51 protein-coding genes and 3 pseudogenes (1 of these 54 running past the window's edge) are annotated in these 57,671 nt (G+C 45.4%); 24 read left to right on the top strand and 30 right to left on the bottom strand.

What is annotated here, in order from left to right:
- Positions 1-1,171: the 3' portion of an ABC transporter substrate-binding protein gene (locus R7Z77_RS05970; protein WP_213967524.1), read on the top strand. 455 nt of this gene lie to the left of the window's left edge; 1,171 of the gene's 1,626 nt are visible here — the last part of the coding sequence; its start codon lies off the left edge, out of view; its stop codon occupies positions 1,169-1,171.
- A 63-nt stretch (positions 1,172-1,234) separates the two neighbouring features.
- Here the strand turns inward: R7Z77_RS05970 and R7Z77_RS05965 are convergent, their stop codons facing one another.
- Positions 1,235-1,819 (bottom strand): flavodoxin family protein, encoded by a 585-nt coding sequence (locus R7Z77_RS05965; RefSeq protein ID WP_206970557.1) that lies wholly within the window; start codon positions 1,817-1,819, stop codon positions 1,235-1,237.
- A 231-nt stretch (positions 1,820-2,050) separates the two neighbouring features.
- On the opposite strand from R7Z77_RS05965, the gene R7Z77_RS05960 reads away from it, so the two are divergent.
- Positions 2,051-2,389, top strand: a complete 339-nt coding sequence (locus tag R7Z77_RS05960) for a hypothetical protein (RefSeq protein ID WP_017821886.1) — start codon at positions 2,051-2,053, stop codon at positions 2,387-2,389.
- 299 nt (positions 2,390-2,688) lie between these two features.
- Here R7Z77_RS05960 and R7Z77_RS05955 read toward each other — a convergent pair whose 3' ends face one another.
- From R7Z77_RS05955 to R7Z77_RS05925, 7 genes and pseudogenes are all read right to left on the bottom strand, one after another.
- A complete protein-coding gene (locus R7Z77_RS05955; RefSeq protein ID WP_169628479.1) occupies positions 2,689-3,282 on the bottom strand; it encodes a mechanosensitive ion channel family protein in 594 nt (197 codons plus the stop codon).
- A gap of 493 nt (positions 3,283-3,775) precedes the next feature.
- Complete coding sequence (locus tag R7Z77_RS05950; protein ID WP_005374556.1) at positions 3,776-5,890, bottom strand: type I secretion system permease/ATPase; 2,115 nt, start codon at positions 5,888-5,890, stop codon at positions 3,776-3,778.
- Positions 5,891-5,905: 15 nt separating this feature from the next.
- Complete coding sequence (locus R7Z77_RS05945; protein ID WP_005383568.1) at positions 5,906-7,819, bottom strand: EAL domain-containing protein; 1,914 nt, start codon at positions 7,817-7,819, stop codon at positions 5,906-5,908.
- Positions 7,820-7,824: 5 nt separating this feature from the next.
- Positions 7,825-8,508, bottom strand: a complete 684-nt coding sequence (locus R7Z77_RS05940; RefSeq protein WP_005374561.1) for a transglutaminase-like cysteine peptidase — start codon at positions 8,506-8,508, stop codon at positions 7,825-7,827.
- A 114-nt stretch (positions 8,509-8,622) separates the two neighbouring features.
- A pseudogene (locus R7Z77_RS05935) lies at positions 8,623-10,013 on the bottom strand (HlyD family type I secretion periplasmic adaptor subunit).
- Positions 10,014-10,186: 173 nt separating this feature from the next.
- Complete coding sequence (locus R7Z77_RS05930; RefSeq protein WP_005374563.1) at positions 10,187-11,410, bottom strand: sigma-54-dependent transcriptional regulator; 1,224 nt, start codon at positions 11,408-11,410, stop codon at positions 10,187-10,189.
- Positions 11,403-13,277 (bottom strand): ATP-binding protein, encoded by a 1,875-nt coding sequence (locus R7Z77_RS05925; RefSeq protein WP_065275557.1) that lies wholly within the window; start codon positions 13,275-13,277, stop codon positions 11,403-11,405. The genes R7Z77_RS05930 and R7Z77_RS05925 overlap by 8 nt, the downstream gene beginning before the upstream one ends.
- Before the next feature lie 115 nt (positions 13,278-13,392).
- On the opposite strand from R7Z77_RS05925, the gene pdxH reads away from it, so the two are divergent.
- On the top strand, positions 13,393-14,028 hold the full coding sequence (gene pdxH / locus R7Z77_RS05920) for a pyridoxamine 5'-phosphate oxidase (protein WP_005374570.1): 636 nt from the start codon (positions 13,393-13,395) through the stop codon (positions 14,026-14,028).
- 73 nt (positions 14,029-14,101) lie between these two features.
- Here the strand turns inward: pdxH and R7Z77_RS05915 are convergent, their stop codons facing one another.
- Positions 14,102-14,821, bottom strand: a complete 720-nt coding sequence (locus tag R7Z77_RS05915; RefSeq protein ID WP_082240199.1) for a PAS domain-containing protein — start codon at positions 14,819-14,821, stop codon at positions 14,102-14,104.
- Between the two features lie 973 nt (positions 14,822-15,794).
- On the opposite strand from R7Z77_RS05915, the gene R7Z77_RS05910 reads away from it, so the two are divergent.
- The 4 genes from R7Z77_RS05910 (at position 15,795) to putP (ending at position 22,493) form a co-directional block, all read left to right on the top strand.
- The gene (locus R7Z77_RS05910; protein WP_053308001.1) at positions 15,795-16,607 is read left to right on the top strand and encodes an AraC family transcriptional regulator; all 813 of its coding nucleotides are present in this window, start codon (positions 15,795-15,797) and stop codon (positions 16,605-16,607) included.
- 405 nt (positions 16,608-17,012) lie between these two features.
- The gene (gene putA / locus R7Z77_RS05905; RefSeq protein ID WP_213891009.1) at positions 17,013-20,144 is read left to right on the top strand and encodes a bifunctional proline dehydrogenase/L-glutamate gamma-semialdehyde dehydrogenase PutA; all 3,132 of its coding nucleotides are present in this window, start codon (positions 17,013-17,015) and stop codon (positions 20,142-20,144) included.
- Between the two features lie 11 nt (positions 20,145-20,155).
- Complete coding sequence (locus R7Z77_RS05900) at positions 20,156-20,863, top strand: 1-pyrroline-5-carboxylate dehydrogenase (RefSeq protein ID WP_005383557.1); 708 nt, start codon at positions 20,156-20,158, stop codon at positions 20,861-20,863.
- A 136-nt stretch (positions 20,864-20,999) separates the two neighbouring features.
- Entirely contained in the window at positions 21,000-22,493 is a 1,494-nt protein-coding gene (gene putP, locus R7Z77_RS05895; RefSeq protein ID WP_005374582.1) for a sodium/proline symporter PutP, read from the top strand.
- 124 nt (positions 22,494-22,617) lie between these two features.
- On the opposite strand, the gene R7Z77_RS05890 is transcribed toward putP, so the two are convergent.
- Positions 22,618-23,151, bottom strand: coding sequence for a GNAT family N-acetyltransferase (locus R7Z77_RS05890; protein ID WP_213866655.1), 534 nt, complete (start codon positions 23,149-23,151; stop codon positions 22,618-22,620).
- 148 nt (positions 23,152-23,299) lie between these two features.
- On the opposite strand from R7Z77_RS05890, the gene R7Z77_RS05885 reads away from it, so the two are divergent.
- Complete coding sequence (locus R7Z77_RS05885; RefSeq protein WP_005374587.1) at positions 23,300-23,539, top strand: RNA recognition motif domain-containing protein; 240 nt, start codon at positions 23,300-23,302, stop codon at positions 23,537-23,539.
- Positions 23,540-23,630: 91 nt separating this feature from the next.
- On the opposite strand, the gene R7Z77_RS05880 is transcribed toward R7Z77_RS05885, so the two are convergent.
- Both R7Z77_RS05880 and R7Z77_RS05875 read right to left on the bottom strand, forming a co-directional pair.
- The gene (locus R7Z77_RS05880; RefSeq protein ID WP_017820067.1) at positions 23,631-24,065 is read right to left on the bottom strand and encodes a hypothetical protein; all 435 of its coding nucleotides are present in this window, start codon (positions 24,063-24,065) and stop codon (positions 23,631-23,633) included.
- A gap of 5 nt (positions 24,066-24,070) precedes the next feature.
- Positions 24,071-24,346: pseudogene (locus R7Z77_RS05875) on the bottom strand (GNAT family N-acetyltransferase); the annotation flags it as partial.
- A 358-nt stretch (positions 24,347-24,704) separates the two neighbouring features.
- On the opposite strand from R7Z77_RS05875, the gene R7Z77_RS05870 reads away from it, so the two are divergent.
- Complete coding sequence (locus R7Z77_RS05870) at positions 24,705-24,953, top strand: hypothetical protein (RefSeq protein ID WP_005374593.1); 249 nt, start codon at positions 24,705-24,707, stop codon at positions 24,951-24,953.
- A 292-nt stretch (positions 24,954-25,245) separates the two neighbouring features.
- Complete coding sequence (locus tag R7Z77_RS05865; protein WP_005374595.1) at positions 25,246-25,722, top strand: Lrp/AsnC family transcriptional regulator; 477 nt, start codon at positions 25,246-25,248, stop codon at positions 25,720-25,722.
- A 102-nt stretch (positions 25,723-25,824) separates the two neighbouring features.
- Here the strand turns inward: R7Z77_RS05865 and R7Z77_RS05860 are convergent, their stop codons facing one another.
- Both R7Z77_RS05860 and R7Z77_RS05855 read right to left on the bottom strand, forming a co-directional pair.
- Positions 25,825-26,532 carry a DUF445 domain-containing protein gene (locus R7Z77_RS05860; protein ID WP_005392172.1) on the bottom strand — a complete coding sequence of 236 codons (708 nt, stop codon included), beginning with the start codon at positions 26,530-26,532 and terminating at the stop codon, positions 25,825-25,827.
- Positions 26,533-27,123: 591 nt separating this feature from the next.
- Positions 27,124-28,974 (bottom strand): ABC transporter ATP-binding protein, encoded by a 1,851-nt coding sequence (locus R7Z77_RS05855; RefSeq protein ID WP_005392176.1) that lies wholly within the window; start codon positions 28,972-28,974, stop codon positions 27,124-27,126.
- A 402-nt stretch (positions 28,975-29,376) separates the two neighbouring features.
- Here R7Z77_RS05855 and R7Z77_RS05850 point away from each other — a divergent pair, with 402 nt between their 5' ends.
- A complete protein-coding gene (locus R7Z77_RS05850; protein WP_213967523.1) occupies positions 29,377-30,378 on the top strand; it encodes an arginine deiminase-related protein in 1,002 nt (333 codons plus the stop codon).
- A 265-nt stretch (positions 30,379-30,643) separates the two neighbouring features.
- On the top strand, positions 30,644-31,882 hold the full coding sequence (locus tag R7Z77_RS05845; RefSeq protein WP_213885259.1) for a DEAD/DEAH box helicase: 1,239 nt from the start codon (positions 30,644-30,646) through the stop codon (positions 31,880-31,882).
- 66 nt (positions 31,883-31,948) lie between these two features.
- On the opposite strand, the gene R7Z77_RS05840 is transcribed toward R7Z77_RS05845, so the two are convergent.
- Positions 31,949-32,641, bottom strand: coding sequence for an MOSC domain-containing protein (locus R7Z77_RS05840; RefSeq protein WP_054576538.1), 693 nt, complete (start codon positions 32,639-32,641; stop codon positions 31,949-31,951).
- A gap of 111 nt (positions 32,642-32,752) precedes the next feature.
- On the opposite strand from R7Z77_RS05840, the gene R7Z77_RS05835 reads away from it, so the two are divergent.
- Positions 32,753-33,568, top strand: a complete 816-nt coding sequence (locus R7Z77_RS05835) for an AraC family transcriptional regulator (protein ID WP_025768697.1) — start codon at positions 32,753-32,755, stop codon at positions 33,566-33,568.
- 88 nt (positions 33,569-33,656) lie between these two features.
- Positions 33,657-34,649: a zinc-dependent alcohol dehydrogenase family protein gene (locus tag R7Z77_RS05830; RefSeq protein WP_213895993.1), complete on the top strand. Its 993-nt coding sequence runs from the start codon at positions 33,657-33,659 to the stop codon at positions 34,647-34,649.
- Positions 34,650-34,722: 73 nt separating this feature from the next.
- Here R7Z77_RS05830 and R7Z77_RS05825 read toward each other — a convergent pair whose 3' ends face one another.
- The 3 genes and pseudogenes from R7Z77_RS05825 to R7Z77_RS05815 form a co-directional block, all read right to left on the bottom strand.
- Positions 34,723-35,418 (bottom strand): VC0807 family protein, encoded by a 696-nt coding sequence (locus R7Z77_RS05825; RefSeq protein ID WP_005383527.1) that lies wholly within the window; start codon positions 35,416-35,418, stop codon positions 34,723-34,725.
- Between the two features lie 166 nt (positions 35,419-35,584).
- The gene (locus tag R7Z77_RS05820; RefSeq protein ID WP_256913744.1) at positions 35,585-36,115 is read right to left on the bottom strand and encodes a sigma-70 family RNA polymerase sigma factor; all 531 of its coding nucleotides are present in this window, start codon (positions 36,113-36,115) and stop codon (positions 35,585-35,587) included.
- Between the two features lie 120 nt (positions 36,116-36,235).
- Positions 36,236-36,922, bottom strand: a pseudogene (locus tag R7Z77_RS05815) (DJ-1/PfpI family protein).
- Positions 36,923-37,048: 126 nt separating this feature from the next.
- Here R7Z77_RS05815 and R7Z77_RS05810 point away from each other — a divergent pair.
- Both R7Z77_RS05810 and R7Z77_RS05805 read left to right on the top strand, forming a co-directional pair.
- Positions 37,049-38,005 carry a LysR family transcriptional regulator gene (locus R7Z77_RS05810; RefSeq protein WP_017820076.1) on the top strand — a complete coding sequence of 319 codons (957 nt, stop codon included), beginning with the start codon at positions 37,049-37,051 and terminating at the stop codon, positions 38,003-38,005.
- A 127-nt stretch (positions 38,006-38,132) separates the two neighbouring features.
- Positions 38,133-38,672 carry a CAP domain-containing protein gene (locus R7Z77_RS05805; protein WP_318136617.1) on the top strand — a complete coding sequence of 180 codons (540 nt, stop codon included), beginning with the start codon at positions 38,133-38,135 and terminating at the stop codon, positions 38,670-38,672.
- Positions 38,673-38,751: 79 nt separating this feature from the next.
- Here the strand turns inward: R7Z77_RS05805 and R7Z77_RS05800 are convergent, their stop codons facing one another.
- Positions 38,752-39,171 carry a VOC family protein gene (locus tag R7Z77_RS05800; RefSeq protein WP_005374615.1) on the bottom strand — a complete coding sequence of 140 codons (420 nt, stop codon included), beginning with the start codon at positions 39,169-39,171 and terminating at the stop codon, positions 38,752-38,754.
- A gap of 319 nt (positions 39,172-39,490) precedes the next feature.
- On the opposite strand from R7Z77_RS05800, the gene R7Z77_RS05795 reads away from it, so the two are divergent.
- Both R7Z77_RS05795 and R7Z77_RS05790 read left to right on the top strand, forming a co-directional pair.
- On the top strand, positions 39,491-40,096 hold the full coding sequence (locus tag R7Z77_RS05795; protein WP_198039125.1) for an AHH domain-containing protein: 606 nt from the start codon (positions 39,491-39,493) through the stop codon (positions 40,094-40,096).
- An 11-nt stretch (positions 40,097-40,107) separates the two neighbouring features.
- The gene (locus tag R7Z77_RS05790) at positions 40,108-40,677 is read left to right on the top strand and encodes an imm11 family protein (RefSeq protein WP_064355010.1); all 570 of its coding nucleotides are present in this window, start codon (positions 40,108-40,110) and stop codon (positions 40,675-40,677) included.
- A gap of 252 nt (positions 40,678-40,929) precedes the next feature.
- On the opposite strand, the gene ahpF is transcribed toward R7Z77_RS05790, so the two are convergent.
- The 3 genes from ahpF to R7Z77_RS05775 all read right to left on the bottom strand — a co-directional run bounded on the left by ahpF (position 40,930) and on the right by R7Z77_RS05775 (position 43,992).
- Positions 40,930-42,498: an alkyl hydroperoxide reductase subunit F gene (gene ahpF / locus R7Z77_RS05785; RefSeq protein ID WP_005374617.1), complete on the bottom strand. Its 1,569-nt coding sequence runs from the start codon at positions 42,496-42,498 to the stop codon at positions 40,930-40,932.
- Between the two features lie 172 nt (positions 42,499-42,670).
- Entirely contained in the window at positions 42,671-43,228 is a 558-nt protein-coding gene (gene ahpC, locus R7Z77_RS05780) for an alkyl hydroperoxide reductase subunit C (protein WP_005374632.1), read from the bottom strand.
- A gap of 305 nt (positions 43,229-43,533) precedes the next feature.
- Positions 43,534-43,992: a MarR family transcriptional regulator gene (locus R7Z77_RS05775; RefSeq protein WP_318136616.1), complete on the bottom strand. Its 459-nt coding sequence runs from the start codon at positions 43,990-43,992 to the stop codon at positions 43,534-43,536.
- A gap of 137 nt (positions 43,993-44,129) precedes the next feature.
- Between R7Z77_RS05775 and R7Z77_RS05770 the strand changes: the two genes are divergently transcribed.
- The 3 genes from R7Z77_RS05770 to R7Z77_RS05760 all read left to right on the top strand — a co-directional run bounded on the left by R7Z77_RS05770 (position 44,130) and on the right by R7Z77_RS05760 (position 45,408).
- A complete protein-coding gene (locus tag R7Z77_RS05770) occupies positions 44,130-44,552 on the top strand; it encodes an organic hydroperoxide resistance protein (RefSeq protein WP_045484294.1) in 423 nt (140 codons plus the stop codon).
- 264 nt (positions 44,553-44,816) lie between these two features.
- Positions 44,817-45,059, top strand: a complete 243-nt coding sequence (locus R7Z77_RS05765) for a type II toxin-antitoxin system Phd/YefM family antitoxin (RefSeq protein WP_064355009.1) — start codon at positions 44,817-44,819, stop codon at positions 45,057-45,059.
- Between the two features lie 13 nt (positions 45,060-45,072).
- On the top strand, positions 45,073-45,408 hold the full coding sequence (locus R7Z77_RS05760) for a hypothetical protein (protein WP_064355008.1): 336 nt from the start codon (positions 45,073-45,075) through the stop codon (positions 45,406-45,408).
- Positions 45,409-45,461: 53 nt separating this feature from the next.
- On the opposite strand, the gene R7Z77_RS05755 is transcribed toward R7Z77_RS05760, so the two are convergent.
- Positions 45,462-46,559, bottom strand: a complete 1,098-nt coding sequence (locus tag R7Z77_RS05755; RefSeq protein ID WP_318136615.1) for an ElyC/SanA/YdcF family protein — start codon at positions 46,557-46,559, stop codon at positions 45,462-45,464.
- A gap of 298 nt (positions 46,560-46,857) precedes the next feature.
- Complete coding sequence (locus R7Z77_RS05750) at positions 46,858-47,757, bottom strand: GyrI-like domain-containing protein (RefSeq protein WP_020195560.1); 900 nt, start codon at positions 47,755-47,757, stop codon at positions 46,858-46,860.
- Between the two features lie 184 nt (positions 47,758-47,941).
- On the opposite strand from R7Z77_RS05750, the gene R7Z77_RS05745 reads away from it, so the two are divergent.
- Both R7Z77_RS05745 and R7Z77_RS05740 read left to right on the top strand, forming a co-directional pair.
- Complete coding sequence (locus R7Z77_RS05745) at positions 47,942-48,805, top strand: helix-turn-helix domain-containing protein (RefSeq protein WP_064376333.1); 864 nt, start codon at positions 47,942-47,944, stop codon at positions 48,803-48,805.
- Positions 48,806-48,896: 91 nt separating this feature from the next.
- A complete protein-coding gene (locus tag R7Z77_RS05740) occupies positions 48,897-49,484 on the top strand; it encodes a GNAT family N-acetyltransferase (RefSeq protein ID WP_053350154.1) in 588 nt (195 codons plus the stop codon).
- Positions 49,485-49,594: 110 nt separating this feature from the next.
- Here R7Z77_RS05740 and R7Z77_RS05735 read toward each other — a convergent pair whose 3' ends face one another.
- The 6 genes from R7Z77_RS05735 to R7Z77_RS05710 all read right to left on the bottom strand — a co-directional run bounded on the left by R7Z77_RS05735 (position 49,595) and on the right by R7Z77_RS05710 (position 57,086).
- The gene (locus R7Z77_RS05735; RefSeq protein WP_038135740.1) at positions 49,595-49,861 is read right to left on the bottom strand and encodes a DUF2999 family protein; all 267 of its coding nucleotides are present in this window, start codon (positions 49,859-49,861) and stop codon (positions 49,595-49,597) included.
- Between the two features lie 79 nt (positions 49,862-49,940).
- Positions 49,941-51,050, bottom strand: a complete 1,110-nt coding sequence (locus tag R7Z77_RS05730; protein ID WP_213967521.1) for a lipocalin-like domain-containing protein — start codon at positions 51,048-51,050, stop codon at positions 49,941-49,943.
- Positions 51,050-53,560, bottom strand: a complete 2,511-nt coding sequence (locus R7Z77_RS05725) for an ABC transporter permease (RefSeq protein WP_203345541.1) — start codon at positions 53,558-53,560, stop codon at positions 51,050-51,052. The genes R7Z77_RS05730 and R7Z77_RS05725 overlap by 1 nt, the downstream gene beginning before the upstream one ends.
- Positions 53,547-54,257 carry an ABC transporter ATP-binding protein gene (locus R7Z77_RS05720; RefSeq protein WP_213967519.1) on the bottom strand — a complete coding sequence of 237 codons (711 nt, stop codon included), beginning with the start codon at positions 54,255-54,257 and terminating at the stop codon, positions 53,547-53,549. Before R7Z77_RS05720 ends, R7Z77_RS05725 begins: the two co-directional genes overlap by 14 nt.
- Before the next feature lie 487 nt (positions 54,258-54,744).
- A complete protein-coding gene (locus R7Z77_RS05715; RefSeq protein ID WP_005374689.1) occupies positions 54,745-54,990 on the bottom strand; it encodes a DUF3297 family protein in 246 nt (81 codons plus the stop codon).
- Positions 54,991-55,094: 104 nt separating this feature from the next.
- Positions 55,095-57,086, bottom strand: a complete 1,992-nt coding sequence (locus R7Z77_RS05710) for a U32 family peptidase (protein WP_213897474.1) — start codon at positions 57,084-57,086, stop codon at positions 55,095-55,097.
- A gap of 227 nt (positions 57,087-57,313) precedes the next feature.
- Between R7Z77_RS05710 and R7Z77_RS05705 the strand changes: the two genes are divergently transcribed.
- Positions 57,314-57,671: DUF302 domain-containing protein (locus R7Z77_RS05705; RefSeq protein WP_318136614.1), on the top strand; the 358-nt coding region annotated here is incomplete at its 3' end.

Below are 57,671 nucleotides of genomic sequence, written 5' to 3'. Positions count from 1 at the left end.
GGGCAAAAAGTCTTTGGACGATCTCGGTATCAAGGCAGTGGATAAATACACCCTACGTTTTGAGTTGGACAGTCAAGTGCCGTACTTTGTTGCTATGACTGGGCACACGTCCATGATGCCAGTGCATCAAGCGACAGTGGAAAACCGCGACAAGCCGTGGAGCGATCCAGACCAATTTGTTAGCAACGGTGCATTCACATTGGATAAGTGGGTCGTGAATGAACGCATTGAACTGGTTAAGAGTCCAAGTTACTGGGACAGCGCAGATACGCATCTAAACAGAGTGACTTACATTCCGTTTGAAAACCAAAACGCGTCTATCAATCGCTTTGCGGCAGGAGAGCTGGATATCACGTCAGATGTGCCGACTCATATGGCGCAGAAGCTTAAACAAGATTACAAGCAGGCTTACACGGTGGTGCCATTATTGTGTACGTATTACTACGCGTTCAATACCACTCGTCCGCCATTTGATGATGTGCGAGTGCGTCAAGCGGTGTCGTACTCCATCATGCGCGATGTGATTACGAATGGTGTCACGCAAGTGGGCAACCTTCCTGCTTATACTTTTGCGCATCAGTACACCGCAGGGTTTGATGCGACGCCGCCTGAATACAGTAAGTGGAGTCAGCAACAACGTGACGAGAAAGCGCGTCAGTTGTTAAAAGAAGCGGGTTACAGCCAAGACAAGCCGCTCGATTTTAAATTGCTGTACAACACCAGTGAGGCAAACAAATCGATCGCGGTTGCGATAGCGTCGATGCTACAAAAAAATCTCGGTGCAAACGTGGAGTTAGAAAACCAAGAGTGGAAGTCGTACTTAGTGGCGCGTAAACAAGGCAATTTCGATGTGATGCGCGCTTCCTGGTGTGGTGATTACAATGAAGCGTCTACTTTCCTGAGCTTACTTCGCTCAGGTTCCTCGGGTAACTTTGCACGTTACAGCAGTGAAGCGTACGACAACGCGATGAACAGTGCATTGGCTGCAACCAATGAGAAAGCACGCCAAGGTTTCTATGATCAAGCCGAGCAATTGTTGGCGGCGGATATGCCAATCGCACCGATTTACTACTACATGCAAGCGCGTTTGGTTCGTCCTACGGTTGGCGGTTTTGCCAAGAACAACGTAGAAGGTCGTATCTACTCGAAAGACCTCTACATCAAGAAGTAGCGCTCAAAACAAGCGATAAATATGAAGCCCCGAAGATGTATCTTACGGGGCTTCTTTTTATTGTTAGCGAGTGGAGAGCTTGTTCACGAGCATAGCGACTCGTTTGCCAAGATACTCTGCTGTTGCAACATCAGAAGCATGCAACTGACCACCTTCACCACCTTGTGCAACAATACCACCTTGTACACCATAACGATTCAGGTTTTGCTCCCCAGAATTGCTGATCTTATCCAACCCGACCCACATCATGCCGTGTTGGTTAGAGAGCGTTTGTAGATATTGTAATGTGCAAGATTGGTCGCCATTCATTGCCCCACCACTGGTAAAGCCAGCCGCGATTTTGTTCGCCCATTTTTGGTAATACCAAGATTCACTGCTTGCATCTGCAAATGCTTTAAACTGCGCTGCTACACCGCCCATATAGGTCGGTGAGCCAAAGATAATCGCATCACACTCAGCAAGTTCATCCATTAGTTTAGGGTTCACAAAACGTCCCTCAATAATCTCACTGCCTTCAATTCGGTGAGAGAGGATTTCACAGTCATCTTGCTGCTTAATGCCTTGTTGTTCAACGCCTGCGGCAATCGCGCGAGCAAGCTGACCAGTAACGTCGGTTTTAGAGAAATAAATAATCGCAATTTTGGACACAATGGTTCCTTTTTTCATTGTTGATTTTTAATCGTGCGACTAAGGCTAAAACCTCAAGATAAGTTGAGGTCAAGAAGAGATTTGAGATAGATAAAGTACGAATTGGTATCTAAAGAGCTTTCTTATAGGGTAAGTCGACGGCATAACTACAGTGAATGCAACGACGATGAATGTCGTGTATAAAAGCGTTAAAGGAAGATCTTAAAGATGTAGAAAACTCTCTTGGAAACAATGATAAAGGTACCGATGCTAGTGATGATTAATAGGCGGAAAAATAGATTAAAATATGTAAACTCAGACCTGATCCAAGGCGGGAAAAGTACATTTCATCGTTTCTTAAGGCGAGGGATTATTATCATTATGGTAGGAGGCCTTTCTACAGCCTCTTCCACGGTATTTGCACACTTTATAGCGGGTGTGTTTGATGTGGATATGAATGTTCATCCAGAGAGCTTAGAAGAAAAAGTGCATGCACTACTTTTTGTTTCGGTCAGTCTTGTTTTTTACCTCTTTTATGCCCTTATCTCGCTAAATATTAGTGGGTGGCTCATAATGAAGCTAAAAATATAAGCTTAACTAAAACCATGTCCTTGTATTTTAAGGAAGATGGAACTAGTGACGATTTTTTCTTTGCTTGCACCATCTCTATTTTTGTATTTATTTAAGGTTCGTAAATAAGAAGCTTCCTTTGGTTAAAGTGGCGCTTTTGGTTTCGGCGATGTGTCATGTTTTTATCATGAAAGAATACAGTGGTGACCTTCAGCTTATACGTTTTGTCTCTTCACTGTTTTTCGCCATTAACTTTGGGTTATTTGTGACCACCAAGTGATACTAAAAAGCCGATGTAGATACATCGGCTTTTTAGTGGGTTATTTCTTTCTGCGAGTATAAATTCGAGATTTGGCTTTACTTGGCTCTGGCTTGTTTTTCGCCAGCTTTAGTACCGCTTTTTGCAAAATCTGGTTGTTTGGGTAAGTGATCAAGTTACCGTTGTCGTGCTTAATTAACACGTGAAACATGCTGATTTCTTGAATCTCACCGCAGATGTCTTCATCTTTGTCTACGACTTTAATTCGGTCACCCACTCGGTACGGGAAGACAAAAAAGATCAAAAAGCTGGCAGTGATGTTGCTCAGAATTGACCACTGCGCAATAAACGCCACACCTAATACGGCAAAAATGGACGATAGGAACAAAGACACATCGCCATAGCCAATACCTGTGATAATGGCAAAAATAGAGGCGGTCAAAAATAGCAGCGCGACATTGAAACAGCGCTGAATAAAACTCAAACGGGCCTTTTTTACACCTTTCGTTGTTGCCAAATTTAGGATGGCTCTATTTACAATCCTCTTCAGGATGCGATACGCGATCAGGACAAAAATGCCCATCATTAGTTTGTAACCGAGGGAGCCCGTAGTGAAATACTGGCTCACTTGCTCTAATTGGATCCAATCATTCATTTCTTCATCTCGACGATATCTAGAAAGCGGCTTTTATAGCTGATTTTTTGCTGTAAGTAATCACAATTTTTCTTTACACCATTTGTCTCTGTGTTGAGGTACCACAGAGTACTATATTGGTTAATCAAAGACTTAGTGAGCATTGCGAACTCTTTGGCTTTATTACTTATATTCAACCAAAGCTGACGTGATTTTGAAAAGAGCAATCTTTGAGCTGTATCCCATATCCGACATTCTATGACGCTAGTTCCTTATAAACGAGCTGAATATGACTTTTGTCCTGATAACCTAAGGTGTATTAATTGAAAGAGCTTTTAGGGCGTTGAAAAATGGAAGAAGATGAAAAGGCGATTATGATTTTATTCGTGATTGTTGGCCTTGTACTCGTTTGGGTCGCGCTTGAAGAACTTAACTATCTCGGGCTCCCAATAAAATAAGCCCCGTTAAACATGAGTCAAACGGGGCCTTTGTCTTTTATCAATGTGAATTCAGGCTAGCTAACCGCACGCACTTTGCCTTGTTTCAAATCGTTCAGCACTTGCGCTTTAGGGCCATCTGCAATGATGCTGCCTTTCTCCATCACAATTACGCGATCAACGATGTCGAGCATAGACGTTTTGTGCGTAATCAGAATCAGCGTTTCACTAGGTTTCAACTGTGCTAATTGATGTTTAATGTGCATCTCTGAGCGATTATCCATCGCACTGGTTGGTTCATCCATGAGTAGAACAGGAGGACGACCCAAAAATGCACGAGCGATCGTGACTGCTTGACGTTGACCACCCGAAAGCATTGCTCCACCTTCACCAACTTGGCGTTCTAAGCCCGCTGGGTCAGATTGCGTAAACGCAGTAACACCGGCACGATTCGCTGCGTCTAGTACGTCACGGTCATCGGTTAATGGGCGACCTAGCGTAATGTTGTCGCGGATAGAACCAAAGAACAGATTCGAATCTTGCGGCACACAACCAATATTACGGCGAATGTCGACATGATGCAGTTGTGCGATGTCGGTATCATCAATGCGAACATGACCTTCCGTCGGCTGATACAAGCCCATGATGAGACGTTCTAACGTGGTTTTACCCGAACCGATACGGCCTATGATCGCTACTTTTTCGCCTGGGTTAATGGTCAAGCTCAAATCTCGAATCGACGCCACCGGTGAATCTGGGTAGTGGAAGGTCACGCGTTCAAGTTCAATTTTGCCTTGTACTATTGGGCGGTGAATGTAACGTTTACCTTCTTCTTGTTCATCCGGCATTTCCATGACTTGATTGATAATTGTCATAGAAGACTTCGCTTGGTTGTAGCGCGTAGAGAGTAAGGATAACTGAACCAAAGGACCAATCGCGCGGCCGCTAAGCATGGTTGCGGCAATCAAACCGCCCATGGTTAAGTCGCCTTCTGCAATTAAGTAAACGCCTAGGATGATCATCCCTACGTTACTACTTTGCTGCACAAAACCCGCCGCGTTTTGAATGCTATCCGTAATTCGTCGGCTTTTTATATTCCAGTTCGCCATGTGCGCAACTGCCTCTTCCCAGCGGTATTGGAATTGGCTTTGCGCACTGAGCATTTTTACGGTTTCTAACCCAGCTAAGCTCTCTATCAAATTGGCATATTTTTGCGATGCTAGGCGTGAACCCTCCTCAATGGAGCGACGCAGCGGCCCTTGTATCAGTAGCGAGTGAATAATCAAAATGACCACGCCCACCATCGGTACATACACAAGATCGCCAGCCATTAGCCATATAATCACTAAGAATAAAATGGCAAAAGGCAAATCAATGAGAGCACTGACGGTCGCTGAAGTAAAAAACTCTCGAATAGATTCGAATTCTTGTAAATGGCGAGCGAAGGCACCGACCGAAGGCGGCTTCGATTCCATTCTAATCCCCATCACTTTGCTGAACAGTTTGGATGAAATCAGAATGTCAGACTTCTTGCCCGCCACATCAATGAAGTAATTTCTCAGCGACTTGAGAATGAAGTCGAACAGGAACACGACAAAGATGCCACTTGCTAGTACCCATAGGGTTTCAAACGCAAGATTCGGAACCACTTTGTCGTACACCAAGCGAGTGAATAGCGGAGCGGCAACCGCAAAGAGGTTGATGAGAAGTGATGCGATTAAAACATCACGGTAGATGCGTTTTGACTGCCACAAGGTGGACCAGAACCAGTGGCCTTCGTTGGTTTTGAGCACTTCGGGAGAGCGCTCATCGAAACGGAATTGCTTTTTAACTAAAAAGTACCGACCAGTGTATTGCTCAAGTAGGTCTTCTAATGGAATAGAGATCGGCACCATTCCACTTTCTAGGGTGGTGACTTCGGCCTCGCGTTTCTCCATATTGATGCTGTTGAGAACGCAAGAGTCACCGCCTTTAAGAACTAAGATTGCCGGCAGAATTAGGCTGGAGATGCTCTCCAGCTCTGCGCGGTTTTCCTTGGCAACCAATCCGGCCCTTTCCGCTGCTCTTGGTAGCAAAAATGGGGTCAGTTTACCGTCAGATAGCGGTAGTCCGTTGACTAGCGCTTCTGGCGAGTTAGCTAACCCATAGTAACGGCTAACGTAGATGAGCGAATTCAGTAAAGGGTCTTTCATCGTTGATAAACCTTTTTATTCCTTGTCGACGATGAATCCTTGGAATACCTCAACAAAATGTTCAGTGAGGAAATCCAACTGGATTTGAGTTTCGATACGCGATGCGATAGTCGTAATACCAAGGTTGTGGGCAGTACGAGAGATCGACGTTAGCGTGAATTTCTGTTTTTCGTCGTGCAAGTTGTGTGTGAATAGGTAATCGAGCTTCACATAGTTCGGGCGGAACTCTTGGATGTATTCCAAAGATTGGAAGTTACGTCCGTAGTTATCTACGCCGAACTCAGCACCTGATTGGCGAATGGCATTACATAACAGTGCTGTGTGGTGAGGCTGATCGATAAAGCATTCCTCTGGAATTTCAAAATGTAGCTTAGAGGCCACTTTGGCGTGTTTTTCCAGCATGCTAGTTGTCCAGCGAATAAACGATGGTTGAGACAAGCTGCTTTGCGCGATGTTAATCGCGACTGGGTCATTAAGTTCACCACTTTCTAGCATCTTAATCATTGATTCAATGACATACTGGTCAAAGATGTTGGTGGCGTCTAACTGTTCTAGTGCGAATAGGTATTGATTCGCACGATACGTTTCACCATCTTTTTCGATGCTTGAAAATACTTCGTTGTGGAATACTTTACCCCATGTGTTTTTCGCAGCTTGGAAACGGAATTTAACCCAATCACTATGAATGGCTTCTTCAACCAACGCTTTCCATTGCTGTTTACCCATCAAACTAGAAGGTGTATCACTGCCAATGAAGCCGTATGGCTTGTCTGGTTGCGCTTTGGCTTTCGATAGTGCGTTGTCCACCATCGAGAGGATTTCAGAACGCGTTTTCTGATCTTTGCTGTGTGCAACCCCTAGTGACGCTTTAGGTTTTGCTAAGCCTGTTGGGTCAGTATTTAGGCCGTTCACACAATTGACGATGCTGTCCGATAAAATGCGTAACTCGCTCTCATCCATATGAGGGAAAAGCAAGCCGAACTCATCACTAGACAAGCGAGCAATAGTGGCACCCGGTACATCAATGGTGTTTTTCAAACGTTGAGACAGTTCTTTAACGTGGGCATCTGCGCGTTGGTAATCTTTGGTCTCGTAAATGTCCCCAATGTATTCAGCATGGAGTAGCGCGATACCCCCTTGCGTTTGCTCTGCAAGCCATTGGTCGATTTGGTTGATGTAGAATGAGCGGTTACCCAATTTAGATATAGGATCGAGGTAAGCCTGAGCACGCAGACGTTGCGCCTCTTTGGCTTGCTCTTTGAATGATAGCTCGATTTGAGCAGACATCATGTTAATGCCATCTACCACCGCGATAAGATCTTTGGTTCTTGGACGAGCAAGCGGTTCACCAAATTGGTTATTCGCGATTTCATGCATTTTATTTACGATGGCCGTTAATGGTTTTAGCGAGCGACGTAGGATGTATGAAATTGCCACTAAACCAGCTAGAAAAATAACACTGAATACAGACAGCAAGCCAATAAAACCTTGCCAGAGCTGCTCGTAAGCTGCGCCTGGGTGACTAATGATTTCTACTTCGGCGAGCTGCATCCAACCACTGGTCACAACACGCTTATCGTGAATCGCTTTAAATAGATTCATGTCGATAAACCATTGTGGCACCGTACTTGGTTTAACTGGGTAAGTACGCACGATCTGGTAGTCAGAATCTAATGCTGTAAGACGAACAACGGAGTAGGTGCTGCCGTCAAATAGAGCATTAATCACGGACTCAACCGCGACTTTATCTTTGTCCTTTAGGTAAGGAGCCAGTGCCAAACCTACGGTGTTAATAGTGTTGTTGACCTCTGAACGTTGCTGTTGCTCCAAGCTGTCTCGAGTCGTGTTGAATTGGATTACGAATACTGATGCCAACAAGAGTATAAAGACCGTAACCATCCCCACCACAAGCTTCTTATATAGGGTCATGTTTCTCACTCGTCATAGTTAATTTTAGGTTTATTTAACTGCAACTTACGTTCGCGCGAGCGTAAGTCATTCCAAAGGCTCAACCGTGATGCTTTCCCTGCTAGCTCTCCAGTGCTAGCAGATGACTTCATCAACCACAGGTTTGTACCATTAAAACTGTATATCGGTAGCAAGTCGCTACGCTTAGAGGCTCGGACAATGTCAGGATTGATATTATCGAGAATGAGCGGCTCAGAACTTGGGGTAGGGTAGTAAGCTAATACCATGTGAAACTGATTCAGTTCGATGGCTTTTACGTATATTAAACGCATCTTTGAATCTGGTATTCCTAGCTCGAGTAAAGAGAAGTACTTAGCAATAGTGAAATCTTCACAGTCTCCTGCGTTACTCCCTAAAAATTCGAGTGGCGTAGCCCAATAATCTGTCTTTCCCCACAGTTTTATGTCGTCAACGAAATACAGCTGATTAAAAAAGTCGTTAACGCCAGCGAGCTGTTCATGAGTCTCTAATTGTTTAAATAAGTCGAGGTTCTTTCGCCATGTATTTACGCGCAATCCCGCACGTTCGCCGTACACCGCTGTGACCGTATTGACCCATCGTTGTTCTTTACTGTTCAGCGCACCAAGTTGGAACGACAAACAACTTAAGCTGATTAATAATGTAACTTTACGCTGCAAATTGGATCGCATATTCGACTCGTATCACAAGTATACTCTTCTAGAGAGTTCGTCAGTGAGAAATAAGTGCTTTTTATTTAATCACTTATCGCTCAATACTCCCTATCGCGAGTATCTTAATGTGGTTTACTCCTTCAAGGCGTTCGTTTTGGCACTTAAAATCGGTTTAAGTAGATATTCCAAAACGGTTCGCTTCCCTGTGATGATATCGACCGATGCTGTCATTCCTGGAATGATTGGTAAATCTGCATCTTGACCAAAGTTTGTTTTTTCGGTGCGTACACGAACAATGTAGAAGCTGTTGCCTTCTTCATCTTGAGTGGTATCCGCGCTGATATGTTCCAACTCTCCCTCTAAACCGCCGTACTTTGTGAAGTCGTAAGCTGTAAATTTCACGATAGCATGAAGATCTGGGCGTAAAAATGCGATGTCTTTTGGCGCAATTTTCGCCTCTACCAATAGTGTGTCTTCTGTTGGTACGATCTCGACGATATCCATACCAGGTTGGATAACACCACCGACAGTATTGATGTTCAGTGTTTTGATTTTGCCTGTTACTGGCGAATTCACAACCGTTCGGTTTACTCTATCTTCCAAGCCCACCGCTGATTCAACCAAGGCAGATAACTGGTCTTGGGCGCTGTTGAGTTTCTCTTGCTGTTCAGAGCGGAATTTGAGTGCAACATCAATACGGTTGAGCATGGATTCTCGAATCGCTGATTGCAATACGGGAATCTTGAGCTCACTGGACGTCATTTCACGACGGGTATCGTTGACTTGGCGCTGTAATTTGAGCAGTTCAATACGAGGAACAACGCCCTCGTCTGCCAAAGGTTTGGTGATATCGAGTTCTTTTTTCGCGTATTGGTAGCTTTGACGCAGTTCCTTACTCGCGCTTGGATCTCTACCAAGTCCTGCTGCTTTTGCTGCACTTGTTGGTCAATAACAGAAAGTTGGTTGCGCAAATTATCTAGATCTTCGCGATATTCTGCTTTTTGACGCTGTGTGAGTTGAGGTCGAGTCTCTTCCAAGGTTGGTGGGAAGGTCAGTTTACCGTAATCAAGTAGTACACTTTGACGCCAGTTTTCCGTTTCAAAATCACGATTAACGGCAACACTGTTAATAGAAGCGGATAGTTGCAGCACAGATGCGGTAAGGTTGGCAACTTGTTGCTCACGTTCACGAAAATCTGAGCGAAAGCGGGTGTCGTCGATAAGCAGTAACTGTTGGCCTTTTTCAACCAACTGGCCTTCTTTGACCAAGATTTCTTTGACTAAGCCACCTTCTAAGTTTTGGACTACTTGTATCTGTGAGGAGGGAATCACTTTGCCTTGACCAACCGTGACTTTGTCGATTTCAGCCCAAGATGCCCAACCTATTGCTGCAATGAAAAATAGCACCATAACCCAGAGCATAAAACGCGCGCTGTTGGGGGTATTGAGGAGCAATGCTGCAGTTTTGTCATCAACAAAATCCAACTCTTCATCGTTGAGTTTGTTGTAGTTATCTCGGCTCATCACAGTCCCTGCTTATATAATTACGGATTATCTTTTTGATCTTATTATTATTAACCGATCATGTCAGCATGCTCGGCTAATAAAATATGAGAAGAGGGTTATTCTCTCTTCAAATGAGCTTTCTTACACTTTCTAAATCAAACAAAAGCATAATTAGCGCCGGAGTATAGCTATTACGCCTTGAACTTGGCTTTATCCAACTGATGTTTTTTTAGTTTGTCGTACAAGGTTTTGCGTGATACCTGTAATTCTAGTTGAACCTCTTTGAGTCTGCCGCGATGTCTTTGCAATGCATCGAATAACAAGCAATATTCAAAGTATTCTGTGCGCTGAGTCATACTCTGAATTTCAAGACTTTTCTCACTGTTCCAATCTTCCATTCTAAAAGTATCTGGCTTGAGGGCACGAAGTTCAGCAAATTGGCGTAGCTGCTTAACGTTTTCTGGCCATTCGAGACTGGTGAGGTGTTTGACCTCTTCTAGGCTGATATGTGGCGGCTGTAACTGATATCGACTCGCTGTGTGGCGCACAAAGTGCTTGTATAAAGGCCCTATATCTTCCTTTCTTTCATCGAGCGTCGGTAAGTGAATTAGAGTCGCCAGGGATTTTAGAGGTGGCTCGGCTTGGGTGGTCGCGCCAAAAACACGCTCAAGTTTTGGGTGCTTGAATAAGTATTCCCATTGCTCAAATGATACATGCTCTGCGCTATGTAAGTACAAACTGCAGTGGCGTTTTCCTTCACTTAAGCGGTGTATGGCTTTGTCGAGCGCTTCTAATGAAAGCTCATAGAGGTCTTCACCAGAAGCGGCGATTAGCTCACTATCCGGTGTTGCATGTATGTCGTGGGCAAATTGTGCGGCGAGCCGGCGACCTGTACCATCTTGACCTACAAAAATGAGCGGCTGGCTTGTGGGCGCACTGATCAAGGCGCGACGAATGCTCACCATGGCCTTACTGTGACCAATCATTTTCGGACCAACATGAGTTTGCATGTCGAGCTCTTTCTTAAGCCAGATGTTTTCTTGCAACAAGTTCAGTTTATCGCTGGCATTGTTGAGCGATTTCATGAGCTGTTCCGTTGAAAACGGTTTTTCTAGAAAGTCGTACGCGCCGCTTTTCATCGCATCTACCGCGGTTTTCACATCTCCATGTCCAGTAAGTACGATGAATTGAAAGTGATCGTTTTTGCTTCGCAAAGTTCGCATAAACTCCAAGCCATCCATCACGGGCATATGGATATCGGTAATGATAATCGCAGGCGTATTTGAGTCGATTACGCGTAAGGCTTCTACTGCGTTTGGTAAGCAGGTGACGTCTATCCCTTCAATCAGCAGGGCTTGAGACACGGCATCACGAATGTGTGGTTCGTCATCAACAAAGAAAACTGAGTTATTCATGGTCGTTTTCCACTTCTGGAGTACGTTTATTCTGATTGACTATTGGTAGCGTCACGATAAAGGTCATGCCTCCTGCTTGTTGTTCTGTGTTCTGATGTTTATAGGCACAGAGGGAGCCGTGATAGCTCTCTAAAATGCGTTTGGAGATGGTCAAACCTAATCCTAAGCCCTCTGGCTTAGTCGTAAAAAATGGATCAAAGACTTTTGCTAGGGCTTCGTCCGACATGCCAGGCCCGTTATCGGAAACAAGAATGTCGCAACTGTCATCATGACACTGAACAGCAATGGATATTTGCGGATCGATACAGTGGTTTTCCATCGCTTGTGCGGCGTTGTGGAAGAGGTTTATCAGCACTTGTTCTAATTCAACGCTGTGAATGGCCAGCTTCACATCATAGTCGATGGCCGGAACTTTTAGTGTTACTCCTTGCTTAATAAGCTTGTTGCTCAAAATGCTGGTGGCAGTATGTACCGCGTCGTGCAGTACTGAGATTTCATTGTGTGAATCGTGCGTGGCTTTCCGAGTAAAGACTTTTAAGCGGGCAATGACTTCCGAAATGGTGTCATTGAGTGTCAGCATTTTGCCCAAATTGTCAGCGACCATTGGGTATTTTTCCATTGCCAACAAACGCTGCGAGTTTTCGGTATAGGTTCTTAGTGCGGAAAGTGGCTGATTTATCTCATGATTAATACTGGCTGATAGCTCGCCCAACAGTGCCAATTTCGCGGCTTGCGTCAGTTCTTGTTGTGTTTGTTTAAGCTCTTGTTGGCTTTGCTCATATTGGCGGATGGTCTGTTGTAGTTTTTGGTTGGCTTCACTTAGCACTAGTGTCCGTTGCACTACTTTTTCTTCTAGGCTCACATTGAGATGGGCAAGGCGTGCTTTGTTAACTAGGGTTTGGAACCACGCTAACGCAATTAGAGCAATGAGCGCATATAAGATCAGGAAGACGATATCGGCCTGTAAAACGGCGGCAAGAACGCTGTTGTGGTTAATTAAGGCAACGACGCGAAACCCTTTATCCAATAAGTGTGTTGCGTATGCGAGGTAATTCGGTGATAGAAGCAATTGATTGTCATCAAACTCCGTGACACCAGTGTGTGCCGTTAACTCACCAAAATATTCGGGTAAGGTATCGCCATATTGACGCGTTTCGGTAAGTTCATTTATTGCACTCGATGACAGTGGGAAAAGTGCACGATAGCGCCAGTCTGGTAAATTGCTCATAAACACGACATTGTGTTTATCTGTAATGAGTACGTCAGTCGTGGTTTGCGAAAGGCGCTGTTCTAATTGCTCCAAGTTCACTTTTACTGTAATCACGCCAACGACTTCCTCATTTACCCACAGCGGAGATGAGAAGAAGTACCCACGTTTATTCGAGCGCACGCCTAATCCAACATATTGAGCGGGCTCACCGCGTCGCGCATTTTTAAAATAGGGGCGATAGCTAAAGCTAGAGCCAACAAACGTATCTTCTTGCTGAAAGTTACTTGAGGCTATGACTAACCCGGTGCGGTCATGAACGTAAATCGTATCGGCCAAACTTTGCTTCAACCAATCTGATAACAGTAGGTTGAGCTCTTGAGAGGGCGTTCCGCGCTCTACTGCTTTGAGTAGTCTTGGGTCGTGACTTAATAGGTTTGGTATCTGTTCAAACTTTGCCAGTTCGTAGTCCACTTCTTGTGACACTTGCGCGGCTTGTCTCTCTAGCTTTTGTTGCCATTGATCATGTTGGTATTGAGTTGCGTAATGATGAGTAAGCGCAAGCCCTGAAATGCCGCCGGCACACAGTAGCAGTAAAAAATGACGTAGGGCTTTGGGGTTGAGTAAGTTCACGATCGGCTCACTGGTTTTTTGTGTCATGGTATCAAATGACGCACTGTGATGCTGTGAGCGGCAACGATAACAAGCACAATGATGTCCTTGTATTTCCTCAGTATCGGGAGCACAATCGACAAAAACGAGTGAAGGAGTAAAGATGGAACTTGCTGATATTCGTCGTGAGTACACCAAAGGTGGGCTGCGTCGTAAAGATTTGAAAGCTGATCCTATTGATCAATTTAATCTGTGGCTAGAGCAAGCAGTTGAAGCGGGTTTAACGGACCCGACTGCGATGACAGTTGCAACGGTTGATGAAAATGGCATGCCGTTTCAACGCATTGTTCTATTGAAAAACGTCGACAAAGATGGTTTTGTGTTTTACACCAACCTAGGCAGTCGCAAGGCCCAGCAGCTAGAGCATAACAGCAATATTAGTTTGCACTTCCCTTGGCATCCGTTAGAGCGCCAAGTTCATATTACTGGTGTGGCTGAAAAGCTTACCGCCGTAGAGAATATGAAATACTTTACTTCTCGTCCTAAAGAGAGCCAGTTGGCCGCAATCGCGAGCAAACAAAGTAGCCGTATTTCTGCCAGAGGTGTGTTGGAAGGTAAGTTTTTAGAGCTAAAACAGAAGTTTGCTAAGGGTGAAATACCAGTACCAACCTTTTGGGGTGGCTTTCGCGTAAAACCAAAGAGCATCGAATTTTGGCAAGGTGGTGAACATCGCCTTCACGATCGTTTTCTTTTCTCCCAGCATGATGGAAGTTGGGACATTGATCGTTTAGCGCCATAGGCTTATGGTCCCTCATGAATAAACAAACACCGCCGAATTGGGGCGGTGTTTTTGTAGGTGGAAGCGATGTGAATTATCGCTCTCCATTCAACACAACCGATAATTGATGCTTAAGCAGCGTTTTGGGTACAACAGAGCCGTAGCCTGCTTCCATTGCTTTATCTATTAGCTCGTTCTTGCTGTTCGCTGCAAACTTATTACGTAAGCGTGCGACGTGACCTTCAACGGTTTTTGTTGATATGCCCATGACCTGAGAGATAAATTGAGGCTTTTTGCCATAGAGCAAGAGGAAAAGCGTTTCTTGCTCGCGGCATGTGAGCTTCTCTGGTTTTGGTTGTAAGTCAGAAAAACGAAAGATGGATTGTTGATTTGGGTTGGTACTGATAGCACGACAAACCCAATACCCGACTTCAATCACGGCAGTGTCGGTGAGTTCTCTTCCGTAGAAAATGGTGCCTACAATGTCGCCATTGTCATCTCGCCACGGTGTTTTAGTAAATATATGTGCTCGCCAGCGGCCATCTGGATAAGGGTGGATATCCAGAATTTTTAGTGACTCGCCAGTTTCGAGAACGTGTTTATCTTGGCGTTGAAATTCTTGCGCGCATTCAGTGGTTGGGCTGGCCATATCAAAATCAGTTTTACCCAAGCACTCCTCGGGCGATGTGTGCCCTAACAGTTCTGCGTATTCCTGGTTTACGTATAGGAATACCGAATCTTTATCTTTGCATCCCCAACAACCTGGTAGCTGTTTAAGGAGGGATTGTTCTATGGTATCGACTGAAATATTCACAAAAGGACTCACTACATACTGCTTTTACCAATACATAGACGTCCGTGTTACATGGCTCGTATTGATGTTGCCAAGTAGGCAGTTACGTTGCTAGAACACGTTCGTTGATTGGCGCTCAATCCAATTAAATTCGTGGTGTTCGATGTTTTCGTCAGGTAGTCATAGACAACGACGAAATGGAACGAAGAGTTTAATTGGGAAAATGGTCTGTTTCATTACAGATATGTGCGCTCACGGATGTCCGCCTAATGTTCGGCTTACAACTCGTATCGTCCTTGATCATGCTTCCTACAACTCAGTTGTAATGTGGTTGACGTTCATATCACTTGTGAGCGAAAGAGCAGCACCTAAGCATATGAGAGGGACAGTGAGACAAAAGCTATGATATCAGCTTATGCTATTGTTTTCATTGTTGAGAAGCGAAAAAAAAGCCAGCCTGAAGACGGGCTGGCAACACAAGATATAATCTTGTCGACGTGTAGAAGAGGTTCTAAATTACCTAGCGAGGGTCTGCTAAGTAAGTTAGAGGTATCAATGAGATACCGAGAGCTTTAGATCGTATGCATCTTAAAGCTCGATAACTAATGTATTGAATCAGAGGCATATTAGTAAGGGGGGAAATCCCTCTATGTTGAGTTTAAAGCGTGGGTTTCGATCCGTTTCAGGGACGACTTATCTAATATGGAGCACGGTGTTTTACAAAATAACGGATTGTTCGGTAATAAGGATCTTTACATTGATTGATTATGTATACGTAAGGTGTTGCCTATCTATCCGTTTTTGTTAATAAAATTGGTTGCTCACTGACCGTAAATTAACCTCGCATGATCATCGTTCCGGAACTATGATCATGTAAATGAACTTGATCATGCTGATTTGATCTTGTCGATTGAGTTGGGTAAAAGTTGCAACCCAACAAAGAAGGTATATGATGCGAAGACGTAGGCTGACCGTGTAAAGACGACTGTTTAAAATGAGTGACTCAGATAACCAAAAAATCCTTTCATATCAAGAGATTATTCTGCCGAAGCCGGCGGAGCTGATCACACTTCCGTCTTATATGGATTGCCACGATCATTCTTATACGCAGATCGTGATTGGTTTAAAAGGGCAAGCCGAATTTGAAGTGCGCGGGCGAGGTAATCTTGTCGGCCCTGGTCAAGGTTGTGTGGTCACCGCATGCTCTGATCATGCTTTCGGTGGCGTCATCAATCAATCGGATATTTTGGTGCTGAATATGCCCAAACCGACAAATGATGATCCTGAAATGCTTCAAAAAATCAATAACCTGGAGAGAGACCATGTCTACTTCCAGTTAGATAGTCAAATTCAGAAGCTGATACAGATGTTGGTTCAGGAAATGCGAAAGCATCCGGATGACCTGCTGTTAAGTCGTGCGTGTAACGACACTGTGATTGCGTTAATGCAGCGCCATATCTCGGCATTTGAGACCAGTCGAAAAGAGTCGCGCTTTGATTTGGAGGCGATTGATCGTTACATTGAGCAGCACCTGAGTCATAAGATTAGTGTGGCTCAATTGGCCGGGCGAGTGTTTCTTGGGGAAAGTCAGTTCCATTGCTTGTTTAAAGAGCAGATGGGGATTACACCTCATCAATATGTTCTCGGAAAGCGTATCGACATGGCTCGTGAATTAATCGAGCAAGGGCACCTTTCTTTAGGGCAAATTGCCGAGTTTACTGGCTTCTCAAGCCAGAGTACTTTTACTCATACTTTTACTCGCTTACAGGGAATATCACCTTCCCGTTATAAAAAACAAGTTGGATAACAACGCGTTTTTTAGGTCAAATAATCATCAATCAGAATAAAGCCATGCACTATGCATGGTTTTTTTATGTTTTATTCACGTGACCTATCTCTCGTTTTTTTAAATTCTCTGTTCTTTGCAGTGGTTGATATGCCACTTGATCCTACATTTTCTCTTAGAACGAGCTCTTCACAAAAATCTTATTGATATTCTTGATATTTTGTTGTGAATGCAATGAAAAAATTAAAATTTACAACACAAAATATTACCTATTTGAATGTGACTATGTGGATGTTTTGTTATAAAAGCGAGTTTTTGGCAAAAATGTCGTAGTTTTTGACAAGTATTCTTATCGGCCTCAAAATACACTGCCAGCCATTGATAATCCTCGAAGCGGTTTTCGAGGAGTGAGATTGAGGAACACACATGTTTACAGCTACGAACGTGTTGACACCGGAATTTATCGGGCAGCCGCTTGATAAGTTGTGGTCACTGATCTCGCCATTATATATGGTGGACGAGTCTCAATGGCTAGAGCAACTATTGCCACTAGCGACGCCGACAGAGGATGAAAAATCGGCGATCACTACCCAAACGACCCACCTTATCGAAGCCATTCGTGCCGATAAGAAGTCAATCCAGATGATTGATGCTTTATTGCTGGAATACAGCTTAGATACTCAAGAAGGTATCTTGCTGATGTGTCTTGCAGAAGCATTAATGCGCATCCCAGATGCCGCGACAGCAGATTCTTTGATTAAAGATAAGTTGAGTGTCGCAGACTGGAAATCTCACCTGAAGAACTCTGACTCTGTGTTTGTTAACGCATCAACATGGGGCCTCATGCTAACAGGTAAAGTGGTTGGTCTTGGTGAGCAAGGCACCCAGAGCCCAGGTCAGGCTGTAAACCGTCTGGTAAATAAATTCTCTGAGCCTGTGATTCGTAAAGCCATGTATCAGGCAATGAAGATCATGGGTCACCAGTTTGTTCGTGGTCGTACGATCGAAGAAGCGCAGAAGAACGGTCGTCCAATGCGCGACAAAGGTTTCACCTACTCATTTGATATGTTAGGTGAGGCGGCGTTAACTACAGCGGACGCGAACAAGTACTTCAAAGATTACCTAATGGCGATCGAAGCGGTAGGTCGAGAAACTTACGGCAATGACACCAGCCCTGCGCCTTCGATTTCCATCAAGCTTTCTGCATTACACCCGCGCTACGAAGTCGCAAATGAAGAACGTGTAATGACAGAGTTGTATGACTCACTAATGCAACTACTAAAACGTGCTATTGAAGTCGACGTTGCAATCACAATCGATGCAGAAGAGGCGGATCGCCTTGAGCTCTCTCTGAAGCTATTTGAGAAAGTGTACCGTAGCGATCTTGTGAAAGGTTGGGGCAAGTTTGGTTTGGTTATTCAAGCCTACTCAAAACGTGCGCTACCAGTCTTGGTGTGGCTAAATGCACTCGCAAAAGAGCAAGGTGACGTTATTCCTCTGCGTTTGGTTAAAGGCGCGTACTGGGACAGCGAAATCAAGTGGTCTCAACAAGCGGGTTATGCAAATTACCCAGTATACACTCGCAAAGAAGCGACGGACGTTGCATACCTAGCTTGTGCTCGTTTCCTACTTAGCGAAGGTGTTCGCGGTAATATCTACCCACAATTTGCAAGCCACAATGCTCACACAGTTACGGCAATTGCTGTCATGGCGGAGCACAAAGAATACGAGTTCCAGCGCCTACATGGTATGGGTGATTCACTGTATAACCATGTTATGAAAATGTACGGTCAGCCAGTACGTATTTATGCTCCTGTCGGTAGCCATGCTGATCTTCTTCCGTACTTGGTTCGTCGTCTGCTTGAAAATGGTGCGAACAGCTCGTTTGTACACCGTCTAGTTGATGCGCGTTGTCCGATTTATGAGTTGACCCATCACCCTGTGGATGTGTTGACGGGTTTTGACACGCTACACAACGACAAAATTCCATTGCCTGCCGATATTTTCCCTGAGCGTAAGAACTCATATGGCGTCAACATTGATATCGACAGTGAGGCGAAGCCATTTGAAGCGCAGGTCGAAAGCTTCATGGACAACCAGTGGGTTGCAGGCCCGATGATCAATGGTGAACGCTTTGCCGAAAGCATGATCAAGGAAAATGCGGCTGAGATCATCACCGCACCGTACGATCGCCGAATTGAAGTCGGCAAAGTGGCATTTGCAACACTTGATCATGTTTCCTCTGCAATTGATGCGGCGCAAACTGCTTTCTCTGATTGGAAAGGTGTTCCTGTTGAGCAAAAAGCGGCTTGTTTAGAAAAGCTTGCTGACTTAATGGAAGAAAATCTGGCTGAGCTGGTGGCGATTTGTCACAAAGAAGCGGGCAAGACGATTCACGATAGTATTGATGAAGTTCGTGAAGCAGTGGATTTCTGTCGTTATTACGCGAAACAAGCGCAAAACCTACAGCCATTTGAGCTAGAAGGCTTTGACGGTGTGAAACGCATTTCTAGCCGTGAAGGTCTTGGTGTGTTTGTGTGTATCAGCCCTTGGAACTTCCCGTTGGCTATCTTCCTTGGTCAGGTAACGGCAGCACTGATTGCAGGTAACACTGTGGTTGCAAAACCTGCTGAGCAAACAAGCTTAATTGCCGCTCGCGCTATTGAATTAATGCTTGATGCGGGTTTCCCTGCTGGTGTGATTCAGTTACTTACTGGTCGCGGCGCTGAGATCGGTCATGCACTGACTTCTCATGATGCTATTGCTGGTGTGGCATTCACTGGCTCAACGGCAACGGCGCAACGCATTAACGTCACGCTCGCGGAGCGCAGCGCGAAACCGGTTCCGTTTATTGCGGAAACAGGTGGTCAAAACGCAATGATCGTGGACAGTACTGCATTGCCAGAGCAGGTGGTGCGTGATGTGATTCGTTCGGCGTTTGCATCTGCTGGTCAGCGTTGTTCTGCCCTTCGTGTTCTATTTGTACAAGAAGATGTAGCAGACCGTATGATCAACCTGATTCAAGGTGCGATGAATGAGCTGTATGTTGGTTTACCTTACCTACACAAAACGGATGTTGGTCCGGTTATCGACAGCAATGCAAAACAAAAACTCCTTGCTCACCTTGAGCAAATGAGCAAAACACAGACTAAAGTCGCTCAGCTACAGCTGGATGAATCGTGCCAGCATGGTGACTTTGTCTCACCAAGTGCGTTTGAAATCTCGGGCATCGATGTGCTGAAAGAAGAACAATTTGGTCCAATCTTGCACATTGTTCGCTTTAAAGCGTCTGAATTACCGAACGTGGTTGCGCAGATCAACAGAACGGGTTTTGGCTTGACGATGGGTATCCATAGCCGTAACGAAACCACGTACCGTTGGATTGAGAAACATGCACGAGTAGGTAACTGCTACATCAACCGAGACCAAGTTGGCGCTGTGGTTGGTGTACAGCCGTTTGGTGGTCAAGGCTTGTCGGGTACTGGCCCGAAAGCTGGTGGTCCACACTACCTATTCCGCTTTACTCAACATCTTCTTGCTCAAGCAGAAAACGCATAAGGAGTCGCATTATGGTTCATCAGATCACCTATTTTAAAGATGCATTCTCTGCGTGGGAGCAGTGGAATCTGACTGATTTTGATTACAAATGCGAGCATGTTCTGGCATTTAAATCTGCACTAGAAGGGCAGCAGTCTACCGTTGCCAAAGTGGTTTCTTACCACTTGCAACAAGCATCAGCTCTTCTTGCAGAAACTCACCAGTTAGTTGGCCCTACAGGGGAAACTAACGAACTGTATGCCGCAGGACGCGGTGTGGCTTTGGTGATTTGTGAAAACAACATCGAGCCTGCTGATAATGCGTTATACAGTGCTTTTGCGATGATCACCTGTGCCTTAATTGCAGGCAACAGTGTGGTCGTTTGCAGTGACAATGCAGAGCTAAACCAATTGGTTAAGCAAGCTGTAGCGTTGGCAAACTTCCCATCTAACTTAGTCCAGGTTGTTGCGTACGATGCGTCTGCCCCGTTGCTTGAGAGCGATGTACGTAGTGTGGGTTATGTTGGGCGTTCACAGGTTGAGCATGCGCTCAATCTTCAACTAGCTAAGCGTGACGGTGCAATCGTCGGCTTAGTTTCTGAAACGGATTTAGAGTCACCGAAATTGGCTCATGATCCTCATCTCTCGTTGCGCTTCATTACTGAGCGCACTCGAACGATAAATATTACCGCGGTGGGTGGTAACGCAACTCTACTCGAGTTGGGGAACGAAACTCACTAACCTGACTTGTAATGCCAATCTGGAGTAACTGGACTGAGAGCCGGTCCAGATTGGTTTTTTATACTCTGATGTATTGCTGAGACGGTAAAATATCAGGGCAGGCAAGGAAGGAAATAATTATAACGAGGACTATCTAATGATAGAAAATAGCTTTGCTATCACGTCCACTTTTGTGGCGTATTTACTGATTATGGTTGCTATTGGCGTTTACGCGTATAAGAGGACTTCCAATTCATCTGACTACTTCCTAGGTGGCCGTAGCCTAGGTCCGTGGCCTGCTGCATTATCTGCAGGTGCTTCAGACATGAGTGGTTGGTTGCTGCTAGGCTTGCCTGGCTATGCGTACGCTGCGGGTATCGAGGCCTTCTGGTTAGCCGGCGGTCTACTTCTTGGTACATGGGCAAACTGGCTCATCAGTGCAAAACGCCTCCGTACCTACAGTATCCAAACTGACGCGCTAACGTTGCCAGAGTTCCTGTCACGTCGCTTCAACGATAAGTCGAAACTGATTCAGACAATCTCTGCGTTTTTCATTCTTCTATTTTTCCTTTTCTACACCAGCTCAGGTTTGGTCGCAGGGGGCAAACTGTTTGAGACGGTATTCGGTCTAGATTATACCTACGCTGTTATCATCGGTACGGTGTGTGTCGTTTCTTACACACTATTCGGTGGTTTCCTAGCGGTATCTTGGACTGACTTAGTGCAAGGTCTTCTAATGGCGGCTGCGCTAATGATTGTTCCTATAGCGGTAATGGACGGTGGTTTAGGTCAGCTAAGTTCTGATCTACATGACATCAACCCAGAACTTGCAACGCTATGGAATGACGCGAAAGGCGAACCATTATCTGCGATTGCCATTATCTCTCTAGCGGCGTGGGGCCTTGGTTACTTTGGTCAGCCACACATCCTAGCGCGTTTTAAAGCGTCTCGTTCAAACAAAGATCTAACGACTGCACGTCGTATCGCAGTGATTTGGACGGCACTATCTATGGTTGGTGCAATGCTTGTTGGTCTTGTTGGTCTGGTTTGGGTTACGGGTCATCCGGGTACTCAACTAGAGGACGGTGAGAAGATCTTCATGCTATTGGTTAACGCAGTATTCCACCCTGTCGTTGCGGGTATGTTGTTAGCAGCAATCCTAGCGGCGGTAATGAGTACCGCTGACTCACAGCTCCTTGTTTCATCTTCAGCGCTTGCAGAAGATTTCTACAAGCAAGTATTCAAGCCAGAAGCGTCTTCTGAAGAAATCGTAATGATTGGTCGTATCGGTGTTATCGTTATTTCGCTTGTTGCGCTATTCCTAGCGATGACGCCTGATAGCTCAGTACTCGGTCTTGTATCTTACGCTTGGGCTGGTTTTGGTGCGGCATTTGGTCCTGCGGTTGTACTTAGCCTTTACTGGAGCGGTATGAACCGTAACGGCGCGTTAGCAGGTATTCTTGTTGGTGGTATCACTATCGTAGTTTGGAAGCAGCTAACTGGCGGTTGGTTTGATGTGTACGAAATCGTACCGGGCATCATCTTCTCTACGCTTGCCATCATTGTGGTAAGTAAAGCAACGGGTGGTGCTGCGCAAGACGTGTTAGACCAACACCAGTCGTTCGAGAAAAAACTGGTTGAACTAGACTAGTAACTTCCCGTATATGAACACAAAGCCCGCTATTTTAGCGGGCTTTGTTTTATCTGAAACTTAATTAACGTTAATGGTGGTAGCTTGAGATCAGAGCTTAGCATTGCTCGGTTAGATTGGAGTGTTAGTCGCGACGAATTTTGGAGTAAATAACGGTGTTACTCAACTCTCCCGATGTAGTCAGACGTTCGTTTCTGAGCTCTCCTTCGAACTCATAACCACAGCGCTCGGCTACAGCCCGGCTCTTTTGGTTGGTGCTATCAGCATGAATTGCGACTCTCTTGGCGCCCAAGTCATCAAACGCATAGCGCTCAACTTCGAGCACAGCCTCGGCAACATAACCATTGCCAACGGCAGCATTATCTAACCAATAACCTATCTCAAAGGATGGTACGTCGGGATCTCGAATCATCAGGCCGACCGCACCCAGTAAGCGATCGCTTTCCTTTTCAATCATGTAGTAACGCAGCTCTTCTTCGAAGTTTTCAAAGTTTGCGATGGCTTTCTCTGTCCCTTCTATCATCGCTTCTAATGTCAGCACATGAGGCACCCACGGCAGATAGACTTCGAGAGTTTTTTGGCTACGAACGACAGCTTGATGCGCCTCTTCGGCTCGTTCTAAACAAGCAGGGATGAGTTTGAGACGTTTCGTTTCCATGCCGACTCTCCTATGGGTGAAAAATGAACGGAAAATCATTTAAACAGATGTACTTAGAATGATCTAGTCAACGCCGTCATATTATTCACTTGGTTTGCCAGAGAGAAACTGAGAGAATCGAACCGTTATCAAACCAACTAGGTTCATTATGAAACTTTTAGTAAGAAACTTGGCTCGTCACATGACCGAGCAAGATATCCGCAAATTATTCTCAGCGTACGGCAAAGTAGAACTGTGTTCGCTAGTGCTTGATCAAGACACGGGTTTGTCGAAAGGCTTCGGTTTTGTCATCATGCCGGACGAAGCAGAAGCCATTTCTGCTCTTGAAGCACTGAATTTGACGAACGTAGAAAAAAGCAAAATTCGCGTGAAAGTCGCACAAGACTAATACAGAGAAAAGCCAGCGTTATTGCTGGCTTTTTTGTCTTTCTATTTAGAGACCAAATTGGCAACATTCTAGAATGTCTTCTCTTTTCGTTTTAGCGAGATTGATCATCAATTCTCTCTTCAAGTTGTTTCATTAAATCCTTTAACTGTAGAGAATCGAAATTGTCTGAATTCGGCACTTGGTAAGCGTCGTTGACTGTGTAGAGCATCAAACTTTTGCTAGAGAAGAACTCTTTCTGTATTTGGACTTTGACAATGTCATCAAGAGGTAGACGGAAGTAAACCGTTGAGCCCTGGCGGTACTTCAAGGTGTTGGTGCTTGCATCGATATCTAGCGTTTTAGGATTGAACGCGCGGCGCGTGAAGTACGTTGAGAGCAGTTTCAATCCTATTATTGTGAGTGCTACGAGTCCAAACTCGACGATCTTGTCTGCTAGGTAGGAAAAATAGAACAGCGACAACAATACAGTTCCTAGCAAGAAAGGGTTGTTCTTGGGCAGATTTTGTGAAGTTTCATGGATGATCATCCGACATATCCCTCTTCTATACGCGGTAAACTCACCGCACCAAGTAACTCCTCAGTGTTTCGCAAGGTAATAGCGTACGCCACGCCTTGATGCTGCTGATACATCGGATCGTGCCTATCTATCCATGCTTGCGCCATCGGTCGCTCATAAGGATGAGGGATGTTTGCTGTCATGTCAGCAATTCGCTTATCTCCAGCGAGTAAAGCCACTTGTTGGCAGTCATCGATATTGAATGGCCGGAGGACGAGTCTTTCGGTAGTGAGAATCGGTTGTATCGTCATGCATTTCTTCCTTGATGAGACGGCTATAGCTGCTAGCAACTGGTTTGCGGGGTAAATCAAGATAACAAGGCGTCTCGAAAGCTTGATCTAGCCAGCTGTAAAGTTGTCATGCGCCTTACTAAATAATAAGCCCGAACAATTGCTTATGTGTAATGTGTCGTATTATTACACACATAAGCACGTTTGCTCATATTGATGGTACAAAAGTTGAGGTCTGACCAATGTCTCAGTTTTTTGATACTTTCGTTCAATTTTTTGAAGATAGGGCACAAAAAATTAAAGGAGCTTTTTAATTGTGGAATTATTTTGAACAAAATATGTCAATTGTCAGTAGGACGAAAAAGTAGGGAGAAGAGAAATGCCGGATATATATTGCGCAGCTTGTAGAAAATCAACGCAACATAAAGTGATTATGAAGCGTTGCGAGCCTCAGTCTGTTGACTCGTTAACAGGCAAAATGGTGAGTTTTACACAGCTGATGGCGAAATTTGTATCAGGTGAACATTATTACGAGATGGAGCCTCAATACTACTGCCGTTGTTGTAATCATCGTGCAATTGGAGAGGTTGTTCCACATCCTACACGGCATACATCGGCCGCACTCTAACTCTGAGTGATAGCCATGATTAATGGCTAAATAGGGCGGCGTTGCCCGAACGACATATCTATACAGGCGTGTCATGCGCTTTCAAATTTGCGACTCCACGGGAGCCGCTAGGTTGCTTTTTCTCTTCATATCACGGTTACTAAGTGAGCGGCAATAATCATAGCTCTTTCCCTCCTTCGTTGTTTTCTGGTTATTCTCTGCTGAATTTCACATGCTGTACATTTGATGGTTTGCAATTGTTTGAGCAACGATTAATGTGATGCTTTCTAAGTGGTTACAAGGAAGTGGGTTAATGAGTTATCAATTGGACCGGATTGATTTACATATTTTGAGAGTGCTTCATTCGAGAGGCAGAATTCCAGTTGTAGAACTAGCAAAGCTGATTAACTTAACGACTTCTCCATGTTCTGATCGTGTAAAGCGGCTAGAAAAAGAAGGGTATATCAATGGTTATCATGCGGAGTTGAATGCGGAAAAGTTGGGGCTGGATGTGCAAGTATTCATCCATATTCGTTTAGACCAAACCAGTTTTTCTATTTTTGAAAAGTTTGCGAAAGCGGTGGAATTGATGCCTGAAATTGAAGAGTGCTACTCGCTCTCTGGAGATTTCGATACCATGATAAAAGTTCGTGTTAAGAGCATGAAAGCGTATCAGGAGTTTATGTCGAGCAAGTTAGGCACGCTTCCGGGCGTGATTCAAACTCGTAGTGAAGTGGTCATAGAAGAACATAAAACGGGATTTGGTGTTAATCCCGAGCTCCTTGGTTAGGCGAGGCATGTGTTGAGCCTCCTTATTGAGCGTGACTTGGCGTATTATTTTTTCAAGATAAAAAAAGGAGCCGAAGCTCCTTTTTAATAAATCGGTGAGCGATTATGCCCCGATAAAGGTGCTGATAACGCCAATTAAACCACCAAAAACACCGCCCCAAACGACTAGCCAGCCAAGGTGTTCTTTAATCATTTTTTGCACCATTTCTTTGACCAGTGCGGGTGTTAATTCGCTCAAGCGCTGATCAATGATGCCTTCAATGTTCTGCTTTATCTCATCCATCATAGCAGGAGATTCGAACTGCTCTTTCAGTGCTTCTTTGATGTTATCGCTCTTGCTCAACTCAATAATGGATTCTTGCATCTTTTCGACGAAAGGCTGCCGCATAGGTTGTAATGCCTCCGCGCCGCCAAACATCGCTAGCATGCCGCCAAATTGAGAGCCTTCGATCACTTCTACCAAAGAGTCAAACGCTGGGTTTAAATCCACTTTCTCAATCACAGGTTGAAGATCGATGTTTACACCGCCCGCCATTTCTTTGTTCAAGAATCGATCGATGTTCGCTTCGGTAAAGAACTGCTCCATCATCAAGTTTTTGATAGCCAGTTTAAACTCTTCAAATCGCGCGGGGATCACGCCAGAACCGTATAATCCAGGCACTTTTTCAAACAGCATGTGGATGGCAAGCCAGTTAGTGATGGCGCCTGAGAACGCAAACAGCCCCGCATACCAAAGGTAGTCGTTTTGTAATTGATGACCTCCAGCCATCAAAGCGATAGCGAGGACATTCGTTAGCAAACTTTTGTTCATAGTGACCAGTTATATGTGAATATCGGAATAAATAAGTGGGCCTGATTCTATACCTAAGTCACATTGAGATGCTAGGTTTTGCCGTGATGAGTGACCGTGTTGCGAAGGGATAAAAATGGATGTACAGAAAAACAAAACCCGACAATTACTGTCGGGCCACTGCTTTTTCTTAGAAAAACTAAGATTCTATTTTTAATTTTAGATGCGGTAGATCTTACAACAAAGTTGGCATTTCCATCTTTCTGAGTAGCCGAATAGCTTGTCAGCCCAACTTGGTTTGAGTTGTACGATCTGCATTGAACCACATTTACACATAAGCTAATTACCTTATTGTTAATCTAATAACTAAGCCACCTATTGAGTATAGCTGCTTCTCAAAAAGTGAAATGACAAATGAAGACAGCTCAAAACTCTGTATTGTGTTCATTGCAATGGATACGCAACGAGGCGGTATATTAGCAGAAAAAATGTGAGCTTTATCATGGAGAATGTTTCATATATGAGAAACTATAATGGCTATATGAGTATAGGGTTATCAATAAAAATGAAAAACGGCGCTTCATGCGCCGTTTTTATTGGGTTTCTCGCTAATTAAGAAACGTGTTGATTTTCTAACTCTTCAGCGATAAATCCGCCAGTTTGATGGGCCCAAAGCTGGGCATAAATACCGTTGTTCGCGATGAGCTCTTGGTGAGAACCTTGTTCAACAATACTGCCTTTATCTAGCACGATGAGGCGATCCATTTGTGCGATGGTCGACAATCGGTGCGCAATCGCAATAACGGTTTTTCCTTGCATTAACTCATTCAAGCTTTCCTGAATGGCTGCTTCGACTTCTGAATCCAGAGCCGATGTCGCTTCATCCAGTACCAGCAATGGTGCATCTTTGAGTAGCACACGAGAAATCGCGATACGCTGACGCTGGCCGCCAGACAGTTTCACACCACGTTCACCAACTTGCGCATCGTATCCGACATTACCAAATGGGTCGGTCAGAGTTTCAATAAACTCATGGGCATGCGCTTGCTTAGTGGCTTTCAGCAAATCTTCTTCTGTCGCATCTGGGTTGCCATACAAAATATTGTCTCGAATCGAGCGGTGTAGCAGAGAAGTATCTTGGGTCACCATACCGATCTTTGAACGCAAAGAGTCTTGTGTGACTTCTGAGATGTTCTGTCCATCGATCTTAATGCTGCCGTCTTCGACATCGTGGAAACGAAGTAACAAGTTCACCAAAGTCGATTTTCCGGCGCCGGAGCGCCCAACCAAGCCTACTTTCTCTCCTGGTTTGATGTTGAGATCGAGGTGGCTAATCACGCCTTTGTTCTCACCGTAATGGAAGCTGACGTTATCAAAGTGAATGCCACCTTCAGTGACAACTAAGTCTTTTGCGCCTGGTTTATCTTTAATATCAATTGGCTTAGAGAGCGTTTTCATTCCATCGACTACGGTTCCCATATTTTCAAAGAGGGCGCCAACTTCCCACATGATCCACATCGACATACCATTTACGCGTAATGCAAGGCTAACAGCAATCGCAATCGCGCCAACGCTGATGGCACTATCCAACCACAGGTAAATCGATAAAGCAGCAACGGAAAAGACTAAAATATAGTTTGAGATCTCTACAGCAACGTCAAAGCCGGTCACTAGGCGCATTTGACGATAGACCGTATTCAAAAATCCCTTCATGCCTTGCTCGGCATATTGGGTTTCGCGCTGGCTATGAGAAAACAGTTTGACGGTTTGAATATTGGTATAGCTGTCGACGATGCGTCCTGTCATTGTCGAACGTGCATCGGCTTGCGCTGAAGCGACATCTTTGAGCTTAGGAACGAAATAGATTTGGATAGCGATGTAAGCGAGCAGCCAGACGATCATTGGGATCATCAAACGCCAGTCTGCTGTCGCTAACATGATGATCATACTGGTGAAGTAAACCGTAACATAAACAAACACATCCATAGCTTTCATGACGGTTTCGCGCACAGCTAGTGACGTTTGCATGACTTTAGTTGCAACTCGGCCTGCAAAATCATCTTGATAGAAGTTTAAGCTTTGATTGAGCAAATACCGGTGTGCAAGCCAGCGGATAGACATTGGATAGTTGCCCAATAATGTTTGGTGAACGAGCAACGAATACACGATCACCAAAATGGGCATGACAACCAACAATAAGGTTCCGTAGAAAATTAAATCTGCTTTATTGTCTTGTAAGAACGTTTCTGGATTGCTGGTGGACAACCAATCAACCAATTGTCCCATCGCGCCAAACAACATAACTTCAACGACAGCAACAATCGTGGCCATCAAAGACATGATGATCAAAGGCTTTTCGTAGCCGCGGGTGTAATAACGTAAAAAAGCGAGCATCCCTGAAGGAGGCTGATCTGGTGTGGATTTGGGGAACGGCTCTGTAAAGCCTTCAAATCGTTTAAACATAACTCATCCTAAAGTTAAAACAGTGCCATTTGGGGTGGCTAAATCCATCGATTCACGCAGCTTTGGACGAAGCCGCGTGTATAAGAGTTTTTGGCTGCTCTCGAGAAAGCAGACGGATTGACGAGAGGGGCGAAAAAATAGTCTAACCGATTATGTTTTAAATGTAACTAGTTGGTTATGGGTGTGGTTGTCTATGGTTCTGATTCTTATGATGAATTCTTCGCATGTTCATCGCGATGCCATAAAACCTTAAACCTTCATAGTGACAATAAAATTTCGGGAGAAATAAGCTAAGTTCAGTGAAAATTACTTCTAGATAATTAAATTAATTGTGAAAACAGTAAAACTGAAGTTAACAATAAATTTACAATCTCCTCATTCTAGTGATAAGGAATGTATTGGATGCTATTACACGAATCAGTGACCCAATTTGCTAATGGGAAAGAAGAAAGCACGCAAAGTGCTCAGCGCCAAACCGCAAACTGCGTAGTGATGGTGCCACCGAAAGAGTTTCGTTTTAATGAAGAAACCGCACAAGATAATGAGTTCCAACATAAAGTGTCACTCAGCCAAGAAGAAGTCTCGCGTAGAGTGATGGCCGAGTTCGCGAGTATGGTAGCAACGCTGCGTCAAGAGGGCGTTCAAGTTGTTGAGTTTGATTATCCAGCTTCAGATGTTGCGACGCCAGATGCGGTATTTCCAAACAACTGGTTTAGCACTACGCCAGATGGCACGTTGTACACCTTTCCAATGGCCTGTGAAAACCGTCAAAAAGAAGTGCGTCCTGATGCGCTTGTGGCGGCACTAGCGCAAGCTGGGCGAGAAGTTCATCGACGTAGCAGCCTAACTGAATATCTTGATGAGCAAGCGTATTTAGAAAGCACGGGTGTGATGGTCTTTGACCACTTAAATAAAACGGTCTACGCCGCACTTTCACAACGTTGTGATCGTCTGGTTTTAGAAGATTACGCCGATCGTATTGGCTATGAACGAGTGATTTCTTTCCAAACTCGTTTGCCGTCTGGTGCGCCGATTTATCACACCAATGTGATGATGGCGGTTGGCGAACAGTTTTGCGTGATTTGTGACGAAGTGATCCCAGAATTTGAGCGTCGTTTTGTAATGAAGTCACTCGCCAAAGACAAGCAAGTCATCTCAATTTCGCTTGATCAGATGAACCAGTTCTGCGGTAACATTCTGCAACTGGAAACGATCAACGGCGACAAGGTGATTGCGATGTCGCAATCGGCGTATGATGCATTCTCACCAGCACAAAGAAAGCAATTGGCAACGCACGGTAAATTGCTGCCATTCGACGTTTCTACCATAGAATCTATTGGTGGTGGCTCGGTTCGTTGCATGTTGGGTGAAGTGTTCTTACCGAATCGTAAAGCTGTGCTTTAATAAACTGCACATTTCTTTTCAGCCGCAGTGAAAGGCTGATGAAGCGTTCTCTTCAAGGGTTTTTAGCCGTTAGCTCTGTGGCAGTACAGACTAACGGCTTTTTTGCGCTTTTTAGTTTTCTGACGATTTGCGTAGGCGACGCTTGGTTTAAGCGCCTAAAATAGGATGGTTCACCTAGCAGATTGTGGTAAAGTCCGCGCCTGCGTTTTACCGCATCTTCATTATTTTTATTGCTTCTTCAACCCAAAGTACAAGGTTTTCGTTAATGCCATTTTCTACTCTCTCATTGAGTTCTGAGCTGATTCACGCACTGCCAAAAGACTTCAAGAAACCGACCGATATTCAAGCGTTGGCCATTCCTGAGCTGTTGGCTGGTCAAGATCTATTGGCTTTGGCAAATACAGGCAGCGGCAAAACCCTTGCTTATGGTTTGCCTTTGTTGGAAAAGCTGGGTGTCAATCCAGAGCAAAAAGCGCTGATTCTTGTGCCAACTCGTGAGCTGGCAATGCAAGTGAGTGAAGCAATTAACCAAGTTGGTCAAGTTCTTGAACTCAACGCAGTGTGTTTGTGTGGCGGCGTTGATAAAGAGCAACAACAGCAGGCGCTAGCGACAAATCCTCATATCCTTGTCGCGACGACTGGTCGTTTGGTTGACCTAGCAAACAATGGCTTGGATTTGAGCAATGTTCATTATCTAGTATTGGATGAAGCCGACCGTTTGTTGGATATGGGCTTTTGGCCTGACGTACAAAATATTGCGGGGCTTATTTCAAACGAGCGTCAAACCGCGATGTTCTCGGCAACGTTTTCAGATGAGTTGAAGGGTAAAGCGAAGCTGCTTATGCCGGCACCAAAGCAAGTTGCAGCGCATCAAGAAAACAGCACCAACCAAGATATTGCTGAAACGCTGTACCTCGTCAACAAAGGCAGTAAAACCAAGGCATTGATTGAACTGATTCAAAAAAACGCGTGGACTAAGGCATTAGTCTTTATTGGTGCGAAAGAGAACGCCGATGGCTTAGCGAAGAAGCTGAATAAAGCGGGCATCTCAACCAATGCGTTGCATGGCAATAAGAGTCAAGATGAGCGGGAAGAAGCACTGGCGCAGTTTAAATCTGGGCAAATTCAGGTGTTGATTGCCACTGATCTACTAGCGCGCGGCATTCACATTGAGCAATTACCTGTAGTGATCAACTTTGAACTGCCAATGTATGCAGAAACCTATGTTCACCGAGTAGGACGTACCGCTCGCGCAGGCGAACAAGGTGTCGCGATGTCATTGGTTTGTCATGGTGAAATGGACGCACTAAGCGCGATTCGTCACCTGACTCAACGTGCATTACCAGTGCAAGATCTGGCAGGTTTTCCAGTAACGGATAAGCCATCAACTGGCGAGAGCAAACGCGCGCCACGCGATAAAAAAGCCAACCGCCGAACTAATGCTAAGAAGAGCATTAAGCAGTTCCAAGGTAAGTCGAAACGCCCAGCCCCGAGTGCGAAGTAAACCAAAAAAAACACGCTCTGACGGCATAGTCGGTTCAGAGCGTGGCTTAAATTTTACTTTGGGGTGTTAACCCACAGTTGGGCCAACCAAGCGCATTTCCCAATCTTCAACTTCGCCAGTTTCTAGGCGGCGCTCGACCAACTTGCCCCAAGACTCGACTAACGGCAGCTCAGACAGCTTAGTGAGTTCTTTTCTATCTAAACAGCCAGTGAAAACCGCGCCCATGATGCGAGCCAGTGGCCATTCTGGATAAGGTCTTTCGCACAGAATAATCTCGTCACCTGCACCGATATCGCCTTCTTCCAACACTCGGAAATACCAGCCTGTTCGAAGCGTATCTTGCAGTCTTCTCGCCATGCCGTGTTGGTCAAAACGTACGTTAAGTTTCCAACAAGGCATGCGACCTTGCGACACTTCCAGTAGTGTTGAGCCGATGCGAATTTTATCTTTCAAGCAAATCGTGGATTCGGTGACGCCTTCGGAGCTGATGTTTTCGCCAAAGCCGCCGGCGGATTGGAAAATTGGTCTTTTGCCTAATTCTTGTTGCCAGATTGGGTAGTGCTCGCTTGGGTAAATATGAAGCGCTTTTTGAATGCCACCATGAAAGCGCGGATCACCTTGCTCATCACTGGTAAAACCAAGCTCTGTTGCGTGCTGGCGCTCAGGTAGCACTTGTTTGTTGATTGCGCTTTGCGCTCCATGAGCATAAGGGACGGTTTTCCCTGCTAGCACAGCTTTTACGACGCCGATTTTCTTCATATAACCTCCTTATTATTTGAATGAGAGATAAAGTGTTTACCTTCATTCGCGATGCGGAGCATGATAGCCTAGTAAACTTGTGTCGGTGTAGGGATGAAAAGACAACTAACAATGCTAACTCGCCAAATTGATTCGAAGTCAGGCGTCGTCACCTCCAATGAGATGATGGCCGCGAATCCCCATTCTCCTGTTTTAGTGAAAACCATCGACATGCCAAAAGGTTACATTGATGCGCTGCATCAACACACTTGGCATCAAATCATCTTTCCTATCAAAGGGTTATTGCAAACACAAACGGAGCATTATCAGCATTTGGTTCCGCACACCTCTGCGTTATTTGTTCCTGCGGGTGTTCAACACGAGTCGATTGCTCTAAGCAATACGATATTTGTTGGTATTTACCTCAACCCTGAGTTTGGTGCGACGTACGAGCCACAAGTGAGAACCATTGCTTTAACGTCGTTTTTAAATGAGCTTTTACAAGAGATCCGCAGACTGTGTGAAGGTGAGACAAGCCACGAAGAAGTGTTGCATTTACTGGCGGTGCTGCATGATCAAATTTTGAAACGCAACGTGCAGACATTTCAGTTATTGCTGCCACAAGACAGACGACTAAAACTGATTTTCGAGCGACTGACTGACGAGCCAGCGTTGAGCTGTTCGCTAAAAGAGTGGGGGGAGAAAATTGGGGCGTCTGAGCGTACTTTATCACGGCTGTTCGCCAAGGAATTCAACACTTCATTTCTACTTTGGCGGCAACAAATTCGGCTAATTTACTCGCTTTCTTTGTTAGATGAATCGTTGCCAATCCAAGCCATTGCAGACCTAGTGGGTTATCAAAATGACTCATCCTACATCAAAGCATTTAAAGCCTATTTTGATATGACGCCACAACAGTTTAGAGTGAACGGCGCATCGCGCAGGTAGAAATACAGAGCTTCGACTTCACTTAATGCTTTTGAGTAGAAGTCGCGAAACTTCCTTTTTGAATTTCAATTACATGGTATGAATAACAATGGCACCAACGATAAATACTCGAGTGAATCAATTCTGTTTTGGTCAACCCAAAACGTCGCTGTCGTTGGAAAAAGAGCCCCTCAAACCGCTTGCTCAGGGCAAGGTTCGGGTGCGACTGGAAGCCACCAATATTAACCCAAGTGACTTGCTTTCCATTCATGGTGTTGGGCAATACCGCCGCGTTCACGTACCACCTCGCGTGCCGGGATTTGAAGCGGTTGGGCGTTTGGTGGAAGTCAGTGCAGTTGGTCAAACTGACCTTCAAGTTGGGCAAAAGGTGTTGGTGGCGATGAGTGGTACTTGGCAATACTACATAGATGCCTCGCCTGAGAATCTTTTTCCGCTACCTGAGAGTTTGGAGAACGGCTATGCCTGTCAGTTGTACATCAACGCGTTAACCGCGTGGGTGATCACCACTAAAGTAGCTAAGTTGAACAAAGACGATGTGGTGATCATCAATGCAGCAGGGTCAGCGATCGGTAAGATATTTGCCCAGCTCGCCCATTCACTGGGTTTTGCACTGATTGCTGTGACCTCAAAGCGAGACGAGTATCCGTACGATACCATTCCAGTGTTGGACGCGAAGAAAGACTTACTAGCGCAGCTGCAAACGCGCCAACTGCCACAACCAACGGTCGCTCTGGACGCGATAGGTGGTGAGGCTGGCACGGATCTCATTCGTACCTTGAAAGAAAACGGCCAATACATCAACTACGGAACATTGTCGTTAACGCCTTATACGCCTGAGTTTTTTGAATCGATGAAGGCCAACAACATCGACTTTAGTACATTCTTTTTGCGGTATTGGGAAGAATCGGTAGGTAAAGGCGGGAGAAAGACGGTGTTCGCTGAAATGTTAGAACATTTTATTAGCAGCGACATAAAGTTAAACGTTGCATATGATCTGCCGTTAGAGGACTTTCAAACAGCGATTGAAATGGTTGAGCGACGCTCGTCAGCAGTGTCAGGAAAAATCATTTTGACGCTGTGAATTACAGTGAGCCTGTTGAGAAAAGGGAGGATAAAATCCTCCCTTTTTTATGGGTTTACTTGTAATGATTGGGCTATTTTAGATGGAAGATTTGCTCTGTTTCGAGCGATGTCATCGCACGTACTTGACGCCAAATGTAATAAAAAATACCGAACATCATCAACATACTTGGGATGGCAATCATTGGGTAACTGTACAGCGTCATTTTTCCTAACTCTTCGTTAAAGGCAGCAGTACCAGAAGGGCTAGTCACAATCCAAGTCGCAAGGAAGTAGTTCATTGCAGATGAGAACGCAAAAGTACTTGCAAACAGGTAGTTAGAAGACATAAGGCAACGTTCGAACGCATCGGTTTTACCATTTTCTTTTAAACGTTGGTTAATCAACGCGAGGTTCAACACAGTGTCATTCAGTACTAACTTCTGCATCAGCGGGTAGCGGGTAAACGTTGAACCCAAAACCGCTAAACCGATCAGGCCAGGAATCAGGGCTTCTTTTAGTGCTAACCAGCGTGTATCAAGCTCTAACAAGCCGATGCCACCAGTTAGTAGAACACTGATAAAGCCCAGAGCAGAAATAAAGTTAAATTTCTTGTTACGGACAAGGTCCATACCGCCATAAATGATAGGAAATAGCAAAGCGACAACCAGCGCCATTGCTGTCCCTAGATGCTCATCGCCACTAAACTTCATCAAAATGAAGGAAGGGATAAATACGTTGAAAAGGATTTCAAATAAGGGATTCGGCTTTTTCGCCGTCGTGTTACTCATAATGTTTTACTGACTCTACTCTATGTCGGCTGTTATTGTACTTTGACAAGAAGTGTTCATCTAGTCGCGCTTGATGTAAAGCGTTAAAGCGTCGAGTTGTGTAACGACTTATGAAATAGACCGGAGCATAGCCAGTTAGTTTACATGATTGACTACTTTTTGTGTCTTAATGACTCTCCTTCTGTGCGATGATCTGATTACGCGCTCTGAATAATCGAGTCGCCACTGTGTTGTGGTTGAGCCTCAAGGCTTGGGCAATTTCATCATGATTCAACCCAGCCACTAAGCTCAAGAGCAACGGCTCTCGGTATTTGGGTTCGAGAATCATCATTTGTTTTTGAAGCCAATCTTGGGCCATGTCGTAGTCACTGCCAGGGTAGGTTTTTGTCTGTATTGCGCACTCATCAATGTCGACAAAATCGTACTGTTTTCTATCAAAGCGCCGAGCATTCTCACGACGCAAAATAGTAATGAGCCAAGACTTCGCGGCGTTGGGGTCATTTAATTTATCAAAGAATCGCCACGCTTTCAGAAAGGTTTCTTGCGCTAAATCTTGAGCAAGGTGGTGATCTTTGCATAACCAATACGCGAGACGGTAGATCTCTTGGTATCGCTCTTTCGTCAGTGCTTCGTAACGTTTATGTTTTTCCATAGCATTAAGATAAAAAGTTTGGAGAGCACGTTGTGTCTGCCAGATGAACGACAACCCTTTTTATCGCTTTTACAGTGATAAAAAGGGTTGTTCGATTAGGAAGACAAATTCGAAGAGTTAACCTTCCAAATATCGAAGGGTGACTCTGATTTTTTTCTTACACGCTTAAAATGGTTGGTTGGAAAAGCGTGAGTACTGGATGGCATCTGCGACTTCCTGAGCTTTAGACTCTGAAGTCATAAGGTGAAGTAGCTTAAGAGCAGCTTGATAGCTAACTAGACTACCGTTCGAAGTGATAACGCCATCATCAATGACAAAATTCTGGTCGACTTGTACTTTGACTGCTGGGTAATCTCTTTGAAAGCCGTTTTCACCTCCGGCTCAAGTTGTTGCTTTTTTGCCGTTTAAAAGGCCAGCTTCGGCTAACAAATACGCGCCAGAGCAATTACTTGCCATCCAATCTGCCGCCTTTGATGTCGTTTTAATAAAGTGAATGAGATCTTTATTTTCGATTAGTGCATCCATGTCATAGCTGGATGTTAAAACCAATACGTCGAGTTCCGGCAGATCACCAATCCAAGCATCCACACCAATTTTTAATCCTTCTTCAGTGGTGATGGTTTTCTGATCTGAGACGGAAATGGTGAGCACGTCATAATCACTAAACCAAGTGAGACGACTTGCGACGCCAAAGACCTCTAAAGGCGCAGTAACATCAGAGGTCAGTACGCCATCGTAAACCAGAATACCAATTCGTTTATCTGCGGCATGTGCTGTTTGAAGCACCCCAAAGAATAGGACTAGTGTTGCTATCAATAGTTGTAGTGCATTCTTCAATCCGTTTTTACCCATGGTTTTTTCCTCGCTAACAGAGCATCAAGTTATTGAGGTTCATTATATTTAGGCTAATTAGTGATTGAAGAGCCACTTGGTCTTTACTAAAGTGAATAAAATTCATGAATAGAGTTCATTGGTTATATGGATAAGATACGGTCCCTACGATTTTTTATTGCCACTTTAGATGGCGGTAGTTTTGCTGCGGCTGCCAAAGTGTATGGCACTGACCCTTCGACCGTGAGTAAAGCCATACATCGTCTTGAAAGCGATTTGGGTATACAGCTTTTTCAACGTTCTACGCGACAGAGCCGCCTGACAGAAGCTGGTCGTAGGTACGCAAATACTGCTAGGTTTGTACTGGAGGAGCTGGCGGCATGTGAGGATTCATTAAAAAGTCACAATGATGCGCTTTCAGGGCAGCTTAAGATTAATGTGCCAGTCTCGTACGGTCGCCTCTATATTCGTCCTTTATTAAAAGAGTTTTGTCGCCGCTACCCTAACATCACTATCGATATTCATTACGATGACGCCTACGTTGATATTATTGAGCAAGGTATTGATGTGTCGATTCGCTCTGGTGTCGTTCACGATAGTCAATTGATTGTGCGTCAGCTGAGCCCTATCGATTTTATCATTTGTGCCAGTCAGGATTACTTAGCGCGCCATGGTGTTCCGAGTGGCCCGGATGTATTCAATGACCATTCTTGGGTTCGTTTTCGTTTTAAACAAACGGGGAAACTGTTGCCGATTCGGATGCCAGAACCAGACGGTGCGAGTGAATATGACCCCGAAAGAAACTATATTGTAAATGACGGTGAATCCATGGCAGAGCTTTGCGCAGAAGGCTTAGGATTAACTCAGATCCCTCATTTTATCGCGAGAGACTGGCTTAAAGCGGGGCGTTTAGTGCCGATATTTCCGAGCATGCGCCAAGCAGGAAATGGCGTGTATCTTCTCTATGCCAACCGGGAATATGTGCCTGCCCGAGTGAGGGTGTTCATCGATTTTATCACTCAAGCAATACAGGATATGGATGAAACGCCATTCCATACTTGGGCTGAAACGTTGCCGATTTATCGACCGAACCAAGGCGATTGAAAACTTCATGTGAGTCTTTGGTTAAAACCCCCTAAGCTATATGGTGCTTTTATTGGTTTTTGTTAGTTTATTGGTCGTTATTATCGAAAAGCGCAGTTTGCTCTTCGTCACTCATAAAGGAAAGACAATGCCAACTAAGATCTTAGTGCCTGCTTTGGCCCTACTTCTCAGCGCATGTGGCGGCGATGGGGAGTCGTCAGCCCTAGCAGAAAGCGGCTCACAAAACACAGGTTCCACATCGTCACAAGGCACATTTGCCGAGCAGATGCTTGCAGCGGTCAACAGCGCCCGCTCTACTACACAACAGTGTGGCGCAACCACCATGTCACCTGTAGGGGCCCTGACTTGGAGCTACGATTTGGAAAGCGCCGCTTATCGACATTCAAGCGATATGGCGAACAGCGATTTCATGAGCCACACAGGCTCTGATGGCAGCAAAATGTCAGATCGAGTTAACGCAACGGGTTATGCTTGGAGCGCCATTGGTGAGAATGTCGCCGTAGGGCAAAGCACCATTAACGCCGTCGTGAATGCTTGGTTATCGAGTGAAGGTCACTGCCTTAATATCATGAGTGCGGATTTTGATCAGATGGGCGCGTCGCTTGTCGAAAATCACTCTGCACGTTACGGGTATTACTGGACTCAGGTTTTTGCCAAACAGCGCTAATGCGATAAAGAAGCCCGATAGATAAAAAATAAAACGCCAGCAGTCACTATCTGCTGGCGTTTTATTATTTACATCTCTTTTAGCTTGTCAGGTTACGAAGTTTTGGGTCATCCGCCAGGTATTCAACAAATTCAATCTCAAAACCTGCAGGGTCAACAAAATACACATTTTTGCGATATGGTTCATCAGCACCAGGTTGGGCAATCGGATAACCTGCATCGGTTAGTCTTTTGATGATTGCATCGACGTTGTTGGTCACATAAGCAAAATGCGCTAGCCCAACTTGGTGCCCGCTCAACTCGCGGTTTTCTCCTTCGCCGTGGTCACTCATGGCTATGTATTGATACTCGTCGCCAAAATGTAGCCAGTTTCTTGGTTTGCCACTCCATTCGCCTTTACCTTCATCACGCACGTACCAATGTGGAAATGCAGTTTGGTAAAACTTCAGCATTTCAGGGATATCTTTCACGACTAAGTTAATATGTTCTAGTTGGATCATGATGTGCTCCTTTTTGTCATTTTCTAGCCAACGATGAATATGCTAAAACCTCAAGTTAAGTTGAGGTAAAGGGCTTTTTTAAAATTTTTTAGGGTGACCCCGTATTTAACTTAGAGTTCGGGATGTGGATGGCTTTAGAGTAGGAGTCAACAGGTTGCGTATAACGGACAGTTTGAAAATAGTTAGTTTATAGATGGAAATATATAATACTGTCATTTTCAAGAATATTAGACTGCTTTTGTAGACTTACTAATAAGCATTTTAACAACTAGATTCATAGTTTATTTTTTACACTTATTTTATTGCAAAGGGTTTGTTTGTGAGTGGTGTGAAAGAAAAATGTGTGTCGATTAAAGAGTTAGAGATTGATTTGCTTAATTCGACAGGTAACCCTAGTTTGGCTAAACAGCAGGCTCAAGCCTTTGCGATTCACTATGCAGGACGAGTAATTGACGCTGTAAAGTTTAGAAAAGGAAATATAAGTAAGGATGATTTGCTGCTGAGTAGACATATACGGTGGGAACATCACAAGAGACATAGTCAAAACTTAGCCAAAAACATGCTTTCGGCAAATCGAGGACCAAAGCCTAGCAATACTTGTGCTCACCATATAGTTCCTTGGTTTGATGATAAAAGCGCGGCCTGCTCTCGTTCGAGATTGCGTTTAGCTGCATGGGGAATAGATATTGACCATGAGGCGAACGGTGTTTGGCTACCTCGTTTCAGGTGTCATATACCTCATGATGGCATTCCAACAAAAGTAGCTCATAGCCAAACACATACTATGGTTTATTATCTCAACGTGGACTCTCTCCTTCGAGATACGATCGCAGAAGGACTTGGTCGTACTGGTATCATTGATACCTTGCGTGAAGTCGGAGAAATGTTACATGATGGGGACTTCCCAGTTAACCGTTTGATTTAAGTAAGCAAAAGATGAAAGTTTTTAAACTAAATCATGATGTTGAGAATTTCCCTTTTTTACAAGAAACTCAACTAGAGATTTCTATACAATACTCGGATGGCGATTTGCGGGAGTTATGTGGTGAGCGTGTCGCTGATGCTTGGATGATTATTGATTTGGAGTGGGTGAGTGATAACCACATGCTTACAACAAAACCTGATTTTGCAATCTGGCGTGCAGGCGAGTTTGCTTGTTCTGAGTCCGCATATAATCAAATAAACGAAGCTCTTGATTCCAGTTGTGAGTTTTTGCCATTACGCGTCGCTGGCGAGCGTTGGTATGCTATAAACATACTCAAAACTTGCGATGCCATTGATAAGGATCGCACTGTGTTAAATGTAAGAGCTAATGGTAAGCCAAGTCGTGTAAAGCGGTTTAAAAAATTAGTGTTGAGTAGTAAATCAATCAAATCCGGAGGCTTGTTCAGGATTGAAAATAACGGAAGCGGTGTTTACTGCAATGATGAATTAGGTGGTTTGTATGAAATTTACCATCGTTGTCAGCTAAAAGGTCTGATATTTGAAGCAGTAGAAACGAGTTAAAGCCCGCAATGTTTCACCCTAAGTGTATTTCGGCAGCTTTATTTTACTCTGTTATTTCTAGTAATAATTTGTTTCCCCCCCCCCCCCAAAAAAAAAACAAAAAAGCCAGCAGTTAGTACCTGCTGGCAAAGTCTTTGGGCTTCTAGTTTTTTGATTTTATTTCTTGTTACTCATCGCTGTCACGGTGCCCCGATTGGTTTTCCGGGGAAGAAAACACAGCACCGTGCGCTTTGTGTCCAAGAAATTTGGAGATTAACCTTGCTTACGGATTAGGTAGTCAAATGCGCCTAAGCTTGCTTTTGCACCTTCACCCATCGCAATGATGATCTGTTTGTAAGGAACGGTTGTTGCGTCACCGGCTGCGAACACACCTTCTAGGCTAGTATCGCCACGGCTACCGACTTCGATTTCGCCGCGCTCAGATAGCGCTACTTCTGAATCTTTTAGCCATTCTGTGTTTGGTACTAGACCGATTTGAACAAAGATACCTGACAGTTCAATCTCTTTGATCTCATCTGTGTTGCGGTCTTTGTACTTCAAGCTTGTTACGCGAGTACCGTCGCCTACTACTTCTGTTGTTTGCGCCATCGTGATGATGTCTACGTTTGGTAGTGAGTTCGCTTTGTCGATAAGCACTTGGTCTGCGCGAAGTACGTCTGCGAATTCAAGAACTGTTACGTGTTCTACGATACCAGCAAGGTCGATAGCTGCTTCGATGCCTGAGTTACCACCACCGATAACGGCAGTTTTCTTGCCTTTGAACAGTGGACCGTCACAGTGTGGGCAGTACGCGACACCTTTGTTACGGTACTCTTGCTCACCCGGAACGTTCATTTCACGCCAGCGTGCACCAGGGCTTAGGATGACACTCTTACTCTTCAGCGTTGCGCCGCTTTCAAGTTGGATGTGAATCAAACCATCTTCTGTATGTGCTGCGCCCATTAGCTTCTCAGCTTGTTGCTCAGTCACGACGTCTACGTCGTATTCTTTTAGGTGTTCTGCTAGGTCAGTTGCTAGTTTTGGACCTTCAGTGCGTTTCACCGAAATGAAGTTCTCGATTGCCATGGTGTCCATAACCTGACCACCAAAACGCTTAGCAACAACGCCAGTACGAATACCTTTACGAGCGGCGTATAGAGCAGCTGCGCTACCACCAGGGCCACCGCCAACAACAAGTACGTCGTATGGGTCTTTTTCGCTCAATGCTTTCGCCGCTTTCTCGCTCGCGCCGTCATCCACTTTGTTTAGGATTTCAGTCAGAGACATACGGCCTTGACCGAATAGCTCACCGTTCACGAATACACTTGGTACAGCCATGATGTCGCGTTGTTTCACTTCATCTTGGAACAAGCCACCGTCGATCATGGTTGCTTTTACTTTCGGGTTGATCGCCGCCATCATGTTGAACGCTTGAACCACGTCCGGACAGTTTTGACACGACAGTGAAATGAAGATTTCTACGTCTAGATCTTTGTCTAGTGCTGCGATTTGCTCAATCACTTCTGGTTCTAGTTTGATTGGGTGACCGCCAGAGTGAAGCAGTGCCAATACTAGAGAGGTAAATTCGTGACCCATTGGCAAGCCTGCAAAGCGTAGTGCTGTGCCTTTAGCTGGGTTAGTTACCGCCATCACTGGTTTACGTGCGCTTGCGTTGTCGTCACGTTCAACAGTGATTAGGTCGCTCATCTCTGCGATTTGGTTCGCTAGAGACAAAATGTCATTCGATGCTTTGCTTTCATCTAGACTAACCACTAAACGAACTTCTTCTTTTACATTAGCCAGATATTGTTTGAGTTGTTGTTGGATCGCTTGGTCTAACATAGTTGTTACTACCTTAATTAAAACTAAAAAGTGGTTACTGTAGATAAAACCTGAGGGGGAGAGAGCAAATCAGGCAGAAGGTCGTCAAGGTATCTAACCTGAAGTGCTCTCTAATTCAGTTCTAATCAGAAAAAGGAAATCGGGAACTGATTAGAACTTAAATTTCAGTGGCTTAGATTTTGCCAACTAGGTCTAGTGATGGAGCTAGTGTCTCTTCACCTTCTTTCCATTTAGCTGGGCAAACTTCGCCTGGGTGCGCTGCTACGTATTGAGCTGCTTTCACTTTGCGTAGTAGGTCTTCTGCGTCACGACCGATACCTTCAGCAGTGATTTCCATTGCTTGGATAGTACCTTCTGGGTCGATTAGGAACGTTGCACGGTCTGCAAGACCTTGACCTTCACGCATCACACCGAAGTTGTTTGTGATGTTGCCTGTTTGGTCGCCAAGCATGTAGTACTGAATCTTACCGATTGTGTCTGAGCTGTCGTGCCATGCTTTGTGAGTGAAGTGTGTGTCAGTTGATACTGAATAAACTTCTACGCCACGTTTTTGTAGCTCTTCGTAGTGGTCTGCTAGGTCGCCCAGTTCTGTTGGACATACAAACGTAAAGTCTGCTGGGTAGAAGAAGAATACTGCCCATTTACCTAGAACGTCTTGTTCTGTTACTTCAACGAATTCGCCGTTTTTGTACGCTGTAGCTGCAAATGGTTTGATTTGAGTATTAATCATAATTTACTTTCCTTTGAATGTTTTAAGCTGAGCTGTTGTTGCTTTCGGAAAGTATATTCTCATCGGAGTGTGTTTAAGGAAAATCGCTTGTAACTATCCTATTGATAGCCATTTCCTATTTCACTTGATAGGGAAATCCGATGTAAGTGAGTTTGCTTTGATAGGTTTTATTGAAGATGAACGCAGATTAGCAATAGAGAATACCGATGATTACTTTGAGTAGATCTTCTAGCTAAGATCGAAAGAGCCTGCATCTCGGCAGGCTCTTTCTAATGGGAAATAGGGAAGTGGATGCTTCTATCTTGTTAGCTCAGATTGTCGAGCACTTTGCCACACAACTTCTTCAGCATGATCATTTCATCTAGCTCTAAGGTGATTTTACACATCATGGCGTTTGGCACTGACTTGGCTTGTTCCTTAAGATCACGACCTTGTTCTGTTAGGTTGAGTACGCGAACACGCTCATCGGTTTCACTGCGACCACGCTCTACATAGCCTTTTGCTTCTAAGCGTTTAAGTAGCGGTGTGAGTGTGCCTGAGTCCAAATGCAGTTGTGACCCCAACTCTTTCACGCTGGCACCGTCTTTTTCCCACAGCACCATCATCACTAAGTACTGCGAATAAGTCAGATCAAGCTCGTCCAGCAACGGGCGGTACGCTCGGATCACTGAATTTGCTGCGCTGTAGAGCGGGAAGCAAACTTGGTTTTCGAGTAAGAGTTTATCGTCGTCGGTCATGGTGTTGTCGGTGTAACACTGGCTCATTGGCGTTGCCTACCTGCTCACAGAGAAAGAGAGTTATAAAATAAATTGTGCACAATATAGTTGCAAACGATCTTTACTTCGATATAAGATTGCAGGCAATTAAATTGTGCGCAACTTAAATTAAGAAGGACACTCGCATGACTACTCTATACAAAACTCAAGCTACTGCTTTGGCTGGTCGTAATGGTCAAGTAAAAACAGATGACGGTCTTCTCGATCTAGAGCTGTCATACCCGAAGGAAATGGGCGGCACAGGTGCAGCAACTAACCCAGAACAGCTGTTCGCAGCGGGCTATTCGGCATGTTTCTCTAACGCGATTTTGCACGTAGCACGTGAAGGTAAAGTAAACCTGAAAAGTGCACCTGTAACAGCGGAAGTGGGCATCGGTCCGAACGATAACGGTGGCTTTGCACTAACAGTGAGCCTAGCGGTAGAGCTAGACATGCCACAAGAACAAGCGCTAGATCTAACGCGCATTGCACACCAAGTTTGCCCATATTCAAACGCAGTTCGTGGCAACATTGATGTGGCAGTAACGGTAAACGGCGAAGCAATTTAAGCGGTTTCAACCACTGCACAAAGACAAGAAAGCCTGCAAGTACGCAGGCTTTTTCTATATTTGAAGTAGGAGTCTAAATTTAAACTTAATTTAGTTTGTTCGAAATGCACAGGTATAGTTGGCAAGATTAGGTCAAAATCTACACGAAAAATAGAATGTGATTAGCACTTTCTATTGATTCAAATATTTCGGTCAAACCTGCAGTATAGCTCGGCTGGTTTCGCTTGTTGTTACACCAGCGAGGTTGCCGATAGGAGTCATGTGATGAGCACTGAAACGGTAAGTTATCTAAAAAAGAATGCTGCGAAGCTTGAACTGGATGAACCAATGACGATTACGCAAAATGGTAAGCCTGTTTATGTCGTTGAGTCTTATGAAGAACGTCAGAAGCGCGATGAAGCCATTGCTTTAATGAAGTTTGTTAGCTTTGCTCAAAATGATGTTTCGAATGAACGTGTAAAGTCATCAGAAGATATGAAGAGCACGTTAGCAGCACTCAAAGATTGAGTTTGATACGAGCATGGAAGCAAAAGTTCTCTATACACAAACCTTTGAAAATACGGCTGTTCAGAGTATTAACTATTTTTCGAACTGGAGCGCTCGCAACGATGTGATTGATAGATTAATTGCGGTGCAGCAGAGGTTTGAACACAACGTTTTGAATAACCCGTCTATCTATCTCCCTTGTTATGAACTGACAACAATCGGTGTTTACGACATCCGGCAGTTTAGCTTTGATGGATTCAAACTGCTTTACCGAATTGGTGACAAAAATACTATCTATGCTCTCGTGATTCTGAGTGACAAACAAAACCTACAAAACGCATTGATTGACCACTGCATCATGTTCAAATGATTCTATGAGAGACCGCATTAACGCGGTCTCTTTTGCTTTCTGGCTCTAGTGTATTAACGCGACTCTAGCGGGTAAGAGCGGTAGCTCCACATGCCGTAAGTACGCAGTGCATCGCGGTAGATACCAAGCAGCTCGCTATCGCTGGCTTTGGCTAAGTCTTTCAGTGGCTTGTCTGGGTAGCTTACGGTGTCAAAAGTGATGCCTTGTGGGCCAGTTTGCCAGCTTGCGATTTCAAACAAGGTTTGACCACGGCGCACATGGCTCGCTGAGCTGATGATGGTCGCGTGCTTGATGTTATGACGTGCCAATGCGTAGCTGCTGAATAGGGCGTTACCTACCGTGCTGGTGGCGTAGTTTTCTTCAATGATGCGATCTTTGCTGATGCCTTTTTCAATCAGCCAATCTGCCATTAATTTGCCTTCGGTTTTGTGGTTCTTCGGTACACCACCCGTCAACACGATCAACGCGTCTGGGTTTACTTTCGCCATTGCTAGCGTGGTTTCCAGACGCTCAACCAAGATTTGATGCATTGAACCATCTGGGTTCAGCGCGTATCCCAACGTGACTATAGCGCCTTTGTCATCCAGTTTGCCTTTATCGGCTTTCTCTTTTAGTGGCGTTGCAAGTACGCGGTCTACGGTGTCGAAGATGCGTTGGATATCTGCCGCTTTACCTGCATTGAGCTTCATGAGCGTCGCCATGTGTTTCGCTGATTCTGCTTGGTTGCCCTCAAAGCGTTGCCATACCGCTAAGTAAGCGTGCAAATCCACATCGTCTGGTGCGACAGAAAGAGCTTGTTCAAATAGTTCAATCGCGCGGTCTGCATTCTTGTTGTAGATCTGTGCGTTTGCCGCAGAAATCAGTAGGTCAGTGCGGTACGGCTCAAGTTTGTAGGCTTCTAGTAAGCGGTCGGTAACAATCTCCATGTTGCTCGGCATTTTGGCGGTAAAACCCGCATGCGAGATACGCGCAGGGGATTTGAATGCTTGTACCGCGTCATTCAGCAGTTGGTCGACAACCTGACGTTTGGTGACGATCTGTGAGTAGTCGGCGGAAGATTGGATAGCAGCATCGTTAGCCGCGATAGAGTATGGGGCAGCAGTCAGCGCAATTACGCTACCAAGAGCAATGGCAAGTAAGTTCTTCTTCATGGAATGTCCTAGAGGTGCTGTAGTACCTAGTTTTTATTGTGCCTAGCGTTGTAGGTCGAACGGGGTCGATGGAATTTTTTCAGTCTAGGTTCGCTTCATGAATAATCTGTGAAATGAATCCCAACTCAGCCGAGCAAATGAACGCGCGTGGTCAAAACGCGAAGTAGGATCACGAAAATACTGAGGTATTCGTTCGTGTTCTAAGTAATTGGATTAAAAGATAAACAGCGTTTGGAAGAACGGATTTAAGCAACCAGAGTAAGAAATGAAAAAGCCTGCAACGATGCAGGCTTTTGGTTTATTTGATGGCAGTGCAGAAGCTAACGTCTGCATGGTGCGTTTGTGGGTCAAAGCTGTGGTAAAGTTCAAAGCAAGGACGATCGTCGTTCTCAATACCGGATTCAATCACTTTGCTCATGACATCATCCCACGCTTTTGAGTATTGGCTCGGGTCAGTAATGTGCTGGCGCATCACGGCATATTGACCGCCGGGGAAGTCTTGCAGTTCAATGCCTTTCGGAACTTCGGTATCTTCTGGCACCATCAAGCAGATATCAGTACGGCACTTCTCGTCTGGCGTGATTTCTGGGTTGTCATGGTAGATGAAGATGCAGGTATTGCCTGCCAAACCTTTCATTCCTGCCCATTGATACAGGCGACCTGATGGCTCTTCATAGCCTTGGCCGTAAGGGCCGTTTACACGAATGTAAGCCAGTTTTGCTTTTTCAAAGTTTTGCGTTTCCATTGTCGTGCTCCATTTGGTGAGTTCAGAGCCAGTATATGAATCGCTTGGTGTTACTTCGTTTCCATTCTTGCGCAACGTGTGTCCAATCTTGCTGTTTCGTGCTAATTCAGAAAATTGCTGATAGTTTTCGCAGTCACGAAAGGCTGTAGGTGTGACGCCATAATGTTGTTTGAAGGCTTTGGCTAAGCTCTGTGAGCTAGAAAATCCGTACTCTAGGGCAATGTTCAATACCGGTTGCTTGGATTTGAACAAGTCATCGGCGGCGGCTTCTAGACGTAAACGTCGAATGAAGTCGGCCAGTGTTTCGCCTTGCACGGCTTTGAAGGTGCGATGAAAGTGATAAGGGGAAAGGTTCGCCAGCGCGGCCACTTCTGGTAGGTTGAGCGGTTCATTAAAGTGTTGTTCTAAATAACGAATCACAGGAACCAGTCGTTGGTGGTAGTCGACGCGCATCGGGGGATTTCCTTGTTCTTTTCAGCTTGTATTCTCTGCTCAAAGCCTACCGCAATCCAACAAGCTTGCAAGGGAGCAGGGTGAGAAATGCGTGGCGAGATGCGCGTCAATCAGTCACACTCAACGAGCTGGTGTTTAAGCAAAAACGTTGCGCTTATTATCTTTACTAACCGCTAGGACAATCATGATCGCTTGGAAACAGTCTCTGCCAGAGTACGAATGGCTTATTCATCAAATTTGGTACTTGGAAGTGCCAGAGGGTGAAGTCATTGACCCCAAGCCGCACCTTATTCCAAACCCGCGTGCTCACTTACTCTTTACGCCATCAGAGCAAGACTACAGTTACGATACGGGAGACACAAAGCTTGCTGGCAAAGGCTGCCACTTATTAACGGCTAACGAACATTTGCTGCTGTTGGAAGATACGGCTCCCATCAAGCGTATTGGTATCACCTTTCGTCCAGAGGGTTTGTATGCCATTGAATCACGGTTTAGTGATGCATCCCAAGTTGCAGCAATTAACCAATGCGAATGGTTTGATTGGCTCAACGCGGCGTTTGATGAGCGCTTTCAACAGGGGTTATGGCTGCTAGAGTTGCAAGATTCACCGCAATGTTTGCTGAACTACATCAAACAACATCTAGATTCGTTAGATATCGAACCTTGTTGCACCAAACCGTTTTTGGCGTCACAAAAAGCGGTGTCCGTGATGGATGCTCAAGCGCTACGCTCACCTGAGTTAGCGATGGATATTGATGAGATAGCCAAACAGTGCGCCTGCTCTCGAAGAACGCTTGAGCGCAGTTTCAAACAAGTGGTGGGGTTGAGCGTTAAGCAGTATCAACAAATGGCACGTCTGGAGCAGATGATTTTGACCCTCTACAAGCAACAAGAGGCGATTGATTGGGCGAGCTTCTCCCAGCAATTTGGTTTCAGTGACCAATCGCATTTAATTCGTACCCTCAAACAGCAGCTAAGAAAAACGCCGAGCAAATACTTGAAAAAGCGCGACTTAACCATCGATATCTATGGCGACTTTGAGTCGTAATTCATTGCTAATCAGCCCGAAAGTTGTCGCAAAAATCCAATTTTTCTCTTATCCGCTGAGCTACTATTTTCAGCAGATAACGAGGTAACACATGTCATATCAAAAACTAAAACAAGGCGAAGCCATCCCATTTAACGAATCGTTGACTATCCAACTGATTCAAGGCTCTGATCTACAAGATATTATCGAGATGTTGAACGATGATAAGGTCAATCAGTATCTGTTCTTCGCACCTGCTGACAACAGCCTATATGAGGGTTTCTTTGGCCCTATTATTGAAAATACGGCACAAGCGATTAAAGACAGTGTTTGGCCAGATAGCCCAACGTTCGTGATTCGTGACCAACAAGGCCAGTACATGGGAATGTGTGCAGTGACCGCAGTGATGTTCTTAACTGGCAACTACGAAGTAGGTTATCAATTACCAACTTGTGCATGGGGTAAAGGCGTTGCGACTCGCGCTTGCCAAATGATGACCGACATTGGCTTTACTGAGCTAAACGCCCATAAAGTCAGTGCCGATTGCTACGCTTCTAATGCTGGTTCTTACAAGACGTTAGAGAAAAATGGTTTTACTCAAGAAGGCCGTCAGAAAGACTACTACAAACGAGAGCATGGCTTCGACGACAAGCTTTACTACGGCATGACAGCAGAACAATTCGCGTCTTTAAATCGCTAATAATTAGCTGACAGAAAAGTAGTCAACAACAAAGTAGGAACAAAAAAGGCCGTTAACCCACATGCTCGGGTTAACGGCCTTTTCTATATTCAGCGCTAAATGATTAAGACTTAGTTGCCTTGGTTTTGGCTTTGAAGCTTCTCTTTTGCTTCTTCAACCTTTGAGAAATCCAATCCCAACTCGTCTACGGCTTCTTTGATTAGCGCAGGGTTTTGCATCACTTGCGCCATCAGCATTTGTAGCTTCTCTTGTGGCAGACCTAGTTGGCTGATGGTTGCCATTGCTGCGAGCGGGTTTTGCGTCAGAGTCTGGAAGATTTCGTTGATCTGTTCATCGCTGATGTTGTTCTCTTTCAGCAAGGCGATAATTGGGTTCATCATATTTCCTTTCAATCAGTGTATGACTTGGTTGCCAGTATTTGTTCTAGCAGAATAATTGGGGCTCCCGCGCAATATTTCAATACCCTGTTAGCTCCATATAACCTGTCCCAGAATGAGAGCCCTCAATACGTACTGGGCCTTCCCAATAAAGCACAGAAAGCGGCATTTTCGCGTTCGGGTTGAGTGCAGAAACGGTAAGCTCGATTTGCTGCTTAGGAATCGACACCTGCCACTGGGTTGGATACTTTCGCCCTTGGATTTCTGTTTGATTGGTTGCCTCTAACTGAATGTCTTTCTGTGGGATAGCGATGCCAGAACCATCTTGCTGCATCAGCCTTGCACTGGAGTAACTGGATGATCCGGTTTTAGAATCACGCAATTGGAACACCACCAAGTTGGTGTCGTCACTCAACCTTAGGGCAAACCAGTCCCAGCCTTGTTGTGAGTCGAGTAAGAATTGCGAGCTCCACTCTCGGTCTATCCAACCTTTGCCCGACACTTGATGGGTTTCGCCGTCGATCGTGACCTCACCGGACACATCAATAAACGGTTGGCTGTAGTAATACGAAGCCACCTGACCATCGGCGCTTTTGGTGCTGTAACCTTGCTCGCCTTGCTTTTGATAAGGTGCGCTGCTGGTAAGCGTCAGCGAATAGCCAAACTGTTTGGAGTTCGCCTTCAATGTGGCAGGGAAGAGATCGGTGGTTGAAGAAGTCCACTGCCAATCATCGAGGTAAACCCGAAATGGTGAAGAATCAACGCCGGCGAGAGAGGCTTGATCGCGCGACCATTTTTCATCGGCGTAGTGTTTGTCTGCGGTCGTCACTGCGCTATGCGCCATGTAGATTTGCTGAGTTTGCCATTCGGTTTTCTTTACGCCATCTTCGCCAGTTGGCGGCGCAGCAGCAAAGCGAAATTGTGTCCACTGGACGCCAAGTGGGTTGCCATCTTCATCAATTAAGTTAGCGGTTAAGTACCACCATTCATGACGAAAATTCGGGTGCGCTTGATGGTCTGCCGGGAAGGTGAGTTCATTCCCTTTTTCTACGGGGGTGAATAGGTTGCTCTCGCTTTGCGTATATCCACTGCCCAGCAACGTGCCCATATTTTGTTGTTGGGGATCTTCACAACCGAACAGGAATAAGCTGCTTATGAGTAGAGTAAGTTTGCTTGCCAATCGAACCATCACAACACCTCGCTTTGCAAACTGGATACGACAGGCTTACTGACCAATCGCCACAGCGGAATCAAGGTTGCGATCACTGCCACTAAGATGGTGATCGCCGCAATGCTGAGGGCGTCACTCCAATTCCACAGATAATTTAAGCTCCAACCAAAAGCGCGTAAGGTGACGATGTCTGTCAGCACGTAACCCACCATGGCTCCGAGGGGCAGGGCGATAACCAGAGTAAAACTGACCAAAGCGACGATCTGTCCGACCACCATGGTCATTAATTTACGACGACTAACGCCAAGTGCATACAGCCTTGCAATGGCGGCTTTGCGCGCGTCGAGCAACATAAAACAAGCACTGAACAGACCAATTACCGCGACCATCAAAGTTACGCCGTTGAGTGCGCGCGTAATGGCGAAGGTCTGCGAGAAAATATCCAACGCGATGGATTTGATTTGCGCCTGATCGTAGAGCTGACTTGGGTGCAGATTCAATTGCTCGCGCAGTTGCTCGTATACGATTTGTGGGTCACCTGAGACTTTAATGCCAAGGCTTGTTGGCAGGTCGGTAAAGCCGCTCTCTTGCCATAATTTGGGAGCCAATAACACTTCACCATTGGGTGAGCCGTAATCATGGAATATCGCACCCACAAGCAGGTTCTTATTTGGAACGGCATCAAGCGTGAGCTCGCTACCCAGTGATAAACCCAGTTTGACCGCGGTTGGTTCACTGATCGCGACTGACTCACCTTGGTAAAAACGCTGCCAGAAGTTCTCCAAATGCGATTTGAACACCATGGTTTGCTCTAAGGTGTCTTTGTCTTTGGTACCAAGCAAAATCGGTAAGCCTTGCAGGTTATCGTCGACATAGTATTGCTTGTAGACGGTCTCAACATTGTCAAACTGCTCTAACGCGTGCTCTATATCAGCGATTTCTCCTTGCGCAGGACTGACGTAAATATCGGCGTGCAGCCTTTGTTCTAACCACTGTTTTAGGGTGGACTCGAAGCTACCCACTAGCGTGTTCATCCCCATATTGGCAGTAACGGCGAGTAGCAGCGCCATCATGGCGAGAGAAAGCGGAGAAATCAGCTCGCGCAGCTCAGCAAACAGATACTGCATCAAACCGGAAGTGGTGCGTTTTTCACACCAATTGGCTAAGACGCTGAGTGTTTTAGGTAGATACAAAGGAATCGACACCACAAGCACGCCGAGCCACGCCATGGTAAAGCGATGATGCTCACTCAGCCATAACCCTGCGAGTGCGAGAGCCGTCAACGCAGCACCTATCACGAACAATTGGTTTTCGTTAGAGGCTTCCGGCGCTTGATAAAATCCGCCATGAGAGGAAAGCGGCTGGCGCACTCGCTGTTTAAAGTGCTGCCAACATGCCAATAGGGTTGCGGTTAACGTGAGTAGAAGGGCTTGCGCCCACCATTGCCACTGCCAAGTGCCGGGCAGCAGTGTCGCGCCATAAAGTTGTTCTAGAGTCAGTGCCACGGTCGGATGTAACCAGTGGCTAAGCTGCATGCCCAATACAAAACCGAGGGAAGCGCCGATGGTAACGAGAATAGTGAGTTCAACTAACAGCGCAGAGAACACAATGCTCGGCGCAACACCCGCTTGTTGAATTTGCACTAACAGCCGATTGCGTTTAAGCAAGCTGTACTTTACGCCGTTGTAAGCGATGAACAGCCCGACTAAAAACGCGAGTAAGCTCATTGCCGTGAGGTTGAGGTGAAAGCTGTCGGTCAGCGAACCAAGGTCGGTACTTTGATTATTGGCAATCCATTGTCCTTGCTCACCAATAAGGTTCTGCCAATTTGCTTGCGTGTCTTTATTCCCTTTATCACCCGAATGGAAAACCGCAATGTAACTGAGCTGTCCTTGTTTATTGAGCAGTTGCTGGGCAAAGCCAATGTCCATCAACATTCGGCTACCTAACTGCCATTCGTCAGGTAGCACCACCACTTGGGTTGGAATGTCGTCCAGAGTTAGGGTTTCTACCTCTCCTAAGTTTTGATGTTGAGATTGGCTCATCATCACGATTGGCTTGCCGGCTAAAAGCTCAGGCAAAGGTAAAGCACTATCGAACAAAGACACGTTCTGTTCACTATCTGATGAATAGCGAGAACGTGAAGAGATAGCGGCAATCAACTCGCTACCTTGTACTGACCAGCGTCGACCTTGTTCGTCTCTCACTCGCCCTTCGATTACAGGTAGCGCTGTACTGAGTCCGTTTTGTCTAAGGGTGAAGTAGAGCGATTCGGGCAGGTAGTTTTGCCCTGCTGGTGGAATAATTACGTTCTGAGCTTGTGCGCTAAGCTGCTCGGTAGACTCCGCATAACTGCGCTTGGCATTGAGGTTGATGGCTTGCACCGCAACAAACAAGGTCACAGCCAACACGATACCGATCAGAATTGCGGCGGCTTGCAGTGGCGCCTGCCGATAGTGCGCTGCAAACAGATTCAGGGCGAGTCGAGTATGAGTGAATCTGTTGTTTGATGGCTTAGTTTGCTTCATGGTGAAGCTCATGTTTGTTTACTTGATGGCTGTTCTGTAGCTGACTGTTATCCAATCGCAGCCGTGCTTTCATAAATTCAGCGCATTCATGGCTGTGGGTCACCAAGAGCACGGCGGTATTGCCTTGGGTGGTGATTTCACTCAGCAGTTTCATCACTTCTAACCCTGCTTTTTGGTCAAGGTTACCTGTGGGTTCATCAGCAAGTAGCAGTTTAGGTTTGTGTGCTAAGGCGCGCGCAATAGCGGCTCGTTGTTGTTGACCACCGGAAAGGGTAAAAACATGTCTATCGAGCAGTTGGCTGATGCCCAGAGTCTCGACCAAATAATCGCACCAGTCGTTCCATTTCTGCTGATTCAAATGCAGAGGGAAGGCGATGTTTTGCTGCACGTTGAGCGGCGTTAATAGATTGAATTGCTGAAAGATAACACCGAGTTTTTGGTGTCGAAATTGGCTCCATTGTGGGTCTTTCCAAGCCGCTGTGTTATCGCCATCTAACCACAACTCACCTTCGGAAAGTGGCTCAAAGCCAGCGATGACATTGAGTAAAGTACTTTTGCCGCTACCACTTGCGCCCGTTAGCGCAACACTCGCTCCTGTGTTCAACGTAAAGTCGACGCCTTCTAACACGCGATGTGTTTCTTTGCCATCAACAAAGCTTTTGCTGGCGTGTTTGAGTGTGACAAGTGGGCTTTCCATTTCCTCTCCCTGTATTCAAAAGGTGTCGTTTCTTTTGGCAATCACTATTGCAGTTAGTTCTCTAGAAACTTTAGACAACAATTAGATAAAAACAGCGATTTACATCGAGTTTAGGGTCTGTTGACCTTTCGAGCTGATTTTTGCAGCGAATTGTTGGGTGTTTGTGCAAGGCAGAAGCTTTGATGTGTAGTTAGCCTACATGAAAAAGCTGATAACGCAGGAGAAATGAACAACAAACGCTGCCCAAAGGGTTCGGCTAAAATCGTTCTATGCTTTGTTAAGGAGTATTTACTTAGAATGCTAGGCTACACACTCCTTGCCTCGCCTAAAACGATTTTATCTCGAACAAAACTTAATCTCGAAAGATAAACAGACCCTGCTTTGTACTGAAAAGAAGAGGGAAGAGATTAAATGAGGAAGGGATATGACAGACATTAAAAAAGCCCGAGTCAGACTCGAGCTTTCAAAGATATTCAGCGTGGTCAGCTTACACGTAGTACGCTTCAACTTCGCCTTTAAGCTTGATTAGCATTGGGTTACCGAAACGGTCTTTTGCTTTAGGAGAAGCAATTTTTACCCAACCTTCGCTGATGCAGTATTCTTCTACGTCAGTACGCTCTTGGCCGTTGATACGAATACCGATTTGGTGCTCGAAGCATTCTTTGATGAAGAATGGGCTACGTGGGTTACCCGCTAGGCGATCTGGTAGAGCTGGTTTAGCTGTATCTGTCATGTTTGTGACCTAAATTCCGTAAAAAGTGCGCTATTGTAGTCAGTGCACTGTGTGTGTTCAAGATATGTTGAGAGTCGATGCGTTGTTTAACTTTCAAGTACCGCCTATAACCCCTTTAAATACTGCGCGTTGGCTGTCGGTTGAATCATGGGATGCAGCGTTTGGATGGCTTGTTCGCTGTACTCTGCAAGTAGAGCTAAGAACGCGTCAATCAACTCAGGTTTGCTTGCTGAGACTTTCGTTTCGGTCTGGATATCACGCAGATCGATCAACACATCAGTACACAATTGCGGCAGATCGTGCAGCACTTGCAGGTTTAAGACGTTGTACTCGCTGTAGATTGAATTGTGACTGCCTTTTTGTTTTTGCACCACATACGGATTGTCTTTTAAGTTGATGATAGACGTACGTTTATCACAGCGTTTCAAACAACCTTTGTTGACCTTAATCTTGCGGCATCCTTCGGTTTGTTGGAACAAACATTGGCGGCTCGTGAGTAGGGTATTTGGATGATAAATGCTGTAGAAGCAGCGCATGTTTTGCGGGCGCTTGATATGGCGCATCTGCTTCATATTCAGCTCGTTAGAAACAAACGCGCCACTTGCCGCGACCTCGTCTTGAAGGCATTTAAACGCGTATGAGTTCACCGTGTTCATTTGTGGGCCTGCCACCCAGTCTAAGCCGAGCTCTTTTGCGATCATGCCGACGCCTGAGTTGTTGGTGATCAACAACTCAGGTTGGATGGTTTCCAAAAATACGCGCACGGCGTGGTAGTCTTCGCCAATCAAAATGGCTGGGAACCAAGGTTTGAGCATTGGATTGGCTTGGAACAATTCAATCATCGCGCTCAGTTCACCAGACAATCCCATTGGCAGTTGATAGTAAACATCAATGTCGCGGTATTCGCACAGCATGGCTTCTTGTGCTGACGAGATCAGAACCGATAATTTTGGCGCACCTTGGCGAGGTTCTGGTTGAGGTAATGCTGGCAGAGTTGGCACATCAATCGACCCTTTCAAGCTGCTGCCGGATACTTGTGTCGAAGCGACATCGAACGACTTGGTTTGCTCTGCCACTTTCTCAATGATCGCGGTTTTGTCGTCGTAGAGTTTCTTTTTCACCGCTTGCACATCATCAGCAGACTGGCATTGATAAACCTTCGAAAAATGCTTTACAGCGTGGTCGCGCGGGTTGTCGATGTACATCGCCTTGCCGAAATCACCTTGCAAAAATGCGTTGGAGAAATCACGGTTGAACACCGTGTACAACTCGGTTGTGTCTTCAGAGAGTTCCAAACCCTCGCACAAGCGATCGATTTGCTGGCGCCAATTGTCGACCACGGTATAGACGTAGTGCGATTTCTTGATTCGTCCTTCCACTTTTAATGAATACACGCCAGCATCGGCAAGCGCTTCCAAGTCCCCAAAGGCGGAATTGTCTTTCATATTGAGTGGGTAGTTGTTGCCCGTTTTGGTCGTTTCGTACTGTTCGCGACAAGGTTGGCTGCAGCGTCCACGGTTACCTGATGCACCATTGCGAGCGGAACTGATATAGCAAATTCCGGAGAATCCGATGCAGTATGAGCCGTGGACAAACACTTCCATCATTACGTTGTGCTCGCGACCAAATTGCGCCAGATGTTTTATTTCATCGATGTTAAGTTCGCGAGATAGATTTACTCGGCTTGCGGTGAGCTGGTTGAGAAAGAGGATCTGGCCTTCGTTATGCGTGTTCAGTTGCGTTGAAGCGTGCACATCCAAATCGGGAAAGTGATGTTTGAGAATGTAGGCCAGACCGAGATCTTGCACGATCACGCCATCGATTTTGGTGGTGTTCAGTTGGCTGAGTAAGCGAACAATCGCCGGAATTTCACTTTCTAAAATCAGCACATTCAACGTTAGGAAAATCTTACAGCTGTGCTGGTGGGCTAACGTTAACACGCCATTTAAGTTATCTAAGGTGAGGTTAGTCGCTCGGTTACGAGCATTAAAGCGGTCGAGCCCACAGTAAATTGCATCGGCGCCAGCGGCAATGGCGGCTTTGATGGAATCTAAATCGCCACCGGGTGCCAATAACTCAAATTGATCGCGTGTCACTACTTTTCTCTTTCTTACTAAAATAGGCTGCAAATGTTACGTATTTCACGCTTTTGATGCTCAGCTAGTTAACGCTTTATTAATCTGAATCAATTAATCCGTGTTACACGGTCGACTCTTGAGTGGGTAGAGTGCAATTCGCGATAGCGGAATCTGACTTCTATAGTTTTCCTACACTTGGTTTTTCTATATTTAGTTTTCTACTCAGAGAGAGGAAGGGACGACAAATGAAAAAAGTAATGATGGGGTTGGTAGTGGCGTTGGCGTCATTGAGTACGTTGGCTGGGGAGGGTGTGGTAACCGTTGCGAGCACGCATTCAGCAAAAGATACGGCGGATAAATTTGTCGCTATCGCGCAAGAAAAAGGGTTGAACGTCTTTGCGCGCATTAACCATCAAGAGAACGCCGTGAAAGTCGATATGACGTTGCGACCAACTGAAGTTATCGTGTTTGGGAACCCTAAAGTGGGCACACCACTGATGATCTGTGCGCAGGAGGTGGCGCTCGATTTGTCGAGTAGACGACACCTGTTACCAAGTGTCGCCCCTCTAAGAACCCAGCGTGCAACTTTCACCGCACTAGGCT

This window comes from Vibrio sp. 1401 (assembly GCF_033340295.1).
The sequence above is the reverse complement of the archived record's forward strand: the minus strand, read 5'-3'. Positions and strand labels throughout refer to the sequence as shown.

Coding starts and splice junctions, on each gene's coding strand:
- R7Z77_RS05960 (WP_017821886.1), top strand. CDS start 2,051: ATGATAAAGGTACCGATGCTAGTGATGATTAATAGGCGGAAAAATAGA.
- R7Z77_RS05955 (WP_169628479.1), bottom strand. CDS start 3,282: ATGAATGATTGGATCCAATTAGAGCAAGTGAGCCAGTATTTCACTACG.
- R7Z77_RS05950 (WP_005374556.1), bottom strand. CDS start 5,890: ATGAAAGACCCTTTACTGAATTCGCTCATCTACGTTAGCCGTTACTAT.
- R7Z77_RS05945 (WP_005383568.1), bottom strand. CDS start 7,819: ATGACCCTATATAAGAAGCTTGTGGTGGGGATGGTTACGGTCTTTATA.
- R7Z77_RS05940 (WP_005374561.1), bottom strand. CDS start 8,508: ATGCGATCCAATTTGCAGCGTAAAGTTACATTATTAATCAGCTTAAGT.
- R7Z77_RS05930 (WP_005374563.1), bottom strand. CDS start 11,410: ATGAATAACTCAGTTTTCTTTGTTGATGACGAACCACACATTCGTGAT.
- R7Z77_RS05925 (WP_065275557.1), bottom strand. CDS start 13,277: ATGACACAAAAAACCAGTGAGCCGATCGTGAACTTACTCAACCCCAAA.
- pdxH (WP_005374570.1), top strand. CDS start 13,393: ATGGAACTTGCTGATATTCGTCGTGAGTACACCAAAGGTGGGCTGCGT.
- R7Z77_RS05910 (WP_053308001.1), top strand. CDS start 15,795: ATGAGTGACTCAGATAACCAAAAAATCCTTTCATATCAAGAGATTATT.
- putA (WP_213891009.1), top strand. CDS start 17,013: ATGTTTACAGCTACGAACGTGTTGACACCGGAATTTATCGGGCAGCCG.
- R7Z77_RS05900 (WP_005383557.1), top strand. CDS start 20,156: ATGGTTCATCAGATCACCTATTTTAAAGATGCATTCTCTGCGTGGGAG.
- putP (WP_005374582.1), top strand. CDS start 21,000: ATGATAGAAAATAGCTTTGCTATCACGTCCACTTTTGTGGCGTATTTA.
- R7Z77_RS05890 (WP_213866655.1), bottom strand. CDS start 23,151: ATGGAAACGAAACGTCTCAAACTCATCCCTGCTTGTTTAGAACGAGCC.
- R7Z77_RS05885 (WP_005374587.1), top strand. CDS start 23,300: ATGAAACTTTTAGTAAGAAACTTGGCTCGTCACATGACCGAGCAAGAT.
- R7Z77_RS05880 (WP_017820067.1), bottom strand. CDS start 24,065: ATGATCATCCATGAAACTTCACAAAATCTGCCCAAGAACAACCCTTTC.
- R7Z77_RS05870 (WP_005374593.1), top strand. CDS start 24,705: ATGCCGGATATATATTGCGCAGCTTGTAGAAAATCAACGCAACATAAA.
- R7Z77_RS05865 (WP_005374595.1), top strand. CDS start 25,246: ATGAGTTATCAATTGGACCGGATTGATTTACATATTTTGAGAGTGCTT.
- R7Z77_RS05860 (WP_005392172.1), bottom strand. CDS start 26,532: ATGAACAAAAGTTTGCTAACGAATGTCCTCGCTATCGCTTTGATGGCT.
- R7Z77_RS05855 (WP_005392176.1), bottom strand. CDS start 28,974: ATGTTTAAACGATTTGAAGGCTTTACAGAGCCGTTCCCCAAATCCACA.
- R7Z77_RS05850 (WP_213967523.1), top strand. CDS start 29,377: ATGCTATTACACGAATCAGTGACCCAATTTGCTAATGGGAAAGAAGAA.
- R7Z77_RS05845 (WP_213885259.1), top strand. CDS start 30,644: ATGCCATTTTCTACTCTCTCATTGAGTTCTGAGCTGATTCACGCACTG.
- R7Z77_RS05840 (WP_054576538.1), bottom strand. CDS start 32,641: ATGAAGAAAATCGGCGTCGTAAAAGCTGTGCTAGCAGGGAAAACCGTC.
- R7Z77_RS05835 (WP_025768697.1), top strand. CDS start 32,753: ATGCTAACTCGCCAAATTGATTCGAAGTCAGGCGTCGTCACCTCCAAT.
- R7Z77_RS05830 (WP_213895993.1), top strand. CDS start 33,657: ATGGCACCAACGATAAATACTCGAGTGAATCAATTCTGTTTTGGTCAA.
- R7Z77_RS05825 (WP_005383527.1), bottom strand. CDS start 35,418: ATGAGTAACACGACGGCGAAAAAGCCGAATCCCTTATTTGAAATCCTT.
- R7Z77_RS05810 (WP_017820076.1), top strand. CDS start 37,049: ATGGATAAGATACGGTCCCTACGATTTTTTATTGCCACTTTAGATGGC.
- R7Z77_RS05805 (WP_318136617.1), top strand. CDS start 38,133: ATGCCAACTAAGATCTTAGTGCCTGCTTTGGCCCTACTTCTCAGCGCA.
- R7Z77_RS05800 (WP_005374615.1), bottom strand. CDS start 39,171: ATGATCCAACTAGAACATATTAACTTAGTCGTGAAAGATATCCCTGAA.
- R7Z77_RS05790 (WP_064355010.1), top strand. CDS start 40,108: ATGAAAGTTTTTAAACTAAATCATGATGTTGAGAATTTCCCTTTTTTA.
- ahpF (WP_005374617.1), bottom strand. CDS start 42,498: ATGTTAGACCAAGCGATCCAACAACAACTCAAACAATATCTGGCTAAT.
- ahpC (WP_005374632.1), bottom strand. CDS start 43,228: ATGATTAATACTCAAATCAAACCATTTGCAGCTACAGCGTACAAAAAC.
- R7Z77_RS05775 (WP_318136616.1), bottom strand. CDS start 43,992: ATGAGCCAGTGTTACACCGACAACACCATGACCGACGACGATAAACTC.
- R7Z77_RS05770 (WP_045484294.1), top strand. CDS start 44,130: ATGACTACTCTATACAAAACTCAAGCTACTGCTTTGGCTGGTCGTAAT.
- R7Z77_RS05765 (WP_064355009.1), top strand. CDS start 44,817: ATGAGCACTGAAACGGTAAGTTATCTAAAAAAGAATGCTGCGAAGCTT.
- R7Z77_RS05760 (WP_064355008.1), top strand. CDS start 45,073: ATGGAAGCAAAAGTTCTCTATACACAAACCTTTGAAAATACGGCTGTT.
- R7Z77_RS05755 (WP_318136615.1), bottom strand. CDS start 46,559: ATGAAGAAGAACTTACTTGCCATTGCTCTTGGTAGCGTAATTGCGCTG.
- R7Z77_RS05750 (WP_020195560.1), bottom strand. CDS start 47,757: ATGCGCGTCGACTACCACCAACGACTGGTTCCTGTGATTCGTTATTTA.
- R7Z77_RS05745 (WP_064376333.1), top strand. CDS start 47,942: ATGATCGCTTGGAAACAGTCTCTGCCAGAGTACGAATGGCTTATTCAT.
- R7Z77_RS05740 (WP_053350154.1), top strand. CDS start 48,897: ATGTCATATCAAAAACTAAAACAAGGCGAAGCCATCCCATTTAACGAA.
- R7Z77_RS05735 (WP_038135740.1), bottom strand. CDS start 49,861: ATGAACCCAATTATCGCCTTGCTGAAAGAGAACAACATCAGCGATGAA.
- R7Z77_RS05730 (WP_213967521.1), bottom strand. CDS start 51,050: ATGGTTCGATTGGCAAGCAAACTTACTCTACTCATAAGCAGCTTATTC.
- R7Z77_RS05725 (WP_203345541.1), bottom strand. CDS start 53,560: ATGAAGCAAACTAAGCCATCAAACAACAGATTCACTCATACTCGACTC.
- R7Z77_RS05720 (WP_213967519.1), bottom strand. CDS start 54,257: ATGGAAAGCCCACTTGTCACACTCAAACACGCCAGCAAAAGCTTTGTT.
- R7Z77_RS05715 (WP_005374689.1), bottom strand. CDS start 54,990: ATGACAGATACAGCTAAACCAGCTCTACCAGATCGCCTAGCGGGTAAC.